Genomic DNA, 56,616 nt, shown 5'->3' with positions numbered 1-56,616 from the left:
GCCAGTCAGGCCTGTTCGCCGCGATCACGACGGCCGCCTCGTGCGGCGCTGTGATCGCGATGCACGACTCCTTCACGCCGTTGGGCGGCGCGGTGCCGATGGTGCTGATGCAGCTCGGCGAGGTGGTGTTCGGCGGCGTCGGCTCGGGCCTGTACGGCATGCTGGTGTTCGCGATCCTCGCGGTCTTCCTGGCCGGCCTGATGATCGGCCGCACGCCCGAGTACCTGGGCAAGAAGATCGAGGCGCGCGAGATGAAGATGGTCTCGATCGCCATCCTCGTGACGCCGATCCTGGTGCTGGCCGGCACCGCGATCGCGGTGACGAGCGGCGCCGGCCGCGCCGGCATCGCCAACCCGGGCGCGCACGGCTTCAGCGAGATCTTCTATGCGCTGAGCTCGGCCGCCAACAACAACGGCAGCGCCTTCGCAGGGCTCTCGGCCAACACGCCCTTCTACAACGTGCTGCTTGCGCTGGCGATGTGGTTCGGCCGCTTCGGCGTGATCGTGCCGGTGCTGGCGATCGCCGGCGGCCTGGCGGCCAAGAAGCGCATTGCGGTGACCGAAGGGACCATGCCCACCCATGGTCCGCTGTTCGTGGCGCTGCTGATCGGCACCGTGCTGCTGGTCGGCCTTCTCAACTACGTGCCCGGCCTGGCGCTGGGGCCTGTGATCGAGCACCTGGTGCTCTGGTCGGGCCGCTGATGCGCAGGAGGGCTGCAACATGACACGCAAGACCTTCTCCCTGTTCGATCCGGCGCTGGTCAAGCCGGCCCTGGTGGACGCGCTTCGCAAGCTCGATCCGCGGGTGCAATGGCGCAATCCGGTGATGTTCGTCGTCTATGTCGGCAGCGTCCTGACCAGCGCGCTGGCGCTGCAGGCCGCGGTCGGTCGCAGCGAGGCGCCGTTCGGCTTCGTGCTCGCGGTGGCACTGTGGCTGTGGTTCACGGTGCTGTTCGCCAACTTCGCCGAGGCACTTGCCGAGGGCCGCAGCAAGGCGCAGGCGCAAAGCCTGCGCGGGCTGAAGAAGCAGACCTGGGCCAAGAAGCTCGACGTACCCAGGAGCCATGAGGAAGGCCGGCCGCTGTTCGGCACGCCCTGGCACACGCTCGAGGCCGACAAGCTTCGCCGCGGCGACATCGTGCAGGTCGCCGCGGGCGAGCTGATCCCGGCCGACGGCACCGTGATCGAAGGCGTCGCCACGGTCGACGAAAGCGCGATCACCGGCGAATCGGCGCCGGTGATCCGCGAAAGCGGCGGCGACTTCTCGGCGGTGACCGGCGGCACACGCGTGATGAGCGACTGGATCATCGTGCGCGTCGACGTGAACCCGGGCGAGACCTTCGTCGACCGCATGATCGCAATGGTCGAGAACGCCAAGCGCCGCAAGACGCCCAACGAGATCGCGCTGACCATCCTTCTGGTCGCGCTGACCCTGGTGTTCCTGGTCGTGACCGTGACGCTGCTGCCGTTCTCGATCTTCAGCGTCGAGGCGGCGGGCGCCGGCGCGCCGATCACGATCACCGCGCTGGTCGCGCTGCTGGTGTGCCTGATCCCGACCACGATCGCCGGGCTGTTGTCAGCCATCGGTGTGGCCGGCATGAGCCGCATGATGGCGGCCAACGTGATCGCCACCTCGGGCCGCGCGGTCGAGGCGGCCGGCGACGTCGATGTGCTGCTGCTCGACAAGACCGGCACCATCACGCTCGGCAACCGTCAGGCCAGCGCCTTCCTGCCGGCGCCGGGCGTCACCGAGCAGGAGCTCGCCGACGCCGCCCAGCTCGCCTCGCTGGCCGACGAGACGCCCGAAGGCCGCAGCGTGGTCGTGCTTGCGAAGCAGAAGTTCAACCTGCGCGAACGCGACCTCGAGCGTCTGGGGGCGCACTTCATCCACTTCAGCGCGCAAACGCGCATGAGCGGTGTCGCGCTGTCGGGACGCACCATCCACAAGGGCGCCGGCGACGCGATCCGCAAGCATGTCGAGTCGCAAGGCGGCACCTGGCCCCAGGCGCTTCAGACGCAGATCGACGACGTCGCCCGGCGCGGTTCGACGCCGCTGGTGGTGGCCGACGGCGCGCGCGTGCTCGGCGTCATCGAGCTCAAGGACATCGTCAAGGGCGGCATCAAGGAGCGCTTCGCCCAGCTGCGCCGCATGGGCATCAAGACGGTCATGGTCACCGGCGACAACCGGCTCACCGCTGCGGCGATCGCCGCCGAGGCGGGTGTCGACGACTTCCTCGCCGAAGCCACGCCCGAGGCCAAGCTGACGCTCATCCGCTCGCACCAGGGCGAGGGCCGCATGGTCGCGATGACCGGCGACGGCACCAACGACGCGCCGGCGCTCGCGCAGGCCGACGTCGCGGTGGCGATGAACAGCGGCACCCAGGCCGCCAAGGAGGCCGGCAACATGGTCGACCTCGACAGCAACCCGACCAAGCTGATCGAGATCGTCGAGACCGGCAAGCAGATGCTGATGACGCGCGGCGCGCTCACCACCTTCAGCGTCGCCAACGACATCGCCAAGTACTTCGCGATCATCCCGGCGGCCTTCGTCGCCACCTATCCGCAGCTCGGCGCGCTCAACGTGATGCACCTGGCCAGCCCGGCCAGCGCGATCCTGAGCGCGGTGATCTTCAACGCGCTGGTGATCGTGTTCCTGATCCCGCTGGCCTTGAAGGGCATCACCTACCGACCTCTCGGCGCCGCCGCGCTGCTGCGCCGCAACCTGCTGGTGTTCGGCCTGGGCGGCATCGTCGTGCCCTTCGTGGGCATCAAGCTGATCGATCTCGCGCTGGTCGCGCTGCACCTGGCCTGACCTGCGCCCCAAGGAGACCTTTGACCATGAGTTCAACCACCACCCCGAGTGCCTCGCGCGCGGCAGGCGGCCAGGCGGCCCACGCCGGCGACGCGCACGCAGCGCTGTGGCGACCGGCCATCGTGCTGTTCATCGTGCTCAGCGTCGTGACGGGCCTGGCCTATCCGCTGCTGACCACCGGTGCCGCACGGCTGATGTTCCCCGGGCAGGCCGCCGGCAGCCTGCTTGAGCGCGAAGGCAAGCTGGTCGGTTCGCGCCTGATCGGCCAAAGCTTCAGCGACCCGAAGTATTTCTGGGGTCGACCCTCGGCGACCGGACCGATGGCCAGCAACGCGCAAGCCTCCAGCGGCTCGAACCAGGGCCCGCTGAACCCGGCGCTGACCGAAGCCGTCAAGGCGCGCATCGAGGCGCTGCGCGCGGCCGACCCGGACAACCAGCAGTCGGTGCCGGTTGACCTGGTCACGGCATCGGCCAGCGGGCTGGACCCGCACATCAGCCGCGCCGCGGCCGACTACCAGGTCGCGCGCGTCGCGCGGGCGCGCGGCCTGCCGGTCGAGCAGGTGCGCGCGCTGGTCGGCGAGCACACGCAGGGCCGCTGGCTGGGCTTCCTGGGCGAGCCGCGCGTGGAGGTGCTGCCGCTCAACCTCGCGCTCGACGATGCCGCGCGGCATCGCCCCACCAACCCGGGCATGCCGTCAACCACGAGCCGCTGACGCTGCCTAATATCGCGCCATGCTGATCAACTGTGTCGCCTACCAGCAGGGCCGCAAGCTCGCGGACATTCCGGTCGAATCGATCGGCGAGTACGTGCGCCGGCCGGAGTGTTTCGTCTGGGTCGCGTTGGCGGACGCGAGCGACGCCGAGCTGGCGCACGCGCAGCGCGAGTTCGACCTCCACCCGCTGGCGGTCGAAGACGCGAGCCACGGCCACCAGCGACCCAAGATCGAGGAGTACGGCGACCAGTTGTTCGCCGCGATGCACCTGGTCGAGATCCAGGGCCTGGAGCTCAACCTCGGCGAGGTCAATGTCTTCGTCGGCCAGAACTTCGTGCTGTCGGTGCGCAACCGCAGCGCCAAGGGCTTCCTGGGCGTGCGTGCGCGCGCCGAGCGCGAGCCCGAGCTGCTGCGCTACGGCTCCAGCTATGTGTTCTATGCGTTGATGGACGCGGTGGTCGACCGCTACTTTCCGGTGATTGACGAACTCGAGGCCGAGCTCGAGGCGATCGAGGAGAAGATCTTCGAGCCGGGTGCGGCGCGAGGCAACGTCAAGCGCCTGTACGAGCTCAAGCGGCGCGTCACGGTGCTGCGCCATGCGGTCGCGCCGCTGCTCGAGGCGGTCGGCAAGCTGTACGGCGGGCGCGTGCCGGCACTGTGCACGCAGACGCAGGACTACTTCCGCGACGTCGCCGACCACCTTGCGCGCATCAATGCCGCGATCGACGGCATCCGCGACACGATCGGCATCGCGATCCAGGTCAACCTGTCGATGGTGACGATCGAGGAAAGCGAGACCACCAAGCGGCTGGCGGCCTGGGCCGGCATCTTCGCGGTCGCGACCGCCTTCGCCGGCATCTGGGGCATGAACTTCGAGGTGATGCCCGAGCTCAAGTGGCGCTGGGGCTATCCGTTCGCGCTCGGCGTGATCACGCTGGCCTGCGTGCTGCTGTGGCGCCGCTTCCGCCGCGCCGGCTGGCTCTGAATCCCAGATGACCGAACAGCGACCCGACCCCGACGCGCTGCTCGAGCGCGTCCAGGCCGAGGAGGCGCAATCGCGCCGCGGCCGCCTCAAGATCTTCTTCGGCGCGAGCGCCGGCGTCGGCAAGACCTTCGCAATGCTCTCGGCGGCGCGCGCGGCACGCACGCAAGGCGTCGACCTGCTGGTCGGCCTGATCGAAACGCACCGCCGCCGCGAGACCGAGGCGCTGCTCGAGGGCATGCCGCTGTTGCCGCGCCGAACGGTTGCGTACCGCGACCGGCTGCTCGACGAGTTCGATCTCGACGCGGCGCTGGCGCGCAGGCCGGCGCTGATCCTCGTCGACGAGCTGGCGCACAGCAACGCGCCGGGCTCGCGCCACCCCAAGCGCTGGCAGGACGTCGACGAGCTGCTCGGGGCAGGTATCGATGTCTGGACGACGATGAACGTCCAGCATCTCGAGAGCCTGAACGACATCGTCAGCGGCATCACCGGCGCGCGCGTCGGCGAGACCGTGCCCGACCACGTGTTCGACGAGGCCGACGAGGTGGTCGTCGTCGACCTGCCGCCCGACGAGCTGCTGCAGCGCCTCAGGGACGGCAAGGTCTACCTCGGCCCGCAGGCCGAGCGAGCGGCGGCGAACTTCTTCCGCAAGGGGAACCTGCTGGCGCTGCGCGAACTCGCGCTGCGCCGTACCGCCGATCGCGTCGACGACGAAATGCGCAGCTACCGCCGCGAGCGCTCGGTGTCGGCCGTGTGGCCCACGCGCGAGGCACTGCTGGCCTGCGTGGGTCCCGGCGCGCAAGGCGAGAAGATCGTGCGCGCGACGGCGCGGCTGGCCGGCCAGCTCGACGTCGAGTGGCACGCGGTCTACGTCGAGACGCCGGCGCTTCAGCGCCTGGCGCAGCCGCGGCGCGACGCGATCCTGCGCGTGCTGCGCCTGGCGCAGGAACTGGGCGCGACCACCGACACGCCGGCCGGCGATGACGTCGCGGCCACGCTGGTGCGCTACGCGCGCGCGCACAACCTCGCGCGCCTGGTCGTGGGGCGCAGCGGCCGCAGGCGCTGGCCGTGGAAGCCGCCGCTCGCCGCGCGGCTCGCGGCCGCGGCGGGCGACCTCGATGTCGTGCAGATCGCCCGCGCGCCCGGCAGCGAGAGCAGGCCGGCGGCCGGCGTCGAGGCGTCGCCCACCGGCATCCGCTGGCGCACTTACTTCGCCAGCGCCGCGATCTGCGGCGCCGCGGCGCTGCTGGCCACGCCGCTGCTGCCGCTGTTCGAGCTGGTCAACCTGGTAATGCTGTTCCTGCTCGCGGTGGTGATCGTCGCGGTGCGCTATGGCCGCGGGCCGGCAGTGATGGCGGCTTTCCTGAGCGTGGGCGTGTTCGACTTCTTCTTCGTGCCGCCGCGCTTCTCGCTCGCGGTCAGCGACGTGCAGTACGTGCTGACCTTCGCGGTGATGCTGGTCGTCGCGCTGGTGATCGGCCAGACCACCGCCAACCTGACCTACCAGGCGCGCGTCGCGACGCGTCGCGAACAGCGCGCGCGTGCGCTGTACGAGATGTCGCGCGACCTGTCGGCGGCGCTTTTGCCGGAGCAGGTGGCCGAGATCGCGGGGCGCTTCGTCGAGGCCGAGTTCGACGCGCAGGGCGCCTTGCTGCTCGCGGGCGACGACGACCGCCTCGGCGCGCCGCTGCCCGCGCCCGAGCTGCCGGCCGCGCTCGACGCCGACATCGCGCGCTGGAGCCACGACCGCGGCGAGCCCGCCGGCTTTGCCACCGACACGCTGCCGGGCAGCCCGGTGCTCTACCTGCCGTTGAAGGCGCCGATGCGCGTGCGCGGCGTGCTGGCGGTGCAACCGCGGCGCAGCGCGAGCCGGCTGCAGATCCCCGAGCAGCGCCGGCTGATCGAGACCTGCGCATCGCTGCTGGCGATCTCGGTCGAGCGGCTGCACTACGTCGAGGTGGCGCAGCGCACCACGCTGCAGATGGAAGGCGAGCGGCTGCGCAACTCGCTGCTGTCGGCGCTGTCGCACGACCTGCGCACGCCGCTGACCTCGATCGTCGGGCTGGCCGAGACGTTGCAGGCCGGCGATGCGGCGCTCGCGCCGGCGCAGCGCGAGATGGCGCAGGGACTGGTGGCCGCCGGCCGGCAGATGCAGACCCTGGTGCACAACCTGCTGGACATGGCGCGCCTGCAAGGCGGCGCGCTGCGCCTCAAGCGCGACTGGGTCGCGATCGAGGAGGTGATCGACAGCGCGATCCGCTCCCTCGGCAGCGCTCTCGAAGGCCGGCCGCTGCGCCTGGCGCTGCCCGCCGACCTGCCCCTCGTGCAGCTGGACGCCGTGCTGGTCGAGCGCGTGATCGCCAACCTGCTCGAGAACGCCAGCAAGTACACGCCGCCCGGCAGCGAGATCGAGGTGGCGGCGCAGCTCGAGTCGCCGCAGCGGCTCGTGGTCTCGGTGCGCGATCGGGGCCCAGGCGTGCCGCCGGGGCGCGAAGCCGCGATCTTCGAGGCGTTCACGCGCGGTGCGTCCGAGTCGTCGACGCCAGGCGTGGGACTCGGGCTTGCAATCGCGCGCACGATCGTCGAGGCCCACGGCGGCGGCATCGAGGCGCAGCAGCGCGCCGGCGGCGGCGCCGAGTTCCGCTTCTGGCTGCCGCTGGGCGAGGCGCCGGAGCGCCCGCCCGAGCTCGCCGCCGATACTTGAGTCATGATCGACGCGCAACACGACCACCCGGTGGCCCTGATCGTCGAGGACGACGCGCAGATCCGCCGCTTCGTGCGCCTCGCGCTCGAGTCCGAGGGCTGGCAGGTCGCCGAAGCCCCGACGCGCGAGCGCGGGCTGATCGAGTCCGGCACGCGCCGGCCCGACCTCGTGATCCTCGATCTCGGCCTGCCCGACGGCGACGGCCTGGGCCTGGTGCGCGAGCTGCGCGGCTGGTCGGGGGTGCCGGTGATCGTGCTGTCGGCGCGCGACCGCGAGGACGACAAGGTCGCCGCGCTCGATGCCGGCGCCGACGACTACCTGACCAAGCCCTTCGGCGTCGGCGAGCTGCTGGCGCGCACGCGGGCGCAACTGCGCCGCTGGCGATCGCAGGGCGGCAGCGCCGACGAATCCTCGCTGGTGCGCTTCGGCGATGTGGAGGTCGACCTCGCCGCGCGCCGTATCACGCGCGGCGGCGAAGAAGTCCACCTCACGCCCACCGAGTACCGCCTCCTGGGCGTGCTGGTCGCCAACGCCGGCCGGGTGGTCACGCAGCGCCAGCTGCTGCGCGAGGTCTGGGGCAAGGCCTACGACGAGCAGACGCACTACGCGCGCATCGTTGTCGCCAACCTGCGCCGCAAGCTCGAGGCCGAGCCGGCGCGGCCGAAGCACCTGCTCACCGAGCTGGGCGTCGGGTACCGGTTGATGACCGACTGATCACTTCAGCCCGCCGGACAGGAACCGCGCCAGCCGCTCGCTGCGCGGGCGCACCAGCACCTCGCGCGGCGGTCCTTGCTCCTCGATGCGCCCCTGATGCAGGAACACCGCGTGGTTGGAAACCTCGCGCGCGAAGCCCATCTCGTGCGTCACGACGATCATCGTGCGGCCCTCGGCCGCGAGGTCGCGCATGACCTTCAGCACCTCGCCGACCAGCTCGGGATCGAGCGCCGAGGTCGGCTCGTCGAACAGCATCACCTCGGGGTCCATCGCCAGCGCGCGCGCGATCGCCACGCGCTGCTGCTCGCCGCCCGAGAGATGAACCGGGTACATGGCGCGGCGGTGCGCAACGCCCACGCGTGCGAGCAGCGCCTCGGCGCGCTCGGTGGCTTCGGCGCGGCTCTTGCCGAGCACGTGCATCGGCGCCGCGGTCACGTTCTCGAGCGCGGTCAGGTGCTGCCAGAGGTTGAAGTTCTGGAACACCATCGCCAGCCGCGCGCGCCAGCGCTGCAGCTGCTTCGCGTCGCGCGCCCGCAAGCCGCCGCCGTGGCCGGGCACCAGCGCGAGCGTCTCGCCGCCCATCGACAGGCTGCCCGCGTCGGGCGCCTCGAGGAGGTTCAGGCAGCGCAGCAGCGTGGTCTTGCCCGAACCGGAGGAGCCGACCAGCGTGATCACGTCGCCGGCGCGCGCCTCGAGCGTGATGCCGCGCAGCACCTCGTGCGTGCCGAAGCGCTTGTGCAGGTCGCGGGCGGCGAGGCGGGGCAGCGGCTCAGCCATGGCGAGTGATCGGGGCGAGCCATCGCCGCTCGGCCAGGCGCAGCAGGCCCACCAGCGCCAGCGTCACCGCGAGGTAGATCGCGCCGGCGGTCACGAAGGCCTCGAACGGCAGGTAGTGGCGCGAGTTGACCTCGCGCGCGACGCCGGTGAGATCGAGCAGCGTGACGACGCTGGCCAGCGAGGTGCCGTGCAGCATCAGGATCACCTCGTTGCCGTAGGCCGGGATCGATCGGCGCAGCGCGGCCGGCAGCACGATGCGCCTGAGAACGACCCGGCGCGACATGCCGAAGGCACGCGCCGCCTCGATCTCGCCGGCCGGCAGCGCCTTGATCGCGCCGGCCAGGATCTCGGTCGTGTAGGCGCAGGTGTTGATCGCGAACGCGAGCACGGCGCAGAACGCCGCGGACTGCAGCCACGGCCAGGCAAAGCTCTCACGCACGAAGGCGAACTGCGCGAGGCCGTAGTAGATGATGAACAGCTGCACGAGCAAGGGCGTGCCGCGGATCACGTAGGTGAACAGCCAGACCGGGCCGTGCAGCCAGCGCTGCGGCGCGACGCGCAGCAGCGAAAGCGGCAGCGCGGCCACGCCGCCGATCACCAGCGCGGCGAGCAGCAGCCAGGCCGTCGTCGCCAGGCCGGCGAGATAGAGCGGCCAGCTCTGCGCGATCGCCTCGAAGTTCATGGCGCCGCGCTCCGCGTGCCGACCGCCACGCGCCGGCCCAGCCACGCGAACCCCAGCTCCGACAGCGAGGTCATCGCGAGGTAGAGCAGGGCCACCGCGCCATAGAAGACGAAGGGCTCGCGCGTCGCGCCGGCGGCGTGGCCGGCGCGCTGCATCATGTCGTTCAGGCCGATCACCGAGACGATCGCGGTGCTCTTGAGCAGCACCAGCCAGTTGTTCGACAGCGCCGGCAGCGCATGGCGCAGCATCTGCGGCAGCTCGACATGCGCGAGCGACTGCCAGCGCGTCATGCCGAAGGCCAGCGCCGCCTCGCGCTGGCCCGCGGGCACCGCGAGGAAGGCGCCACGGAAGGTCTCGGTCAGGTAGGCGCCGAAGATGAAGCCGATCGTGAGCACGCCGGCAACGAAGGGATCGACGTCGATGTAGTCCTCGTGGCCGACGCGCGCGGCGATCTCGTTGACCGCGAGCTGGCCGCCGAAGAACACCAGCAGCATCAGCACCAGGTCGGGCACGCCGCGCATCACGGTGGTGTAGAGCGAGGCGAGGGCGCCGGCCGCGCGCGAGCGCGAGAGCTTGGCGCTGGCGCCCGCCAGGCCGAGGGCGACCGCGATCGCCAGCGAGGACAGCGCGACGCCGAGCGTCAGCGCGGCGCCTTCGAGCAGCGACGCGGTGTAACCGTGCAGCACTAGGGCCTGTCAACGCTATGGGAGGGCTCGCGCCGGGGGCAGGCGGGCCGCAGGGCAAGGCGCGCGCGAGGCCGCGTGCTGGCTGCACGCAACGAGCGCGCAACACGGCCCTGCGGCCCGCCTGCCCCGGCCCTTTGCTGAGTCACGCGAGCCCTCCCATAGCGTCAACAGGCCCTATTTCCCGGTGGCCGGCGGATCGCCGTACACATCGAAGTTGAAGTAGCGCTCGGCGATCTTCTGGTACGTGCCGTCGGCGCGGATCGCGCGCAGCGCGTCGTTGAAGCGCGCCGCCAGCGCGGTGTCCGACTTGCGCAGCGCGATGCCCGCGCCGATGCCGAAGTAGCTCGGCTCGGTGTAGAGCGGCCCGAAGAACGCGAAGCCCTTGCCCTGCGGCGTCTTCAGGAGGCCGACCTCGGTGGCGATCGAGTCGGCCAGCGCCGCGTCGATGCGCCCGGCCGCGAGATCGAGGTAGACCTCGTCTTGCTTGGTGTAGCGCACGATCTCGGCGCCGATGAACTTGTCGGTCGCGTAGCGGTCGTGGATGGTCGAGCGCTGCACGCCGATGCGCTTGCCCTTCAGGCCCGCCGGCGTGGTCTCGAAGCCTGCGCCGGCCTTGGCGACCAGGCGCGCCGGGGTCTGGTAGTACTTGTCGGTGAACAGCACCTGCTTCTGGCGCTCGGGCGTGATCGACATCGAGGCGATGATGGCGTCGAACTTGCGCGCCGCAAGCGCGGGGATCATGCCGTCGAAGTCCTGCTGCACCAGACTGCACTGCGCCTTCATCCGCGCGCACAGCGCGTTGGCGATGTCGATGTCGAAGCCCTTGAGCTTGCCGTCGGGGCCGACCTCGGAGAACGGCGGATAGGCGCCTTCGACGCCGATGCGCAGCCGCGTGGGGCCGTCGGCGGCATGTCCGCCGGTGCCGGCCAGGACGAGCAGGGAGGCGAGGGCGATCAGCAGGCGTCTTTGCATGGCGGCTCGGGTGCGGCTCAGGTGGAGGTCAGCGGCCGGTAGAACGGGCGACCCATGCGCACCGGCGTGATGTCGAGGTAGAGATTGACCACGGTGTAGTCCTCGCCGCCGAAGGCGCCGGTGTACCAGCCGCGGCTGTCCGGGCCACGGTAGAGGCGGAACTCGAAGCCGAGCGCCGCGTCGGCCTCGCTGGCGGCCTGGCGCAGCGCGCGGCCGTCGAAGGCCAGCCCGTAGAGCTCGCTGTCGCGGTTGTCGATCAGGTTGCCCATCGCGTTGACGATGGTCGAGTCGCCCAGCATGTCGGTGTAGAAGGGCGCGCGCTGGTGGTAGGGCTTGAAGTCCGCGCGGGAGGCGTCGATCACCGGCTCGGTGAGTTTCTGCGGCGACGGTGTCGTGACGCCGGTGGCGAGGTCATGGCGGTCGCCGCGGTCGAGGTAGCTCAGGCGCGCGCCGCGCAGGTTGAAGGCCGGCAGCGACGGATCGTGCCGGGCGTGCGTCAGGTCGACCAGCAGGGCGCCCTTGCCGCCAATGATCTCGATCTCGCTGCCTTCGATGATTGCGGCGGTGTTCTCGTCGATGCCCAGGCCGAGCCGCAGGCCTTGCTGCCACATCACCGGGATGATGCGGCCGATGCGCCCGCGCTTGAGGAAGTGCTGGTCAATGAACAGCTCATGGCCGATGAAGCCCAGCCCGTGATCGATCTCGCGGCCCATGCGCGCGCCGGCCTTGAGCACGCGCAGGTTGTCCTGCGCGTCGCGGATCATCGTGCTGCTCATCACCGCGGCCCCGGCGCTGGTGCCGGCGACGACGCCGCCGCGCAGCTGCAGCTCGCGGATCGCGTCGAGCAAGGGCGTGCTGCCGCCGTCAGGGGCGAGTGTCGAGGTGATGCGCTCCTGGGCACCGCCGGAGAAGAACACGCCCTGGGCGTTGCGCACTTCCTCGACGATACGCGGGTCGCGCACCGCCTGGGCGAGGTCCACGTCCGGCCAGCTCGGCGCGACGGGCAGGACCTCGACTTGCGCGCCTTCGCGCATCAGCGCGTTCGCGATGCCGACCGCGACACGCTGCGGCCGGCCGGCGGCCGTGGGCAGCACGACCCAGCCCGAACCGGCCCCGCCGGTGAGCTGCACCAGCCGCGCCCAGACTTCGGTGTTGCTGAACTTGAGCGCGCCGCCGATGGGCACCGCGATGCCGGCGTGCGAGACGCCCGCCGCCGGCGCGGCCGCGGCCTGCACATCGGACGCGCGCGCGGCGCCGCCCAGGCCGGCCAGCGGGCTGGCGGCGGCCAGGCGCAAGGCGGTGCGGCGGGTCAGGGAAGGGTTGTCCTTGCTCACGGCCCGCATCTTGACATCGAAGACGCTCAGCCGGCCGGCGCGAGCCGCTCGTCGAGCGCGACGCGCTGGTCGAACACGAAGCACTCGCCGTCGAAGTGCCGCCCGCCGACCTGCTCGAAGTACCTGAGGATGCCGCCGTCGAGCTGCAGCACGTGCTCCAGGCCTTGCTCCCGCATCAGCAGCGCGGCCTTTTCGCAGCGGATGCCGCCGGTGCAGTAGCTCACGACGGTCTTGCCGCGCAGCGAAGCGGCATGCGCTTCGAGCGCGGCGGGAAACTCGCCGAAGCGCGAGAGCCGCCAGTCGAGGGCGCCGCGAAAGCGCCCGGCGTCGACCTCGAAGCCGTTGCGCGTGTCGAGCATCACCAGCTCGCGTCCGGCATCGTCGCGCCCGGCGTCGAGCCAGCGCGCGAGCGTGGCGGCATCGACGGCCGGCGCGCGTCCCGCCGCGGGGCGGATGGCCGGGCGGTCCATGCGGATGATCTCGCGCTTGATGCGCACGCGCAGGCGGCGAAACGGCGTCGCGGCGCTCCAGCTCTCCTTGACCTCGAGATCGGCGAAGCGTGGGTCGCCGCGCAGCTCGGCCGCGACGAAGTCGCGCACCGCCGCCGCATCGCCGGCGAGAAACAGGTTGATGCCTTCTTCGGCCAGCAGGATCGTGCCGCGCAGCGCGCTCGCCGAAGCGGCGTCGAGCAGGCGCTGGCGCAGCGCGGGCAGTTCGTCGAGGGCAACGAACTTGTAGGCGGCGATGTTGAGCACGTCGGTCATGGGGGTCGAGATTTTAGGAGGCGTGCGGCCTTCGCTCTTGCGCCCGGCGTGCGCCGCCGCTACTGTTGGCGCCTCCACGGCAGCCGGCGCGCCGAAGCGCCGGTGGAGGGCCCCATGCACTTGCTGATCCTCGGTGGCACCCGTTTCCTCGGGCGGGCGTTGGTCGACGCCGCGCTCGAGCGCCGGCACAAGCTCACGCTGTTCCATCGTGGCAAGACGGCACTCGAGCCGCCGCTGCCGCAGGTCGAGGAGATCCTCGGCGACCGCAACACCGACCTCGAGCGCCTGCGCGGCCGCCGCTGGGATGCGGTGATCGACACCTGCGGCTACCTGCCGCGCGAGCTGCGCGCCTCGACCGCGGCGCTCGGCGACGAGGTCGAGTGCTACGTGTTCGTCTCGTCGGTCTCCGTGTACGCGGCGCCCGAACCCGGGGCCGACGAGCATGCGCCGCTGTCGATGCCCGACGACCATGCCAACGAGACGATCGACGGCGACACCTACGGGCCTCTGAAGGCGCAGTGCGAGCACATCGTGCAGGCCGCGTTGCCCGGGCGCGCGCTGATCGTGCGGCCGGGGCTGATCGTCGGGCCCCATGATCCGACCGACCGCTTCACTTACTGGCCCGCGCGGCTGGCGCGGGGCGGCGACGTGCTGGCGCCGGCGCCGGCCGACTCGCGCGTGCAGTTCGTCGACGTGCGCGACCTCGCCGAGTGGATCGTGCGCCTCGCCGAGGCGCGCGCCTGCGGCGTCTTCAACGCGGTCGGCCCCCAGGAGCCGCTGACGATGGGCGAGCTGCTCGGCACCTGCGCGCGCGTGGCCGACAACGGCGCGCGGCTGCAATGGGTCGACGAGGCGCGGCTGCTGGCCGCAGGCGTTGCCCCCTGGACCGAGCTGCCGCTGTGGATCCCGCGCAGCGATCCGCTGCACGCGGGCTTCCAGTCCTTCGATGGGCGCAAGGCCTTCTCGGCCGGCCTGAGCTGCCGGCCGGTCGAGGAGACCGTGCGCGACACGCTGGTGTGGGCGCAGTCGCGCGGCGAGGGCCACGGCTGGCGCGCCGGGCTGGCGCCCGAGCGCGAGCGCGCGCTGCTGGCGGCCTGCGGCGGGGGCGCCGCATGACGGCGGTCTACGAGGGCGGTTGCCAGTGCGGCGCGGTGCGCTGGCGCGGCCGCGGGCCAGTGGCCAACCTGTGCTTCTGCCATTGCGAAAGCTGCCGCCGCGCCAGCGGCGCGCCGTTCGTCGCCTGGGGTACCTTCGCGCTGGAGGGCTTTGCCATCGTGCGCGGCGCGCTGGCGCAGCAGTCGTCGTCGGCGCACGTGCGGCGCGGCTTCTGCGGTGCCTGCGGCACCTCGCTGACCTACTTCCATGAAGGGCGGGCGGAGGAGATCGACGTCACGCTGGCCAGCCTGGACGATCCGGCGCGGCTCGTGCCCCAGCGCCACATCTGGGTCGCCGACAAGCTGCCCTGGGTGACGCTGGCCGACGGCCTGCCGCAGTACGAGACCGTGCGCAGCTCGGCCGAGCTGCCGTGATCCCTACACCAAAACGGCGCCCTGATCGGCGACGGCGGCGTTCCTAGAATGCCGCCATGCCATCGTTCGTTCACCTGCGCACCCACACCGAGTTCTCCGTCGTCGATGGCACGCTGCGCGTGGGCGATGCCGTCGCCGCGGCGGCGCGCGACGGCCAGCCGGCGCTGGCGATCACCGACCTCGCCAACCTCTACGGCGCGATCAAGTTCTACAACGCGGCGCGCGGCAAGGGCGTGCAGCCGCTGCTCGGCGCCGACGTCTGGCTCGACGCCGACTCGCCCGACCGGCCGGCCTCGCGCCTGCTGCTGCTGATCCAGGACCGGCGTGGCTACCTCAACCTCAGCGAAATGCTGGCCCATGCCTGGACCGCCAACGTGCAGCGCGGCAACCAGGCGTGCATTCCGTGGCAGTTGCTGGAAGCCAAGTCGGGTGGGCTGATCGCGCTGGCAGGCGCCGAGGCCGGCGCGGTCGGCCAGGCGCTGCTGGCCGGCGACACCGCGCGCGCACGCGCGGTGGCCGAGCGCCTGGCGGGCATCTTCCCCGGCCGCTTCTACATCGAGCTGCAGCGTGCCGGGCGCGCCCACGACGAGACCCACGTGCGCGCCGCGGTGCCGCTGGCCGCCGAACTCGGCCTGCCGGTCGTGGCCACGCATCCGATCCAGTTCCTCGAGCCCGACGACTTCGAGGCGCACGAGGCGCGCGTGTGCATTGCCGAGGGCGAGACGCTGACCAATCCGCGCCGCGTCAAGCGCTTCACGCGCGAGCAGCACTTCAAGACCGCCGAGCAGATGCGCGCGCTGTTCGCCGACATCCCCTCGGCACTCGACAACACGCTGGCGATCGCCAGGCGCTGCGCGCTCACGCTGAAGCTGGGCAAGCCGCAACTGCCCGACTTCCCGACGCCGCTGCGCGACGGCCAACCGATGCCGATGGCCGAGTACTTCCGCGAGGCCTCGCTGGCCGGCCTGGAAGAGCGGCTGGTGCATCTCTACCCCGACGCACAGCAGCGCGAGCGCGAGCGCCCGCGCTACGTCGAGCGGCTCGAGTTCGAGATCGCCACGATCCTGAAGATGGGCTTCCCGGGCTACTTCCTGATCGTGGCCGACTTCATCAACTGGGCCAAGAACAACGGCTGCCCGGTAGGCCCCGGTCGCGGCTCGGGCGCCGGCTCGCTGGTGGCCTATGCGCTCAAGATCACCGATCTGGATCCGCTGCGCTACAACCTGCTGTTCGAGCGCTTCCTGAACCCCGAGCGCGTGTCGATGCCCGACTTCGACATCGACTTCTGCCAGGGCAACCGCGACCGCGTGATCGAGTACGTCAAGCAGAAGTACGGCCGCGACGCGGTCAGCCAGATCGCGACCTTCGGCACCATGGCCGCCAAGGCCGCGCTGCGCGACGTCGGCCGCGTGCTCGGCATGGGCTACGGCCACGTCGACTCGATCGCCAAGCTGATCCCGGCGCCGCCGGGCAAGACGGTCACGCTCGCGCGCGTGCCCGAGAAGCCCGACGCCAGCGTGATCTACGCGCGCAAGGAAGCGCCCGAGATCGAGGAGCGCGAGAAGAAGGAAGAAGAGGTCGCCGAGCTGCTGGCCCTGGCCGAAAAGGTCGAGGGCATGGTCCGCAACATCGGCATGCACGCCGGCGGCGTGCTGATCGCGCCAGGCAAGATCACCGACTTCTGCCCGCTCTACCAGCAGCCCGGCAGCGACAGCGCGGTCAGCCAGTACGACAAGGACGACGTCGAGGCGATCGGCCTGGTGAAGTTCGACTTCCTCGGTCTGGCAACCCTGACCATCCTCGAGATGGCCAAGGAGTTCATCGTCGCGCGCCACGCCGACCGCCGCGATTTCGCCTTCGAGACCCTGCCGCTCGACGACCGCGCGACCTACCGGCTGCTCTCGGAAGGCAAGACGGTCGCGGTGTTCCAGCTGGAATCGCGCGGCATGCAGGGCATGCTGCGCGACGCGCGGCCCAGCGTCTTCGAGGACATCATTGCGCTGGTGGCGCTGTACCGACCGGGCCCGATGGACCTGATCCCGAGCTTTTGCGCGCGCAAGCACGGCAAGGAAGAGGTCGAGTACCCGCACCCGCTGATGAAGGAGGTGCTGGAGGAGACCTACGGGATCATGGTCTACCAGGAGCAGGTGATGCAGGTCGCCCAGCGCCTGGGCGGCTACTCGCTCGGCGGCGCCGACCTGCTGCGCCGCGCGATGGGCAAGAAGAAGCCCGAGGAGATGGCCCAGCACCGCGTGCTGTTCGCCGAGGGCGCGGCCAAGAACGGCATCGACGCCGGCAAGGCCAACGAGATCTTCGACCTGATGGAGAAGTTCGCGGGCTACGGCTTCAACAAGTCGCATGCCGCGGCCTATGCGCTCCTGGCCTACCACACGGCCTGGCTCAAGGTGCATTACCCCGCCGAGTTCTTCGCGGCCAACATGAGCGTGTCGATCGACGACACCGACAAGCTCAAGATCTTCCACGACGACGCGACCCAGAACTTTGGCCTCACGTTCGAGCCGCCCGATGTGAACGCCGGCGTCTACCGCTTCGAGCCGGTCGGCGACCGCACGGTGCGCTATGCGCTGGGTGCGATCAAGGGCACGGGGCAGGGGGCGATCGAGGCCATCGTCGAGGCGCGCGAAGGCCGCGGCAGCGGCCCGTGCGGCGGCGAGTCCGGGCCGTTCAAGAGCTTCTTCGACTTCTGCCGCCGCGTCGATCGCCAGCGCGTCAACAAGCGCGTGGTCGAGGCCCTGATCAAGGGCGGTGCGTTCGACGCGATGGGCGTCGAGCGCGCATCGCTGCTGGCCAGCGTGGGACTGGGTTTCGAGTACGCAGACCTGCAGGTCGCCAACCTCGACCAGGGTGGCTTGTTCGACTTCGGCGACAGCGGCGACGCCTCGCACGGATCGGCCGCGCAGGAACCGGAGCTGGTGGCGATCGAGCCGTGGTCGATCAAGGAACGGCTCACGCACGAGAAGACCGCGCTCGGCTTCTATCTCAGCGGCCACCTGTTCGACGAGAGCGCGCAGGAGGTGCGGCGCTTCGTGCGCACCAAGATCGCCGACCTGCTCGACTCGCGCGAGCCGCAGCTGCTGGCCGGCATCGTCAGCGACCTGCGCTTCGTGAACGGGCAGCGCGGGCGCGTCGCGATCTTCAAGCTCGACGACAAGTCCGAGCCGATCGAGGCGGTGGCCAACGAGGAGCTGATCAACGCCAACCGCGAGATCCTGCGCGACGACGAACTGATCGTCGTGCAGGGCAAGGTGCAGCCCGACCGCTTCTCCGGCGGCCTGCGGCTCAACGTGCAGCAGATCTGGGACCTGGCGGCCGCGCGCTGCAAGTTCGCGCGCTACCTGCGCGTGCCGGTCAACGGATCGGCGCCGCCGGTCGCGCAACTGGTACGCGAGTTCCCGCCGCGCAAGCAGGAGACCGAGCAGGGCGCGCTGGTGCATGGCCTTTCGGTGCGACTGTTCGTCGAACGGCCGAGTGCGCAGGCCGAGCTCGACCTCGGCGACGAGGCACGCTTCTATCCCAGCGACGCGGCACTCGCGCGCTGGCGTGATGCGGCTCACGCCGGCGAGGCGATCGTTGTCTACGAGTGATACCAGGCCCGGCTTTTGTTACACCTTGCCCCGTGCCTGCGGCACACTCTTTCGGCTTGCTGTCGGCGGTTCGCCGGCACGCGGCGTTGACAGTGAACCCAAAGCAACGATTCCGAGGAAAGGGCAATCGATGATCAAGCGAATCTCTGCGGCCGTGGCGCTGGTCGCCTGCGCGGCACTGCCGGCGCAGGCCACCGACGTTGGCGTGTCCGTGAGCATCGGCCAGCCGGGCTTCTACGGGCGCATCGACATCGGCAACTATCCGCAGCCGGCGCTGATCTATCCGCAGCCAATGGTGATCCAGCCGGCGCCGGTCGGCGTGGTGTACCAGCCGATGTACCTCAACGTGCCGCCGGGCCATGCCAAGAATTGGGCCAAGCACTGCGGCCGCTACAACGCCTGCGGCCGGCCGGTGTACTTCGTGAAGAACGAGTGGTACGAGCAGACCTACGTGCCTGCCTATCAGCAGCGCCATGGCGGCGGCAAGGGCAAGGGCGGCGAAGGCCATGGCAATGGCAAGGGCCACGGCAAGGGCAAGGGTCACGACTGATCCACAGGCCTTGCGGCCCGCGGGCATGATGGTCGCCACGATCGTCACGCCCGCGCCCCGATGACCCCAGCCGCCGCCTCGACCACAGGACTCATCCTCACCGGCGGCGGCGCACGCGCCGCCTACCAGGCGGGCGTGCTGAGCGCGGTGGCGCAGCTTCAGGCGCGCCACGCGGCCGATACGGCCAACCCCTTCCACGTCATCGCCGGCACCTCGGCCGGCGCGATCAACGCCGGCGCGCTGGCCGCTGGCGCAGACGACTTCCAGCGCGCCGTCGCCACGCTCGAGGCCGTGTGGGCCGGCATGCACGCACACGACGTCTACCGTGCCGACGCCTGGGGCGTGGCGCGCTCGGGCGCACGCTGGCTCAGCCTGTTCTCGCTCGGCTGGGCCTTCGCGCGCTGGAAGCGCGCGCGCCCGCGCTCGCTGCTCGACAACAACCCTCTGGCCGAGCTGCTGCGCGACTGGGTGCCCTTGCAGCGCCTGCCGGCGCTGATGGAAGGCGGCCACCTGCGCGCGCTGGCGATCACCGCGTCGAGCTACAGCAGTGGCGAGCACGTGACCTTCTACGACGCGATGGACGACATCGCGCCGTGGACGCGCTCGCAGCGCATCGCGGTGCGCAGCCCGATCACGCACGAGCACCTGCTGGCCTCGTCGGCGATTCCCTTCGTGTTCCCCGCGATGCCGCTGGCGCTGCATGAGCGCACGGAATACTTCGGCGACGGCTCGATGCGCCAGGCCGCGCCGATCTCGCCTGCCGTGCACCTGGGCGCGCAGCGCATACTCGTCATCGGCGCGGGCCGGCTGACCGAGCCGCCGGGCGTGCGCGACGCGACGCTCGGCTATCCGAGCCTTGCCCAGATTGCCGGGCATGCGCTGTCCAACATCTTCCTCGACGCGTTGGCGGTCGACATTGAACGGCTGCGGCGCATCAACCACACCCTGAGCCTGCTGCCGCCGCAGGCTCGGGCGCAGACCTCGCTGCGCCCGCTCGACGTGCTGGTGATCGCGCCGAGCCAGCGGCTCGACGATCTGGCCGCCCGCCATGTGCAGGCGCTGCCGCCGTCGGTGCGCGCGATGCTGCGCGCGATCGGCGTTGCGCCGGCGACCGCGGGGCCTGGGCCATCAGCCACCAGCGGCGCGGCGCTCGCGAGCTACTTGCTGTTCGAGCAGGACTACACCCGCGAGCTGATCGCGCTCGGCGCGAGCGACACCCTCGCGCGCGCCGACGAGGTGTGCCGCTTCTTCGACTGGGGCGAGCCGGGCGCCGCTCAGCGCGAGGCCTTGCGGGCGGGCGCTTCGGCGGCCGCGGCGTAAGGCTTGCCGTTGACCGTGAGGCCTTCACCGGACAGGCGCTTCGCGCTCGCCGGGCCGACGCCGCGCACGCGCTCGGCGAGGTCGGCCCAGTCGGCGAAGGGGCGCTTGCTGCGCTCTTCGATCAGCCGAGCCGACAGCGAGGTGCCGATGCCACGCACCTTCTCGAGCTCGGCTTGCGGTGCGGTGTTGACCTCGGTGGCGCCGGCCATCGAGCAGGCAGCGACGATCGCGGCGCCCAGCAAGCGGCGAAGCCAGCCGCTGACGATGGCGAGTCGGTTGGGGGTGACGTTCATGGTGCCTCCCTGGCAGTGGTTGAAGTGGAAGGCCAGTCTAGGCAGCAGTCTCGCGGCCTCGATTCGCTCCGATGGGGGTGCGCGCACCCGTGTCGATTAGCATCCGTGCTTTCGCGGCCGCGCGCCGCATCCCAATCCGATGCCGCCAGGCAGCATGACGTCCAAGCAGATCATTTGCGTGAAGTGGGGCACCCACTACGGACCGGAGTACGTCAACCGTCTCTACGGCATGGCGCGCCGGCACACCACGGGGCCGCTTCGCCTCGTGTGCCTGACCGACGACCGCAACGGTATCCGCCCGGAGGTCGAATGCGTCGACCTGCCCGAGCTCGGTTGCGAGCATCCCAAGAACACGCGCGGCAAGTGGCGCAAGGTCGTGCTGTGGGGCCGCGACGTCGCGGGCCTGAGCGGGCCCGCGCTGTTCATCGACCTCGATTCGGTCATCGTCGGCTCGCTCGACGGCTACTTCGAGTACGGCGAGCCGAACGACGTGATCCTCGCGCGCAACTGGGCCAAGCCGCTGCAGCGACTTGGCCAGACCTCGGTGTTCCGCTTCCCGGTCGGCGGCAACCCGCAGATCCTCGACAACTTCCGCGCCGACCCGCAGGGCGTGGCCGACAAGTTCCGCTTCGAGCAGCACTACATCACCGGCTCGGTGCCCGGCGGCATCAAGCTCTGGCCCGAGGCCTGGACGCGCCACTTCCGCCTGCACTGCCTGCCGGCCTTCCCGCTGCGCTATTTCGTGCCGGCGAAGCTGCCCAAGGACGCGCGCATCGTCACCTTCCCGGGCGGCCCGAACCCCGACGACATCGTGCTCGGCCGCTGGAACGATCGCGAGGCCCCGCACCCCGGGCGCTGGCAGCACGTCAAGGCGGCATTCGGCAACGGCCCGCGCGTGGCCGACGGCGCCTGGCAGCACCTGCAGCGCTTCGTGCTGCCGGTGCCCTGGATCGCCGAGAACTGGCGCGACTGAGGATGACTTCGGACCGAGGCATGACGGCACCCGTCAACGTCATCTGCATGAAGTGGGGCTCGATGTACGGGCCCGAGTACGTGAACCACCTGCGCGCGTCGGTGAAGCGCCATCTCGCGCGGCCGCACCGCTTTGTCTGCTTCACCGACGACGGCAACGGCATCTCGTCCGACGTCGAGGTGATGCCGCTGCCCGACCTCGGCCTGCCCGAGGGCCAGCGCGACCTGCGCTGGCGCAAGCTGGCCGTGTTTCGCGAAGACCTGTTCGACTTGAGGGGCACGACGCTCTTCCTCGATCTGGATCTCGTCGTGGTCGATTCGCTGGAGCCGTTCTTCAGCCATCCGGGACGCTTCCTGATCATCCGCGACGACGATCTGTTTCGCAGCAAGCCGCTGCGCAAGATCAACCCGGCGCGCGACCGCTTTCTGCACAGCGTCGGCAACTCGTCGGTGTTTCGCTTCGAGATCGGCCAGCACCGCTACATCCTCGATGCCTACCTCGCCGACCCGAAGGGCGCCGCGGCGCGCTACGAGATCTCTCAGCAGTTCCAGACGGCGCAACTGGCGGCGCATGGCGATCTGTCTTATTGGCCGCGCGGCTGGTGCGTGAGCTTCAAGAACGACTGCGTGCCGCGCGGACTGCCGAGCTGGTGGAGCGACCCCAGCCTGCCGAGCGGTGCGAAGATCGTCGTGTTCGCCGGCGCGCCGAAGATGAGCGAGGTGCTCGCAGGCGGCGGCCACAAGTGGTACCGGCGCATCGGCAATGTCGACTGGCTGCGCGCGGCGTGGCAATGAGCGCCGTGCTGCATCCGCTGCCCAGCCTGTGGGATCGGGCCGCTCATGAGCTGAGCCGCCGTGCGCTGCGCGGTGTCAAGCGCCTGGTGCGGCCGATGTGGATGCGCAGGCTCGCCGAGCGCAACGAGCAATCGCGCGAATCGATCCTCTCGGCCGACGGGCCGGTCGTGTCGCTGACGACGTACGAACCGCGCTGGCCGCAGGTGCACTGGACGATCGAGAGCATCGGCGCCGGCCAGCTCAAACCCTCGCGGCTGATACTGTGGGTGGCACCGTCGGTGCTCGAGCTCGGCACGCCCGCCCCCTTGCAGCGCCTGGTCGCGCGCGGCCTCGAGATCCGCACTTGCGAGGACCTGGGGCCGCACAAGAAGTATTACCCGGCCGTGATGGAGGCCAGCGCCGCGCGCGGCCTCGTCACCGCCGACGACGATGTCATCTATTGGAACGACTGGCTGGCGCAGCTCGCGGCCGCGGCGACCCGGCGGCCCGGCTTCATCCATGCGCACCGTGCGCACGTGATGTCGTTCGAGGGCGATGGGCGGTTTCGTCCCTACGCGCAGTGGCCGGCGTGCCGCTCCACCGCGCCCAGCGCGCTGCACTTCACCACCGGCGTGGGCGGCGTCTGGTATCCGCCCGCGATGCAGGACGCGCTGCGCACCGCGGGCGACGCGTTTCGCGCGAGCTGTCCGCGCGCCGACGATATCTGGCTCAACGCGGTGGCATGGCGCAGCGGCACCAAGGTTTGCCAGACGAGTGTGTTCAGCCGCCTGCTGTTCGAGGTGCCGGGCACGCGTGCGCATGGACTGGCCAAGCACAACGTCGACAGCGGCGGCAACGATCGCCAGCTCGAGGCGACCTATACGCCGCAGGAGCGGCTGGCCTTGCAATCCATCGCGGTCGAGGAATATGGACGCGATCGCTGAAGCGAGCCCTGCGCGCGAACGGCTCGGGAGCGCGTCGATCGGCTTTTGGCCTCGCTCGGCCCAGTCGCAGGTCGCGAGCACACGCATTCGCTGCCTTCAGGTCATGGGCCAACTGCAACGCCAGGGCATGGACGCGACGCTGTTCGAGCCGGGTCAGCGGCCCCCGGGCGTGCTGGTGCTGGGCAAGCGTTACGACGAGGCGTCACTCGCCCAGGCCCGCGAACTGCGGACGCGAGTCGGCACGCGCCTCGTGCTCGACCTGTGCGATGACCATTTCCATGCCGAGGGTGACGAGCCGCGCTGGCGCGAGCGCGCCGATCAGCTGCGGCGTGCGTGCGAGGCCGTCGATCGCGTCGTGGTCGCATCGCCGACGTTGGGCGAATCGGTGCGCCGCGCCTGCGGGGAGTCGACGCCGATCACGGTGATACCGGACGGCCTCGACCTCGATGTCGCGGACCCCGCAGATCGGCGTCGCCACGACGCGATTCATGCGCTGCGGCTGGCGCTGTTCCAGCGCTGGCACCGCGTCGCGCCGGGCCGTCGGTTGCTGTGGTTCGGCAACCACGGCGCGTCCTATGCCGGCAGCGGCATGCAGGATCTCTCGCGCATCGCCCAGGCGTTGGCGGCCCACCATCGCCGCGAGCCTGTGTCGTTGCTGGTGGTCAGCAACCGCTGGCGCACCTACCGCGAGGTCAGCCGCGAATGGCCGTGGCCGTCGCTGTACCTGCCGTGGTCGGGCGCCAATTTCGCGCGCGCGCTGCGCAGCGTCGACATCGCGCTGATCCCGGTGCAGAGCAATCCGTTCACGCGCTGCAAGACCAACAACCGGCTGGCGACCGCCTTCATCAACGGCCTGGCGGTTGCAGCCGACGCGCTTCCCAGCTACGAGGAGTTTCGCGACCTCGCGGTCCTCGACGACTGGGACGCCGGCCTGGCGCAGCTGATGTCCGACGGCGAGAATCGCGCGCGGCGCATCGCCGCCGCGCGCGATCGGCTGCAGGCCCGCTATGCGCCGGCGGTGGTTGCGCGTCGCTGGGCCGACGTGCTCGGCGAGCTCGCGGCGCGCTGACGCGCCGACCTTCGCGATTCCTTCACTGTCTCGTGCCCATGTCCGATACCGCCTTTCGCGCCGCCAACGGCGGCCTGCGCCTGAACCTGGGCTGCGGCTCGAAACCTCTCGACGGCTTTCTCGGCGTCGATCTCGGCGAGCACACCACCGCGCAGGTACGCATGGACGTGCTGGAGTACCTGCGCTCGCTGCCCGCGCATTCGGTCGACGAGGTCTACTCGCGCCACATGCTCGAGCACCTCGACGCACAGGCGCTGCGTGCGCTGCTGGCCGAGATCGATCGCGTGCTGATGCCGGGCGGGCGCATGCGCTTTGTCGTGCCGCATTTCTCCAACCCGTACTTCCATGCCGACCCGACGCACCGCCAGGCGTTTGCGGTGCACACGTTCAGCTACTTGTGCGAGACCACGTGCCTGCCGCGCAAGGTGCCGGCCTACGTGCGCACGCCCGGCTGGCACCTTGCGCGCGTGAAGCTGGGGTTCAGGCCCTATGGCCGCCTGCGCCTGCTGGGCTTGCGCGTGCCGATGCTGTCGGACCTGCTGAATCCGCTCGTCAACCTGAGCCCGCGCACGATCGAGCTGTTCGAGCGCTACTGCGCCGGCGTGCTTTCGATCTACGAGCTGACCTACTGGATCGAAAAGCGCGCTTGAGGCTCGCCGCCTGCGCCGCGCCACGGCGAGATGCGCAAGGCCTCGAGCAGCGCCGGATCCCAGCTGTCGCCGGCATTGGAGGCGTGCAGCAACGCCTCGACGCGCGCATTCGGCATCAGCAGCGCGGCGGTGAGCAGGCTGGTGCTCATTCCGCCGATGACCCGCACCGGGCGTTCGCGCCACAGCAGGTAGATGCATTCGGCCGGCAGGCCTCGCGGAACCTCGGTGCCCAGGCCTTGCGCGAGCAGGCCGAGCGGATCGGGCGCGACCTCGCGCGGGTGGTGCTTCACGTAGAGCCTGGCGCCGCTCGCCGCGAGAGCCGCGGCGCAGGTGCGCAGCCGCTCGACGTAGTCGGGATTGCGCTGTGCATAGCTCGAGTGGCTGAGCGTCAGCAAGGCGCTGTTATCGGGCACGTTCGACGGATCGAATCCGGCGCGCGCGCAGTAGTCGTTCGCGAAGCGGCGGATCGACGGCGCATTGAGCGCGGCGCCGGGCAGCGCGCGCACGCGCGGCCCGGCCAGCTCCCGGCGCAACAGCGCGGGGTGCAAGGCGTGGTACTCCTGCACCAGCGGGTGCGTGCCCAGCACGCGCACGTCGGCCCAGCCGGCGCCCATGCGCAGTCGCTGACGCCAACGGACCCACCAGCCGTGGGGCCGGTACGTGAAGCCGGTGTAGGCGAGGGCGCCGTCCTCGGCGCAGCGCCTCGTGGCGTGCGCAAAGCGCTTCGCTGCTTCGATCAGCAGGGTCTGGCCGGCTTCCTCGCGATCGTTGAAGACGGTGACCGACAGCGGCTGCGCCTCGGCCAGCGCGCGGCTCAGATCCCGGCGCACCTGCGCAGCCGACCGTGCGCCGCGCGGCTCGATGAAGACGACCCGATCGACCGGCGGATCGGCCCACGATGCGACGACTTGCGCATGCAGCGCGGGATCGAGCATGTCGGGCAGGAAGATGATGCGGCTCGTCGCGCGCGGGCCGTCGCGCAGCGACTCGGCCATGGCCGCGCTGAGCAGAAACTGCAGGCTGCTGCGCGCGAGGAAGACGTGGCGCCCCGGCGCCGTGCCGAGGCTCACGCGGCGACGCGCCGATACCCGGCCTGCGCGACCTTGTCGAACACGTCGGGCCGCACGTCATGCGCGGCGATGGCGTCGCGCAGGAAGCGCTCGGTCACGGTGCCGTTCTCGAGGCATTCCTTCAGCAACTCGAAGAAGAACGCCTCCTGGCGCTCGTCGGGGTGCGGCTGGTAGCGCCGCCGCGCGCCGATCAGGCCGCGGTCGCGCAGCCAGCGGCGCAGCTGGCCGCCGAGGCCTTGGAAATTCATGTTGAAGTCGATCGGCAGCCCGGTCTTCCATGGCTGCGTCAGGCGTTCGGTCATGTGAAGCAGACGCGTCTCGGGTTCGAGCTTGTCGAGCGAGTTCCAGACCTCGGGCAGTTCGCCGATCAGGCGCGGGTCTTCGTCGACGAGCTGGATCCAGGGCTTGTAGTCGAGCCGGCCGGCGAACATGGCGTCGATCTGGTCGTCCCAGCGCCAATGTGCGAGACGAGCGCAATCCAGCGCCATCACGCTGGTCGCCCAGCGGCCCTCGCCGCCGCCTTGCGAGGCCGGCAGATTGCGGCACAGCAGGGCCTTGTCGCCGAGATCGCAGCTCAGGAGCTCCCACACGTCGCCCCCGACCGAGAACACGTCGGGATCGGTGACGAGGGCGCGGCCTTCGAAACCCATGATCTGCGGCACCATGCGACGCAGCGGGCTGAACGACTGCAGATCGTCGTTGTGCCACACGGCCAGCTTTCCCATGCGCAGGTACGACTGGCCCTCGCGTCGGTACAGGTGCGGCGTCTCCTCCAGCCGCAGCAGCTTGACGTCGAACCGGTCCGCATGCCGGCTGTGCTTGCGAAACGAGTGAGCCGCGAGCAGCGCGCCGAGCATCTGCTGGTTGTTCGTGTGGATGAAGACGGTGGGCTTGTTCATCGCGCTGTGTCAGTGAAGTTGGCCTACTCGTGCCAGTAGCTGGCGATCCACGGTGCCGGCCGCGCATAGCGCCAGTTGCCGTTGCTGCGTCCGGCGATCGCGTCGGGCGGATTCATCACGCCGTGGAAGATCAGGATGCGCGCGCCCGGCGGCACCGCGGGCTCGCGCCAGAGGTTGGCCGGAAAGCGCGGGATGCAGTGGTACTTCCAGCTTGCGCACCATTCGGCGGGCCAGTACGCGAGCTTGCCCTGGCGATGCAGCACGTCGGACAGGTAGGCCTGTTCGTTGCGGAACTGCGCGCGGACCGCGGCGTCGTTGCGGCGAAAGCCTTCCAATACGTCGGCGTGGGCGCCGAGGCGAAAGCGGTAGACCGACGAGTTGCCGGTCACGCGCCACGGCCGCTTCCAGTCGTGGATGATGAGGAACTCGCCGGGGTGCTCGAAGAAGGCGTCGAGCGAGCCGGTGACGACCACGTCGACGTCGAGGAACAGCGCGGTGCCGCGCAGGCCGTGCAGGTCGGCCTCGAAAGTGGTGAGCTTCTTCCAGCCGCGTTCGGGGCTGCCCTCGGGCAGCGCGAGATCGGGAATGGGATGGCATTCCACTTCCGCGCGCAGGCCGGTGGCGTCATCGGTCAGGCACACGAAACGGAAGTCGCCGCTCAGGTGGCGGCGCACCATCGCGTAGAGCCGGTTGACGTACTCGGGTCCGTACTTCGTGCCCCACTTCATGCACAGGACGATGCGATCGGCGTCGGCGCTGGCCATCAAGCGTCCTCGATCAGGCTGGGTGGGTAGCTGTCCCAGCTGTGGCAGCCCGGGCACTGCCAGAAGTAGTGCTGGGCCTCGAATCCGCAGGCCGCGCATCGGTAGCGCTGCTGCGGCTTGGCGCGCTGCGCGACGACCTGGGCGAGCCGTTCGCTGTCGGCACCGGTCAGCGGCACGCCGGCCTTGGCGTGCTCGCCCAGCAATGCGGCGGCGGCCGACAGCGTGGGCTGGTCCTGCAGGTTGTCGCGCAGGCGGGCGAGGCGCGACGCGGCGTCGGTGTCCAGGCGCAGCAGCGCAGCGAGCGTGGACATGCTCGGGCGCCGCTGCTGCAGCGCGGTCAGGCGCGCTCGGGCGTCGTCGACCTCGCCGGCGGCCACGGCGCTGCTGGCGTAGTCGCCCGCCGCCAGGGCAGCGGCCGCGGGATGCAGCGCGAACAGCTCGTTCCAGGCGGCGAGTGCCTGTGCATGCTCGCCGGCACGAGCGAGGCGCTGGCCGGCCAACATCAGAGGACGCGGCGCCTGCGGCGCGGCCGCGCGCGCCTCGGCGAGCGCGGCTTGCGCTTCGTCGGTGCGCTGGCGGGCGTCGGCCTCTTGCGCGATCTCGCACCAGTGGTGGGCAATGCGGGTTGCGAACGAGCCGGCGCCGCTGGCCTCGAGCTTGCGGGCCACCTCGATGGCATTGCGCCAGTCGCGGGAACGCTCATACAGGCCCAGCAACTCGAGCCGCGCGTCGGTGGCGAACGGCGTGCCGTCGAGCGCGCGGAAAGCGGCTTCGGCGCGGTCGAACAGGCCGGCCCTCAGGTAGTCCTGCGCCAGCGCGTGCTGTGCCTTCTGGCGATCGCTCTCGGGCAGGTCGCCGCGCGACAGCAGATGCTGGTGCACGCGCACCGCGCGTTCGTACTCGCCGCGGCGTCGAAACAGGTTGCCCAGCGCGAAGTGCAGGTCGGCGGTGCCGGGGTCTTGCTGCATCGCCTCGATGAAGGCGTCGATCGCCTTGTCCTGCTGCTCGTTGAGCAACAGGTTCAGGCCCTTGTAGTAGGCCTTGGGCGACTCCTGGACCTCGCGCTTCCACTGGCGCAGGTCGAAACGCGCAGCGACGAAGCCGAGGCCGAAGGCGACCATCAGACCCACGAGGCCGATGGCCAGCCAGGGCAGATCAGATTCCATCGCGGGGTGGTTCGTTCAATGGGGCAGGGGAGTCGACGGGCGCGAGTTGCGTGGTGGGCGGCGCCTCGCGCGGCGGCTTCAGCCGGTTGGCGGTGCGGCGGTGGCGCCACCAGCTCGGCACCATCGCCGCGACGCCGACCGCGCAGCCGAGCGCAAACGCGCCAAGCACGATGAAGACCATCGGCGCGCGCCACTGCTGGCCGAAGAACCACTTCACCGAACCTTCGTGCTGGTTGTTCAGAGCGAAGGCGAACAGCGCAAAGAAGATGAGGCCGCGAACGATCCAGGTCAGTGCACGCATGGCGCGGCGATTCTAGGCGCCGGGGCTGCGGATGCAGCGCATTCAGGCGCGCGGCGCCGCGGCGGCTTCTTCTTGCTCCGAGCGCTCGTCGACCGCTTCGCGCAGCGCCTTGCCGGGCTTGAAGTGGGGCACGAGCTTCTCGGGGATGACGACCTGCTCGCCGGAGCGCGGGTTGCGGCCGATGCGCGGTGGGCGGCGGTTGATCGAGAAGCTGCCGAAGCCGCGGATCTCGATGCGGTGGCCGCGCGCGAGGGCGTCGCTCATCGCGTCGAGGATGGTCTTGACCGCGAACTCGGCGTCGCGGTGCGTCAGCTGGCTGAAACGTTCGCCCAGGCGGGCGACGAGATCGGAGCGTGTCATCGCGTGGAGGTGGTCGGCGTCGCGAAGGAGGTTTCGCGAACCCATCGGGTCTGGCGCCGCACGTGCCGTCGGAGACGACGCGGTGGCGCCACAGCCGATGGGCCGTGCCCGCGCGAGGCGGGCACGGCGTTCGGCTTAGCTGTTGCTCTGGTCGAGCTTGGCCTTGAGCAGTGCGCCCAGGCTGGTCGTGCCGGCGTTCTCACGCTCGGACGAGGCCGACAGGCGCTGCATGGCTTCCTGGCTGTCGGCGTTGTCCTTGGCCTTGATCGACAGCTGGATCGAGCGCAGCTTGCGGTCGATGTTGATGATCAGGGCGGTGACTTCGTCGCCTTCCTTCAGCACGTTGCGGGCGTCCTCGACGCGGTCGCGGCTGATCTCCGAAGCGCGCAGGTAGCCCGTGACATCTTCGGTGAGCTGGATCTCGGCGCCGCGCGCGTCGACCGTCTTGACCTTGCCCGTCACCGTCATGCCGCGATCGTTGATCGTGGTGTAGGTGGCGAACGGGTCGCCGTCGAGTTGCTTGATGCCCAGCGAGATGCGCTCGCGCTCGACGTCGATCGCCAGCACCACGGCCTCGACTTCCTGGCCCTTCTTGTAGTTGCGCACCGCAGCTTCGCCCGGCTCGCTCCAAGAGAGGTCCGACAGGTGCACCAGGCCGTCGATGCCCGCGGCCAGGCCGACGAACACGCCGAAGTCGGTGATCGACTTGACCGGGCCCTTGACCTTGTCGCCGCGCTGATGGTTCTGCGCGAACTCGTCCCAGGGGTTCGGCTTGCACTGCTTCATGCCCAGCGAGATGCGACGCTTGTCTTCGTCGATCTCGAGCACCATGACCTCGACCTCGTCGCCCATCGTCACGAGCTTGTTCGGGGCGACGTTCTTGTTGGTCCAGTCCATTTCCGAAACGTGCACCAGGCCTTCGATGCCCGGCTCGATCTCGACGAACGCGCCGTAGTCGGCGATGTTCGTGACCTTGCCGAACAGGCGCGTGCCGTTCGGGTAGCGGCGCGAGACGCCGATCCACGGATCGTCGCCCATCTGCTTGAGGCCCAGCGAGACGCGGTTCTTCTCGGCGTCGAACTTGAGGACCTTGGCGGTCAGTTCCTGGCCGACATGCACCACCTCGCTCGGGTGACGCACGCGGCGCCAGGCCATGTCGGTGATGTGCAGCAGGCCGTCGATGCCGCCGAGGTCGACGAACGCACCGTACTCGGTGATGTTCTTGACCACGCCGTTGACGATGGCGCCTTCGCGCAGCGTCTCGAGCAGCTTGGCGCGCTCTTCGCCCATCGAGGCTTCGACGACGGCGCGGCGCGACAGCACGACGTTGTTGCGCTTGCGGTCGAGCTTGATGACCTTGAACTCGAGGGTCTTGCCTTCGAACGGGGTCAGGTCCTTGACCGGACGGGTGTCGATCAGCGAGCCCGGCAGGAAGGCGCGGATGCCGTTGACCAGCACGGTCAGGCCGCCCTTGACCTTGCCCGACACGGTGCCGGAGACGAAGTCGCCGGAGTCGAGGGCCGTCTCGAGCGAGAGCCACGAGGCCAGGCGCTTGGCCTTGTCGCGCGAGAGGATGGTGTCGCCGTAGCCGTTTTCGATCGCGTCGATCGCGACCGAGACGAAGTCGCCGACCTGGACTTCGAGTCCACCCTGGTCGTTGCGGAATTCGTCGATGGGAACGTAGGCCTCGCTCTTCAGGCCGGCGTTGACGACCACGAAGTTCTGGTCGATGGCCACCACTTCGGCAGTGATGACTTCACCGGTCTTGACGGTGTTGCGCTGCTGCGATTCCTCGAACAGCGCTGCGAAGGATTCCGTGCCCTGGTAGGCGGGGACGTTGAGAGCCATGGGGAGATTTCCAGTGCCGGCTACCGGCCGGCGGCGTGCCGCTTGCGCGGCGGTCAAGTTGTCGAATCCGCTGTCCGCGGCGCCTTGTTGCAGGCGCTGGGCCGACCTGTCGGGCGACAGGCCAGGGGGCAGCGGGCCCAAGTGCCGCTCGGTTTCGCTATCCAGCTCTCGCCATCTAGCCATTACCGAACGGCTGCACAGCTTCCCACCAAGCCAGCACCTGCTCGACCGAAGCTTCGATCGAGAGCGCCGAGTTGTCGAGCAACCGCGCCTCCGGCGCCGGCTTCAAGGGCGCGACGCTGCGGGTGCGATCCCGCTCGTCGCGCGCCTCCAAATCGGCGCGAAGACTGTCAAATGTAGTCGAAATTCCCTTTGAAATCAACTGCTTATGACGCCGCTGCGCGCGCTCCGCGGCGCTCGCGGTGAGGAATACCTTCAGATCGGCATCCGGAAAGATCACCGTACCCATGTCGCGGCCGTCGGTCACCAGCCCGGGCGCGGCGCGAAAACCGTGCTGCAGCTCGACCAGCGCGGTGCGCACGGCGGCGAACGAGGAGATCTGCGAGGCGAGGTTGCCAACGGCCTCGTCGCGCAGCGCGTCGCTGACATCCTCGCCGGCAAGAAGCGCGCGCTGTTCGACGAAGCGGATCGGCAGCGTGCGCGCCAGCGCCGCGACGCCCGCCTCGTCGGCGGGCGAGGTGCCGCTGCGCAGCACGGCCAGCGCGGTGGCGCGGTAGAGCGCGCCGGAGTCGAGGTGGTGGTAGCCCAGGCGCAGCGCGACCTCGCTGCCCAGCGTGCCCTTGCCGGAGGCGGTGGGGCCGTCGATGGTGATCACGGGCACGTCGGCGGTGCGGGCGCGTGCGACGGCGAAGAAGTCGTCGAAGTAGCCGGGATAGGTCTTGGCGACGCAGCCGGGATCGAGCACGCGCACGGGCACGGCGCCGCCGGCCGGCGGATTGAAGGCCGCCAGCGATGCGCACATCGCCATGCGGTGGTCGTCATAGGTGCGCATTGCCGCGGGACGCCAGGCCGTAGGCGGCGTGACCTCGATGAAGTCGGCGCCCTCGACGACGGCCGCGCCGAGCTTGCGCAGCTCGGTGGCCATCGCGGCGATGCGGTCGGTTTCCTTGACTCGCCAGCTGGCGATGTTGGTCAGGCGGCTGGGGCCGTCGGCATAGAGCGCCATCACGGCCAGTGTCATTGCCGCGTCGGGGATGTGGTTGCAGTCGAGCGTGATCGCACGCAGCGGCCAGGTGCCGCGGCGCACCTCGAGCCAGTTCGGCCCGGACGTGACCTGAGCGCCCATCGCGCGCGCGGCCTCGACGAAGCGGATGTCGCCCTGGATCGACGCGGCGCCGACGCCTTCGATGCGCAGCGGCGCATCGGTTGCCGCGATCGCGCCAATGCCGATGAAGTACGACGCCGACGACGCGTCGCCCTCGACGTGCAGCTCGCCCGGCGTGCGATAGGCGCTGCCGGCGGGGATGGTGAAGCGCTGCCAGCCGTCGCGCGTCACCGCGATGCCGAAGCGCGCCAGCAGGTTCAGCGTGATCTCGACATAGGGCTTGGAGATCAGCTCGCCATCGACCTCGATCGTCACGTCCTGTTCGACGGCCACCAGCGGCAGCGCGAGCAGCAGCGCGGTCAGGAACTGGCTGGAAACGTCGCCGCGCACGCGCACCGGCGCCACGAGCGCAAGCCGCCCGTTGGCCGCACCGTGCAGGCGCAGCGGCGGATAGCCCTCGTTGCCGAGGCAGTCGATGCTGCAGCCCAGGCCACGCAGCGCGTCGACGAGGTCGCCGATCGGCCGCTCGTGCATGCGTGCGATGCCCGAGAGCTCGAAGTCCCCGCCCTGCGTGGCGGCGAGCAGCGCCAGCGCGGCGGTGAGCGGACGCATGGCCGTGCCGGCATTGCCGAGAAAGAGCCGTGCCTGGCGCACGGCGAGCCGCCCGCCCAGGCCGGTCACGGCAATCTGCGTTGGCCCGAGTCTTTCGATGCTGCAGCCCAGCGCGGTCAGCGCGTCGAGCATCACGCGTGTGTCGTCGGAGTCCAGCAGGTCGTGAACGACGGTGCGGCCCTCGGCCAGGCCGGCCAGCAGGAGCACGCGGTTGGAAATGCTCTTGGAGCCCGGCAGGCGCACCGTGCCGGCGGCGCCCACCAGCGGCGGCAGGTCGAGAAAGGCGGGGCGGCGCGCCGCGGCGCCAGATTCAGCGGACATCGGTACGACGGGAACGAGATCGGTCAGCGGTTGCCGCCGGCCTTGGGTTGCTGCATCTGCCAGCTGGCGCGCGCGGAAGCGGCGTCGCGGATCAGGCCCTCGAGCGCCTCGCTGTTGCCCTGCTTCATCACGTGCTCGAGCGCATCGAGCGTATGGCGAAAGCGCTGCGACTGCTTGAGGATCTCTTCGCGGTTGCTCATCAGCACGTCGCGCCAGACCGTCGGGTCGCTCGCGGCGATGCGCGTGAAGTCGCGAAAGCCCGGCCCGGCGAGCGAAAGGAAGTCGCGGCCCGCCGGCTGCTTGGCCACCGCCGAGAAGAACGCGAACGCCAGCAGGTGGGGCAGGTGGCTCACTGCGGCGAAGGCGGCGTCGTGATTCTCGGCCGACATGCGCAGCACCTGGCAGCCGATCGCGGCCCACACGTCGGTGGCCTTTTGCAGCAGCGTCGGGTCGGTCTGCATCAGCGGCGTGAGGATCACCTGGCGGCCGGCGTAGAGCATGGCGTCGGCATGCTCGATGCCGGCGACCTCCTTGCCTGCGATCGGGTGCGCGGGCACGAAGGCCGGCAGGCGCTCGCGCAGCACGCGGCGCGCCGCGTCGACCACGTCGCGCTTGGTGGAACCGACGTCCATGAACAGCACGCCCGGCTCGACGAGATGGCGGATCGCCTTGAAGGTGGCCTCGGTGGCGGCCACCGGCACGGCGATCAGCACGATGTCGGAGCCAGCCACGGCCAGCAGCGCCGATTCCGCCGCCACGTCGATCACGCCCAGCTGCTTGGCTCTTTCGGTCGTCGTCGGCGACTTGCTGTAGCCGATCACGCGCTTGACGAGGCCGGCGCGCTTGAGCGCGAGCGCGAACGAGCCGCCCATCAAGCCGCATCCGATGACGCCGAGCTGGTTGAACATGGTGCGGTTCAGTGGGTATCGAGAGGGTAGGTGCCCAGCAGCTTGAAGAAGCTGCAGACGCCGCGCAGCTCGGCGAGCGCGGCGCTGACGCTGGGCTGGTCGGGGTGGCCTTGCAGGTCGATGTAGAAGTAGTACTCCCACTGGTCGGCACTGCGCGCGGGGCGGGACTCGAAGCGCGTCATCGACACGCCATGCTCCTTCAGCGGCACCAGCATGTCGTGGACGGCGCCAGGGCGGTTGGTCACCGAGACCACCAGGCTGGTGCAGTCGTGACCGCTGGCGCGCGGCTGCGGATGGCGATCGGGGTGGGTCACGATCGCGAAGCGCGTGCGGTTGTGCGGGTCGTCCTGAATCGCCGGCGAGACGACGTGCAGGCCGTACTCGCTGCCGGCACGCTCGCTGGCCACCGCGGCCAGGGCCGGGTCGGCGGCGGCCATGCGCGCGCCTTCGGCATTGCTGGAAACCGGCCGGCGTTCGACGTCGGGCAGGTGGTAGCTCAGCCAGCCGTGGCACTGCGCGAGCGCTTGCGGATGCGCGACCACGGCCTTGATGCCGGCCAGCGAGTTCTCGCGGCGCAGCAGGTTGTGGCGCACGAACAGGCTGGTCTCGCCGATGATGAACAGCGGCGTGGTGAGGAACAGGTCGAGCGAGCGCGCGACCACGCCCTCGGTGGAGTTCTCGACCGGCACGACGCCGAAATCGGCCGCGCCGGCGGTGGTGGTGCGAAACACCTCGTCGATGCTGGCGCAGGGCACGCGCACGATCGAGCTGCCGAAGAAGCCCAGCGCCGCCAGTTCGCTGAAGGTGCCGGCCGGGCCGAGGTAGGCCACGCGGGTCGGCGTCTCGAGCGCGCGGCAGGCGCTCATGATCTCGCGCCAGATCGGCGCGACGCTGTCGGTGCCCAGCGGCCCGGGGTTGTCGGCCTTGAGGCCGTCGATCACCTGGGCTTCGCGCTCGGGGCGAAAGACGACGGAGCCTTCCTTCTTCTTGATCTCGCCGACTTCCTTGGCCAGCGTCGCACGTCGGTTCAGCAGCGCAAGCAGCTCGCGGTCGACCGCGTCGATGCGCTGGCGAAGCGCGGCGAGCGCCGGGTCGACGCCGGGCTCGGCCGAAGGCGTAACGGGGGTGGTGTCCTGCGGCTCAGCCATGGCGTGCCGCAAATTCTCGCATGTGGGTCACGAGCGCCTGCACGCCTTCGAGCGGCATCGCGTTGTAGATCGACGCGCGCATGCCGCCCACGCTCTTGTGTCCCTTGAGCTGCACCAGGCCACGCTCATTCGCCTCGGCGAGGAAGGCGTCGTTGAGGCGCTCGTCCTTGAGGAAGAAGGGCACGTTCATCCGCGAGCGCGCGCCGGGCGCCACGCGGTTGACGTACCAGCCGCCGGAGGCGTCGATCGCCTCGTACAGCAGCCTGGCTTTGGCGATGTTGCGCTGCTCGAGCGCTGCGACGCCGCCTTGATCGGCGATCCAGTCGAACACAAGGCCGGCGATGTAGATCGCCCAGGTCGGTGGCGTGTTGTACATCGAGCCGTTGGCCGCGACGGTCGCGTAGTCGAAGGCACTCGGGCACACCGGCAGCGCGTGGCCGAGCAGGTCCTCGCGCACGATCACCAGCGTGAGGCCCGACGGGCCGATGTTCTTCTGCGCGCCGCCGTAGGCCAGGCCGACGCGCGACCAGTCGATCGCCCGCGACAAAATGTGCGAGGAGCAGTCGATCACCAGCGGCGCGTCGCTGCCCAGCGCCTTCAGGTCCGGCAGCTCGTGTGTCTCGAGGCCGTTGATCGTCTCGTTGCTGCACAGGTGCACGTAGGCGGCGTCCGGGCTCAGGCGCCACTGCGCCGGCGGCACCAGCGCCGTGTGGTTGCGCTCGCCGGGCGCCTCGTTGCTGGCGACGACGCGGGCTTCGCAGTAGCGCTGCGCTTCCTTGTGCGTCTTGATCGACCACAGGCCGGTGATCACGTGATCGGTCACGCCGCCGCGCGAGAGGTTCAGGGGCACGATCGCGTTCTCGGCGATCGCGCCACCTTGCATGAACAGCACCTTGAACGACGACGGGATCGCGAGCAGCTCGCGCAGCCTGGCTTCGGCATGGGCCAGGATCTCGCCGAACTCGCGGCCGCGATGGCTCATCTCCATCACGCCCATGCCGCTGCCGTGCCAGTCGAGCATCTCGGCGGCGGCGCGGGACAGCACGGGTTCGGGCAGGGCCGCCGGGCCGGCCGAGAAGTTGTAGACGCGCGTCATCGCTTCATGCCTCGAAAGGCTTCAGGGCTTGCTGGCGGCCGGGGCTGCGGGCCGGGGGGGCGGAGGCTTCAGGCCACTGCCGGCAGCGCCGTTGCCACCCGCGCCGCTGGCAGCGCCCGGTTGCGCCGGCACGCCGAGCAGCTTGGCCATCGTGGCCTGCAACGCGCGTGCCTTGCCCTCGACGGCCGGCGACATGTCGGCCACGAGCTTCTGCTGCAGCCCCTGGTCGACCTGCGGCTGCACCTGCTGCATCTTCTTGTAGGCCGCAGACTCGTAGAAGGTGACGATCTGGCGCAGCTCGTCTTCGGTGTACTTCTCCTCGAGCGCCGGCAGTACCTGCGACTGCGCCAGTTCCTGCGCGCGCTTGCGCACCGCGGGCGTGGCGTCGTCGACGTACTTGCGCGCCTCGTCCTGCAACTGCTTGGCCACGGCCTCGCGCTTGTCGGCGGCGACCTGGTTGCGCAGCACCGGTTCGGCCGAGGCGAGCAGCTGGCGCGCCGGACCTTCGACCAAGCTGCGCGACAGTGCATCGAAGCCCGGCTGCTGCAGGGCCAGCAGGCGCTTGGCGAGTTCGCGCTTGGCGGGGCTCGAGCCGGCCGGCGCGGAGGCGGCCGAGGCGGCGGTCTGGGCCTGCGCCGCGGCAAGGCCCAGCGCGAGCGCGAGCGCCACCGCGACGCGGCGGGCGAGGAAACGGTCAGGGGTCATCAGGCTTGCTCTTCGGTTTCGTCGTCGCCGCCGGCATCGTTCTCGACGATGCGCTGAAGGCCGATCAACTGCGCGCCGGCGTCGAGCGCGATCAGCGTGACGCCTTGGGTGGCGCGGCCGAGCTCGCGGATCTCTGAGACGCGGGTGCGCACCAGCACGCCCTTGTCGGTGATCAGCATGATCTCGTCGTTGGCGCGCACCAGCGTGGCCGCGACGACCTTGCCGTTGCGCTCGCTTTGCTGGATGGCGATCATGCCCTTGGTGCCGCGGCCGTGGCGTGTGTACTCGACGATCGAGGTGCGCTTGCCGTAGCCGTTCTCGGTGGCGGTCAGCACGCTTTGCGTCTCGTCCTCGGCGACCAGCATCGCGATCAGGCTCTGGCCTTCCTCGAGCATCATGCCGCGCACGCCGCGCGCGGTGCGGCCCATCGGGCGCACGTCGTCCTCGTCGAAGCGCACCGCCTTGCCGCCGTCGGAGAACAGCATCACGTCGTGGTGGCCGTCGGTGAGCGCCGCGCCGATCAGGAAGTCACCCTCGTCGAGGTCGACCGCGATGATGCCGGCCTTGCGCGGGTTGCTGAACTCGTCGAGCGATGTCTTCTTGACCGTGCCCTGGGCGGTGGCCATGAAGATGTAGTGATCGGCCGGGAAGCTGCGGAACTCGCCCGTCAGCGGCAGCACGACGGTGATCTTCTCTTCCGGCTGCAGCGGGAACATGTTGACGATCGGCTTGCCGCGTGCCGCGCGCCCGCCTTGCGGCACCTCCCAGACCTTGAGCCAGTAGACGCGCCCGCGGTTGCTGAAGCACAGGATCCAGTCGTGCGTGTTGGCGATGAAGAGCTGGTCGATCCAGTCGTCTTCCTTCGTCGTCGTGGCCTGCTTGCCGCGACCGCCGCGCCGCTGCGCGCGGTACTCGGCCAGCGGCTGGCTCTTGATGTAGCCAGAGTGGCTGAGCGTGACGACCATGTCGGTCGGCGTGATCAGGTCCTCGGTGCCGAGCTCCTGCACGTTGTGCTCGACCACGCTGCGGCGCGCGCCGAGCTTGGTCTGCCCGAACTCGGTCTTCAGCGCCGTGAGTTCACCGCTGATGATCGCGGTCACGCGGGCCGGCTTGGCGAGGATGTCCAGCAGATCGGCGATCTGCGCCATCACTTCCTTGTACTCGCCGATGATCTTGTCCTGCTCCAGGCCGGTGAGGCGCTGCAGGCGCATCTGCAGGATCTCCTGCGCCTGGTCGTCGGACAGGCGGTACAGGCCGTCCGGCTGCATGCCGTAGTGGGCCGGCAGGCCCTCGGGGCGGTAGGCTTCGCGGCCGCCCGGCGTGTCGCCCTCGGCGCGCGTGAGCATCTCGCGCACCAGCGACGAATCCCAGCTCTTGGCCATCAGCGCCGTCTTGGCCACCGGCGGCGTCGGCGAGTTCTTGATGATCTCGATGAACTCGTCGATGTTGGCTAGCGCCACGGCCAGGCCCTCGAGCACGTGGCCGCGCTCGCGCGCCTTGCGCAGTTCGAACACGGTGCGCCGCGTGACCACTTCGCGGCGATGCTCGAGGAAGTACTCGATCAGCTGCTTGAGGTTGCACAGCTTTGGCTGACCGTCGATCAGCGCAACCATGTTGATGCCGAAGCTGTCTTGCAGCTGGGTCTGCTTGTATAGGTTGTTCAGCACAACCTCGGGCACCTCGCCGCGCTTGAGCTCGATCACCACGCGCATGCCGGACTTGTCGGACTCGTCCTGGATGTGGCTGATGCCCTCGAGCTTCTTCTCGTGGACGAGCTCGGCAATGCGCTCGAGCAGCGTCTTCTTGTTCACCTGGTAGGGGATCTCGTCGACGATGATCGCCGTGCGCGCGCCCTTGTCGATCTCCTCGAAGTGGCACTTCGCGCGCATCACGACCTTGCCGCGGCCGGTGCGGTAGCCCTCGCGCACGCCGTTGAGGCCGTAGATGATCCCGGCGGTGGGGAAGTCCGGCGCCGGAATGATCTCCATCAACTCGTCGATCGATGCCTCGGGGTGCTTGAGCATGTGCAAGCAGGCGTCGACCACTTCGTTGAGGTTGTGCGGCGGAATGTTGGTCGCCATGCCGACCGCGATGCCCGCACTTCCGTTGACGAGCAGATTCGGCAGGCGCGTCGGCAGCACCAGCGGCTCCTTCTCGGAGCCGTCGTAGTTGGGACCGAAATCGACGGTTTCCTTGTCGATGTCGGCCAGCATTTCGTGGGCGATCTTCGACAGGCGGATTTCGGTGTAGCGCATTGCCGCGGCGTTGTCGCCGTCGACCGAGCCGAAATTGCCTTGGCCATCGACCAGCATGTGGCGCAAGCTGAAGTCTTGCGCCATGCGCACGATCGTGTCGTAGACCGCCGAGTCGCCGTGCGGGTGGTATTTACCGATCACGTCGCCGACGATGCGCGCCGACTTCTTGTAGGGCCGGTTCCAGTCGTTGTTGAGTTCGTGCATCGCGTAGAGCACGCGCCGATGCACGGGCTTGAGGCCGTCGCGTGCATCGGGCAGTGCCCGACCGACGATCACGCTCATCGCGTAGTCGAGATAGGACCGCCGCATCTCCTCTTCGAGGCTGATGGGCAGGGTTTCCTTCGCAAATGGGGTCATGACCGGAGCGGGTAAGTCGCATGGATCCCGGGCCTTGGCGGCGCGGGAAATATGTCAAGGCGTCGAGCCGCGGGATTCTATGTGGCCGCGTTGTCGCCACTGAGCAACAGCGTCGGCATCGGGTCGAAGTGTCCTGGGCAAAAGCTTGTCCCGACAATCTCGTGTGGCAGAATGATCCGGTCGGTCCGATGGGTCACGATGTGTTGTGTCGTGGCGCGCGGTTCCGCAGCGCTCATTCCCCATGTCAGGCCGCCTGCAGCTCGGCTGTGGCTTATCCCGAGAGGAGAATCATGAAGAAATTGAACAAGGTGGCGATGCTCTTCGCGACTGCCGCGCTGGCCACCTCGGCGTCCAGTGTGTTCGCCCAGTCGTCCGACAACTGGAAGAACGTGGACGGCAACGTCTGGAAGAACGGCAGCAACGAGCTGTGCTGGCGTGACAACTTCTGGTCGCCCGCCACCGCCGACGAGCGCTGCGACGGTGCTCCGAAGAAGGCTCCCCCGCCGCCGCCGCCGGCTCCCGCCGCTGCTCCGGCGCCCGCTCCGGCCCCGGCTCCGGCCCCGGTGGTTCCGCCGGCTCCGGTGAGCGAGAAGGTCACGTACGCTGCTGACGCGTTCTACGACTTCGACAAGGCCACCCTCAAGCCCGAAGGCAAGGCCAAGCTCGACGACCTGGTCAGCAAGATGCAGGGCATGAACCTGGAAGTCATCATCGCCGTGGGTCACACCGACTCGGTCGGCAACGATGCCTACAACCAGAAGCTGTCGGTGCGCCGCGCCGAATCGGTGAAGGCTTATCTCGAGTCGAAGGGCATCGAGAAGAACCGCATCTACACCGAAGGCAAGGGTGAGAAGCAGCCGGTGGCGGACAACAAGACCGCCGAAGGCCGCGCGAAGAACCGCCGCGTCGAAATCGAAGTGGTCGGCACCCGCACCAAGAAGTAATCCGGTCTTCGGATTCGCGCAGAACCCCGCCTCGGCGGGGTTCTTTGTTTTGTGCGCCAGCCTCGGCGGGGTTCCTTGTTTTGTGTGCCCGCCTTCGGTGGGCTCGCCCTTTGGCGCGCCCCCATTTGCCGCGTGTCGACGAGCGAATTGCTCGCAGGCGACTACCATTTGCCCCATGACGACCGTCAATGCCGATCCCCAGGAACTTGCCAAGTTCAGCGAGCTGGCCCATCGCTGGTGGGACCCCGACAGCGAGTTCCGGCCGCTGCACCAGATCAATCCATTGCGGTTGGAATGGATCGAATCGCAGTCGGGCGGTTTGTCGGGCAAGCAGGTGCTCGACGTGGGCTGCGGCGGCGGAATCCTCGCCGATTCGATGGCGCGGCGCGGTGCTCACGTGCTGGGCATCGATTTGTCGACCAAGGCCTTGCGCGTCGCGCAGCTGCACGCGCTCGAGGCCGGTACGGCCAACGTGCGCTATCGCGAAGTGCCGGTCGAGACCTTGGCCCAGGAGCAGCCGGCGAGCCAGGACGTCGTGACCTGCATGGAGATGCTCGAGCACGTGCCGGATCCTGCCTCGGTGGTTCAGGCCTGCGCGGCGCTGGCCAAACCGGGAGCGCACGTTTTCTTCTCGACCATCAGCCGCAATGCCAAGGCCTTCGCCTTCGCGATCGTCGGTGCCGAATACCTCCTCAAGCTGCTGCCGCGCGGCACGCATGAATACGCAAAGTTCATCCGCCCGCGCGAACTGGCGCATTGGTGCCGCGATGCGGGTCTTGATGTCGTGGCGACGCGGGGCATGGAATACAACCCGCTGCCGCGGCGCTACTGGTTGTCGGACGACACCAGCGTGAATTACCTGTTCGCATGCCGCAAGCCTGCTTGAAGGGTCAGCGCCGATGAGCCGCTTTGACACGAAGGCCGTGTTGTTCGATCTCGACGGCACGCTGGCCGACACGGCCCCGGATCTCGGCGGTGCGGTGAACGCGCTGCGCGCACGCCGCGGGCTCGAGCCGCTGCCGATCGAGACGCTTCGCCCTGTTGCGTCGGCCGGCGCGCGCGGCATGCTGGCGGTGGGCTTGAGCAAGTCGCCGACCGATGCCGACTACGAGTCGCTGCGCGACGAGTTCCTTGCCGAGTACGAAGCCGGCCTTGATCGCGCCACGCGCCTGTTCGACGGCGTGCGTTCGCTGCTGGACGCGCTGACAGCGCGCGGTCTGCCGTGGGGCATCGTGACCAACAAGGCCATGAGGTTCACCGCGCCCGTCGTGGCTTCGCTGTCGCTCGAAGATGCGGCGGTGATCATCGCCGGCGACACGACGCCCCATGCCAAGCCGCATCCCGCGCCCTTGCTGGCCGCATGCGAGCGCCTGGGGATCACGCCGGCGCAGGCGATCTATGTCGGCGACGACCTGCGTGATGTGCAGGCCGCGCGCGCCGCCGGCATGCCCTCGGTGGCGGCCACGTATGGCTACCTCGGCGAAGACGGCAACGTCGCGGCTTGGGGTGCCGACGCGCTGATCGACGCGCCCATCGATCTCCTCGCGCTGCTCGCGACGCGCTGATCTCCCTCGATCGTGGCGCGGCCGTGAATTGACCGTGCACCGTGGCTGCGCGGACACTCGCCCGACCACGTTGACGACTAAGCGCAGTACGAGATGGCAGGGACGAGTCGAACGGCAGCCTGGCTGCAGGCTTCGCGGACATGGCTTGCGCAGCATTGGCGACGCATCACGATCGTGGCGGTCGTGCTGGCCGTCGTGTGGACCGGCGCCGTGGGATGGGCACTGCCGATCTGGCTCAAGCCACGCATCGAGGCCGAGGCCTCCAAGGCCTTGGGCGCACCGCTGGCGATGGAGCGGCTGGAGATCTCGCCGTGGCGGCTGGCCGCGCGCATCGGCGACTTGAAGCTGGGGCCCGCCGAGTCGCCATGGCTGCGCATCGCGCAGGCCGAGGTCAACCTGTCGACGAGTTCGATCCTGCGGCTCGCACCGGTCGTCGATCGGCTGACCATTCGCGAGCCCGTGCTCGAACTCGAGCGCATCGCGCCGGGCCGCTTCAACGTTTCGCCGATGCTCGAGGCGCTCAAGGCCGCACCCCCTTCGCCACCCGACGCCGAGCCCCTGCGCTTTGCCGTCCACAACATCCGCGTCGAGGGCGGCCAGGCCCACGTGGTCGACCGTGTCTCCAAGACCGAGCATCGCGTCGACGCGCTCGCGCTGGGCATTCCCTTCATCTCCAATCTGCCGAACGACGTGGCGGTCGACGTCGAGCCCCGGCTCGAGGCACGCATCGACGGCGCGCCCTTGCTGCTCAGCGGCAAGACGCTGCCCTTCGGGGAGGGCCTGCGCTCGACGCTCATGGTCGACTGGCGCGACATCGATCTCGCGTTCTGGGCCGAAGCGGTGGCACCGCTGCTGCCGCAACCGCTGCCGCTCGAGGTCGACAAGGGCAAGCTTGCGCTGGAGCTTGAGCTGGCGTTCGAACGCCATCCGGCGCCGACACCCTCGCGCCTTCAGGTCTCCGGCAGCGTGGCGATCGATGGCTTCGACGCTTCGCTGCGCGAGCGCGGCATCGACAACGTCGGCTTCGAACGGCTGGAGCTCTCCGGCATCGAGGCATTCCTCCTGCTGCGGCAAGCGCGGGTGGCGAAGCTCAGCTTGAGTTCGCCCCATGCACGCATCGACGTGCCGCGACTGCTGGCGGCGCCACGCAGGACAACGAGCCCGGGAGTTGCGGCGAGCCCGCCCGCGGGCAGCGCCGCGAGCGCCACGTCGGCGTCGAATGCCGGTGCGCCGTGGATCTGGCAGGTGGGTCAGGTCGCGGTCGAGCGGGGCAGGGTGAGCTTGTTGCATCCGGCGTGGCGCGAGGGCGAGACGGTCGGCCCGCTGGCCCTCGATGTCACGGGCCTCAGTTCCGATCCGCAAGCGACGCCGGCCAAGCTGCGCTTCGACGCTGCCGACGCGCACGGCGCCTCGCTGCATGTGGAGGGCGAAGTCGTGGCGACGACGCCCAGGGCGATGCTGGCGCTGAGCCTGTCCGGCTTCGACGCGAGGCCGTGGCTGGCGCCGTGGCAGGCGCTGCTGCCCGTGCACCTGCAAGGCGGCCGCTTCGCTGCAACGGCGCAGATGGAGGCCGAAGGGCGCGCCTTTCGCGTGCGCGACGGCCATGCCGAACTCGTCGACTTGCAGCTGTTGCCGTCATCGGTGATTGCAACGGCGAGCAAGACGGCGCCGCGCGGTTCGTCCGATCGGCTCGCGCTTGGGAAGCTAGAGCTTGCCGGCTTGGCGGCGGAGTTCCCGACCGATGCGGTGCCGCGCGTGCAGGTGCAGCGCATCGCGATGTCCAAGCTCGCGCTCGACGCCAGCCGAGGCACCGATGGACAGCTCGCGTGGCTGCCGCGGAAGCGTTCCGGGTCGGCGTCCACCGAGACCGCGGACGACAAGGCGGCACCCGCGCCGCAGGTGCGCATCGACGAAGTGCGTTGCGACGACTGCCGCGTCGGCATCGTCGATCGCGCCGTGACGCCGGTCGCGCAATTCGGCGTCGAACGCGTGGCCCTGGTGCTGCGCAAGGTCGGCTCGGACCTCTCTCAGCCGATCGAATTCAGCTACGCGAGCGTCACCCAGCGCGTTGGCCAGCTCAAGATGTCCGGCGAACTGCGACCGCATCCGCTGGCGCTGCGCAGCAAGATCGAGGTGAGCAACCTGGACCTGCGCGCGGTGCAGGGTTACTTGGAGCCTCATGTCAACGTCGCGCTGGCGTCGGCCAAGGCGGCGGCCAGCGGCGAACTCAACGTGCAAGGCAGCGCGAGCGAGCCCGTCAGCGCGGTGCGCTGGCGCGGCCGTGCATCGCTTGCCGATCTGCGCACGCTCGACCGGCTCAACAGCGATGCCGAGTTCGTGCGCTTCAAGACGCTGCGTGCCGACGGCCTGGACATCGACTGGACGCCCGCTCAACTCACGGCCGACCTCGGTAATGTCGCGCTGTCCGACTTCTACGCCCGCGTGATCGTCAATGCGAACGCGCGCATCAACCTGGCAGACGTGCTGAAGTCGCAGACCGACGGCGCCGCGCGCTCGCTCACTACGCCCAGCGACGCACCGGCACCACCGTCCGCGCCGGCGTCCGAGCCGGCGAGCGCGGCAGGGGCGACGTCAGCGGCTGCGAGGCTTCGCTGGCGCGGCATCGAGTTGCGCAACGGACAGATCGACTTCACCGACAACTTCGTCCGCCCGAACTACTCTGCGCGACTGAGCGAACTCGACGGCAAGCTCTCGGCCGTCGCGTGGAACGACCCGCAGCCGGCCACCGTGCAGGTCTCCGGCAAGGTCGACGGCGCCGCGCCGCTTGCGATCCAGGGCACGCTGCATCCACTGGGGCCGCGGCTGTACACCGATATCGCGGCCGAGGCGCGCGGCATCGAGCTGACGAGGCTGTCGACCTACGCGGCGCGTTATGCCGGCTACGGCATCGAGAAAGGCACGTTGTCGGTCAGGGTGCGCTACAAGGTCGAGAACGGCAAGCTCGAGGCGCAGAACAGTCTCTACCTCGACCAGCTGACCTTCGGCGAGAAGGTCGACAGCCCCGACGCGCTCAAGCTGCCGGTGCTTCTGGCCGTTTCGCTGCTCAAGGACCGCAACGGCATCATCGACGTCAACCTGCCGATCAGTGGCAGCCTGGACGACCCGCAGTTCTCGATCGGCGGGATCATCGTGCGCGTGATCGTCAACCTGATCGCCAAGGCGGTGACGGCGCCGTTCTCGCTACTGGCCAACGCCTTCGGCGGCGGCGGCCAGGAACTGGGCTTCGTGGAGTTCGAGCCCGGGTCGGCCGAGCTGGGGCCGGCGCAGCGCGAGCGGCTGGACACCTTGGTCAAGGCGCTCAACGATCGCCCGGCGCTCAAGCTTGAAGGCACCGGCGTCGCCGATCCGGCGCTGGACGACGCGGGCCTGCGGCGCGCGCACGTGGACCGACTGATGCGCGCGCAGAAGGCCAAGGTCGATGGCGCCTTGCCCGACAGCGTGCGCATCGAACCCGCCGAGCGCGATCGCTGGCTGGAGGCGGCGTACAAGGCGGCCGACATCAAGGGCAAGCCGCGCAACGTGATCGGGCTGGCGAAGAGTCTCCCGGCGTCCGAGATGGAGCAGTTGCTGCTTGCCAGCGCCCCGGTGGGCGCCGCCGAGCTGAAGGCGCTGGCCGACGAGCGCGGCAATCGCGTCAAGGCCTACCTGGTCGCGAAGCTGCCGCCGGAGCGGGTGCTGCTCACCGCTTCCAGAGTCGGCGGCGAATCGGCCAAGGACGGGGCCAAGTCGACGCGCGTGCAGTTCGCGCTGAAGTGAATCACGACATGACCGCACTTGAAATCAGGCCACGCGCAGCCAACTACAATGGCGTTACGGGGCCGACCTGGTTTCGACGTGGGTGCGGAATCGGAGCGGTGCATGCCGAGCATCAGTGAGCTCGTAAATCCAGCTGAAACAAACCAACTGCGAACGACGAACGTTTCGCCCTCGCCGCTTAAACACCGGTGAGCCTCTCAACGGTTGGCCGATGGGCCGGGCACGAGACCGCAAGGTCGAGAGCTGAGAGGTCATTCACATCGGCTGGTTGCGCGTTTGGCCACGCAGCGCGCAACAAGATCCAGTGGCTGGCGTTGTCCGAAGCGTGCTCCTGCGCGGCGGCAGCGTGAGACTCAAATCAGGCGGCTAAGCATGTAGATCTGCCCGAGGATGGCTTGCGGACGGGGGTTCGATCCCCCCCGGCTCCACCATTTGCATGCCCGGGTGTCGTGAGACACCCGGGCGCGCCTCAGGAAACCCTCAGTTCACCCAGCCGCGTGGCTGCGTGTCGATCAGCAGTTGCTGGACCCACTGCTCTGAAGTCGACATGCCGTCGGCGCGCGGCGCGTTTTCGTGCCTCAGGCCGATGGCGACGCGGCCGGTCCACCAGATCAGGCGTCCGGTGCCTGGCAGCCAGTAGGGTCCGACGTGACCGTGCGGGATGTCCAGCGACGAAGCGTGCGAGGCATGCTGGATGGCCGGCTTCGACGGCGACGCGGTGTCGATCGAACGGGGATTCGGGCTCATCGTTCGCTCCCGGAGTGGGTCACTATCGTCACGCTGCGCAAGTTCGGGTGCACTGCCGCGGGTTAGGGGTCAGCGTCTGCTCACCCCTCAGGTGCGCGCACCGGATGCGGCGCGCCGGCAACAACGCAGCTCACATGCGCAGCGTGAACAGCCGGGCCAGCGGAGGAATCGGCTCGCTGCGACCGGCCGTCGCCGACCGGCGGTAGATCGCGAGCCAATCGCGATGGAGATCAGTCACCTCGGCAGCGGGCCAGTGCCCCACATAGCGGGCCTGCAGCTCGGCTGCCTGCTGCCAATCGCCGCAGGCATAGCGGTAGCGGGCCAGGGCCATCACACCGCTTGGGTGCTGCTCGGTCCAGGCAGAAACCTGTGCCAGCCATTCGGGCACTTCGCTCAACGCGCCTTCCTCGCAAGCCAGCCAAACTGCTGCCAGGCAGGCATTGGCGCGCACCAGGCCGGGCGGTGCGACGGCGATTGCGCGGCGCAGAAGCAACCACGTCTCGGCGCGTCGATCGAACGCATGCGCCAGCGCGGCGTGCAGGAAGTGCGCAAGGCCTTGCAGCAGCGTGTCGTGCTCGTACATCGGGGCCGATTCGATCTCGGCAATGAGCTCGCGCGCGAGCTCGAAACGGCGGCCGGCGATGGCCGCGCCCGCGTTCAAGCCGACGCCGAAACCGAACCACAGCGGCGGGAACTGCCGACCGAGCGGTCGCAGCTCGTCGAGCTCGCGCAGCGCGTCGTCTAGGCGGCCGGCACGCCACGAGAGCCATGCCCACCCGAGCCGGCTCAGCAGGCGGCCGCAGCGCAGGCTCTCGAGTTGGGGCGACTCGAGCTGTTGCATGGCCTTGGATGCGTTGGCCTCGTCGCCGGCTTCGGTGTACACGAGCATCTGCACGAGCAGCGCCTGCGCGAGGCGCATCGGCATGCCGGCGTGCCTGGCGTTGGCGACCGCCTGGTCGATCGCCTCGATGGCCGCGTCGAGGCGGCCTGCGTCGCGATGAATCAATGCGATGCGGTGCTGCGTCTGCGCGAGGTCGGCATGCTGCAGCTTGAGCATGCGGCTCATCTCGGCGGAGCGTTTCAGCACCTCCAGCGCGTGTTCGCTGTCGCCGCGCAAGTGGGAGGCAATGCCTTCGATGCGAAGGCAGTGGGATGTCAGGCGATCGCTGGAGACCGTCCTGGCGATCTGCATCACGCGCCGCCCGAGTTGCAGCGCGAGATCGAGGTCGAGGTCGCCGAGCGCCAGTTCGGCGCTTTGCAGCAGCACCGACGCGGCAAGGTGTTCGTCCTGGGTGCCGCCCAACAAGGCCAGCGCACGGTTGATGGTGTCGCGAGCCTGTGGATACTGCCCCACAGACTGGTGGTAGCTCGACAGCGCGCGCAGCAATCGAACCTGCGAGGCGATGTCGCCGCCTTCGCATGCGCGCGACAGCACAGCCTGCGCCCGGAGCAGGGTTTCCGGGTGCTCGACGGCCGCCAGCGCCGCGACATGCTCGACGTCCATCTCGAACGCGTGAGGCTCGGTTGCCACGCAGACCTCGATGTAGCGCAGCCCGACCAGCTGCCGCTGCTCCTCGATCGCCTGCATCGCACGCGCAAAGGCCTCGTTGGCGAACGCATCGGAGGTGAACGGCCATGACGGCGGCTGCGGGTCGCCGCTCGACAGGGCATGGCCGAGCCGCTGGGCGAGATCGATGGTCATGCGCGTCAGGTCGGTGTCGCAGACCTGTCCCGAGCGCCAGACCTCGGTGCGGTGGTAGACCTCGTAGGCCAGCTCGAAACCGGCGTCGCGGCTGAGCACCTGGACCGCGACCACGGCGCCCACGCCGGCGATCTCGGCCACGAGGTCGGCGCACTGGGCCGTCGTCAGATGCTCGAACTTGCCGTCCAGGGCGGCCACCACTTCGAGGATCGGCGTGACGACCACGTTGCCGTGGGATTCGAGCGTGCGCTTGAGCAGGGCCGCGAGACCGTACTCGACCCAGATCAGCTCGCTCAGCGTGGTGAGATTGCGAAACGGCAGCACGGCGACGCGCAGCGGCGGCCCCGCGCCATACCGCCTGGGCGCAGGTTCCGCAACGACCGGCACCTCGTGGCTGCTGCTGGCCTTGACGGCCCCGACGAACCGGTAGCCCGAGCCGTGCACCGTCTTGATCAGCGGCGCATGCGCGTCGGTGTCGCCGATGACGCGCCGGGCCTTCATGATGCAGCGCGCGACCACCGACTCGGTGACGAACTCGGTCTTCCAGAACAGCCGCAGCAGCTCGTCGCGCGAGACGACGCGGTCACGGTGCGTGACCAGGTGCAGCAGCACGTCGAACACGCGCGGCTCGATGCGTTGCACCTGCCCGTTCACATGCACCTCACGGGCGCCGACATACAGCTCGACACCGGCAAACGTGAACTTCGACGGACTGGCGGTGGTTCCTGCGGACACGCTGCTGCGATGGCTGACGACGCCGGCCATGTGATCGGTGGATCGCATGTTCGGGACGGTGAGGCTGAGGTTGGCCCAGGGTTTCACCGCACGGTCCGCAGGATCTGATGTGACCTGGAGAGCATGACCAACTCTTTCACAACGTGTGACGTTTCGGTCAGTGGGGCTGAATTCTGACGGCACTCTGATGACCGGTTCATGCGCATTTCATGACCAATGGCTTCCCGGCTCCGGGATGGTGCCCGTGTGCGCGCCGGTCGGCTGCGCTTGATACCTTTGGTCACGGGGGGCATGACGGCGACTCCGGCGGGCAGGCGCCGCCGGCGTAGTCACGGATGAACTGCTGCAGCTGGCCGAGCGAGCCATTGAAGACGTTCAGGTCGACAGGCGTATTCACGCCGCTGAAGCTGCCGTTGTGCGTGTGCTGCCAGAAGTGCCACCCACGGTCGTCCCAGGCTGCCGGCAGCACCGGCTGCCTGACGTCATAGGCGGCGATCCACAAGGGATAGCCGCTCAGCCTCGGGTCCACCAGGTACTGGTTCGCGAAGGCGTGGTAGGTGTAGACGATGGGCCGCCGGCCGAGGCGGTTCTCGACCGTGCGCAGCCAGGCGAGCACGCCGTCGACGAGCGCCTCGGGCGTCGCGCCGTCGGTGATCTCGACATCGATGACGGGCGGCAGATCGTCGGGCCGCAGCGAGATCACGGTGCGCGCGAAGTGCTCGGCCTGCGCGATCGGATCGTCGCCGGCGTAGAAGAAGTGGTAGGCGCCGCGCGTGATGCCGACCTCGCGTGCGCCGTGCCAGTTGTTGTCGAACTCGGGGTCGACGCGGTGCGTCCCGCCAGTGGCCTTGATGAAGGCGAAATGAAGGCTGCCGGCGGGCATCAGGTCCCAGCGGATGCGGCCCTGGTAGTGGGAGACGTCGATGCCGCGGGCCGGCTCCTCATCTGCCGCTTCGGCGTGCGCGCCGGCGGCCAAGCACAGTGCGCACAGCGTGGCGGCCAGGGACGCCCCGATCGGATCGAAGAGCCTCACGGCGGCGTTCCGGGCTTCAGCAGACGGCTGCCTGGTTCTGGAGCTGCCAGTCAGTTCGATCCGCCGCTGCCGCCGTCGGCCGCAGGCGCGGCCGCGGCACCGGCCGCAGCGCCTTCCGCATTGCGGCCGGTGCCGGCGTCATCGCTCGACAGGCCGACGTACTTGCCGGGGTAGTACTTGTTGCCCCACATCTGGGCCAGCTGCGAGCGCTGCAGTTCCTTGACGTAGTACGTGATCGGGACGCCGACGGGGTCCTTGTTGTCGCCCGTGCCGGTGATGCGGTCGACGTAGTTCTCGAACGCCGTCATCAGCGAGTTGATGTCGAGCACCTTGTTCTTCTGGCCCTCAATGGTGCTCAGCGCCGTCAGCGCGTTGGTCATCTTCGCGCCTTCCAACGCCACCATCGTCTGGCCGGTGCGTGCCGCAGCGGCTGACGCGGCGGTGGTCTGAAGCTCCGTCTGCGTCTGGTTCTGCAGGTTCTGGAGCTTTTGGCCCATGTTCTTCCAGTCGTCGTCGGCGAAGGCGTAGACCGCATACGCGAGATCGTTGGCCTTGATCGACGGAATGACGCCGCGCGTGATCAGCGACACGTGCGAATCGACCGACACGCTGCTCAGCAGGTTCTTGACGTCCTTGGTCGTGTCCGAATCGACGCCGATGCCGCCCGCGAAGCTCATCCCCAGCAGCGAGACGTTGGCCTGGAACTGCGCCATGTCGGCCTTGTCCTGCATCGCCTGGCTGTCGGTGGTCGCCTCGCGCCGCAGGAGATGGACCATGCCGACGAAGCTCGAGCCGAAGGTCGCTCCCGACAACAGGTTGAGCTTCTCCGGCCGGTCCGGCTCCGCTGCGATCTTCTGCATCAGCGCGACGTTGCCCACGTCCATCCGGGCGCCGGGATACATGGCGTTCCAGACGCGGATCGCCTTGTCCGGGTCGAGGACGAAGGGCGCGAGCAGCTGGGCGTTCCTGTGCGTGCAGCTCACCGCGATGATCAGGGTGCCCTGGATGTCGTGGTTCTGGCGCTGCGTGTTGATCTGCTTGATCGCGGTGTCGGCAGCGTTGGACGACTCGCCCTCGCCCCACTCGCCGACCGCCTGCGTGACGAAGGACTTGATGGCCGAAAACGTCTGTGCCGTTGACTGCTCGTTCTTGTCGAACTGGAAGTACTGCACGTCCATCTTCAGCGAGTCCGCCGACAGCGGCATGGACTTGATCTGCGTGCGGTTGTAGTCGATCGGGCTCTCGAACGACTGGCTGACCGTGCCGAGCTTGGCGCGCAGCGGCTGGATCTTGGTCTCCATGTCGAGCCGGGTTTCCGCATAGGCCTCCGCGGCGACGGTGATGTTGGCGTCGACCTCGGTCATCTTGTCGACCAGATGCTTCGTGTCGACCTTCAGGTCGACCAGCTCGCGGATGGTCATGTCCAGGCTGCGCTTGAGCTCGATGTAGGAGTTCAAGGTTTCCTGCGCGGTTTCGATGGGCGCTTGCAGGTTGGAGATCTGCACCAGCGTGTCGATGCGCCCCGGCGGGATCAGATTGCCAAGCGCCAGCGAGGGATCGTAGGGAATCGAGGTGGGCACGTTGTGGCTCCTTCGGCGTGCTAGATGTGAGCGTCGTGGCGCCAGCATCAGCGAAGCCGCGCAGGGCTCGCTGACCGATTGGTGATGCTTTGCTGACTGCGCCAACGGCTCAGGGCCGGCTAGGCCGCAGCCCGCACGCGGCTCGGCATCCGCCCGATGGCGGTGTCAGTCGCGCACGATGGGCGCGCGATGCGCCGTGTTCGTCAGACCGTGCAGCCGGCCTCGGTGCCCGCGCCTGCCGGCGGCTGCGGCGCGGGGAGCGTCCAGCCGTAGCGCACGGCGGTCAGCTCCGCGAGGATCGCGACCGCGATCTCAGGCGGCGTGCGCGCGCCGTTCTTGATGCCGACGGGGCCGTGCAGCCGGTCGAGCTGCGCGTCGGTCACGTCGAAGTGCTGCTTGAGCCGCTCGCGCCGCTTGGCCTGGTTGGCGCGCGAGCCGATCGCGCCGACGTAGAAGGCCGGCGACGCCAGCGCTTCCAGCAGGGCCAGGTCGTCGAGCTTGGGATCGTGCGTGAGCGCGATCACCGCGGTGTGGCCATCGACGCGCAGCTCGCGCAGCAGGTCGTCGGGCATGCCGCGCAGCAGCCGCGTGCCTGACACGCTCCATCCCTCGGCGTACTCCTCGCGCGGGTCGCACACCAGCACCTCGTAGTCGAGCGCGCGCGCCATCTCGCCGAGATACTGCGTCAGCTGCCCGGCGCCGATCAGCACCAGCCGCCAGCTCGGGCCGTGCGTCGTGACGAGGCGGTGGTCGTCAACCAGCAACTGGTCGGCATCGCCCGGTTGGGCCGCTTCCAGCACGACCGCGCCGGTGGCCAGCGTCAAGGTGCGTCGCACGCGTTCGCCGGCGTCCAGGCGCTGCAGCAAGGCTTCGATCAGTGACGCGTCGTCCAGCGGCTCGAGCACGAGTTCGAGCGTGCCGCCGCACGGCAGGCCGAAGCGCGTCGCCTCCTCGGCCGAGACGCCGTAGCGCACGCGCTCGGGGGCCGCCAACGCCAGCGTGCCTTCGCGGATGCGCAGGATCAGGTCGTCCTCGATGCAGCCACCCGAGACCGAGCCGGCGACGCGACCGTCGTCGCGCACCGCGACCAGCGAGCCGATCGGCCGCGGCGCCGAGCCCCAGGTGCGCGTGATGGTTCCGAGCACCACCCGATGGCCCTCGGCGCGCCAGCGCGCGGCGTGGCGCAAGACATCCAGATCGACGTTGTCCATCGTGCGGCTCGAACGGTTCGGCTCTCGGCGGGGGAGAAGGGTGCAAGCATGCCGGCATGTCCGCGCAGTCGGCGCCCGGGCCGGCGAAAGCCCCTTGGCGCGCTCAGGGGCTGCCTGGCGATGCGTCGTCAGGCAGCGCGCGCGGCATCGGCGTGCGCCTTCGCGGTGCGGTACGTCCACCACGGCAGCACGCGCGTCAGCGACAGCACGCGGCCGGGCTCGTTGCCGCTGTAGCCCGGCAGCGTCGCCAGGGCTTGAGACCAGGCCGACGAGCCGAGCAGCGCGACCAGGCGCTGCACCGCCGGCAGCTCGAGCGACGACTTCAGCACCACGAGGTAGTAGCGCTCGTGCGCCAGCGGCACGAAGTCGAGCCCGGCGGCGCGCGCGGCCGCTTCGAGCCCGAAGGCCGCATCGGCGGCACCGCTCGCCACCGCCTGCGCGGCCGCCGCGTGCGAGGGTTCGACCAGCGCATGCGCGATCGGCTCATGCAGGCCGGCTTCCTGCGCCAGCTCTTCGAGCAGCACGCGCGTGCCCGCGCCGGGCGGGCGCCCAACGCTGCGCACGCCCGCACGCGTGAGGTCTGCCGCACCCGCGAGGCCGAGCGGGTTGCCGCGCGCGACCATCAGGCCTTGCGTGCGCTCGGCAAAGCCGATGAGCTTGTGCAGGCCGGGCTTCAGCCGCGGCCGGTAGACGCGCGCGCTGGCCGAACCGCGCGCCGCGCCGGCACGCACGTGGAAGCCGGCGAGCTGGCACTGGCCCGCCTCCAGCGCGGCCAGCGCATCCAGGCTGCCGGCGAACGAGAGGTCGAGATGAAGCTGGTCGCGCTGGGCGAGATCGCGCAGCAGCGGCAGGGCCTGGTCGTGGCTGGCGCAGACCGACAGCACGTCGACGCGATCATCGAAGGCGTCGGCGAACACGCGCTCGAGCTCCATGCGCAGCGCCTCGATCTGCGGCGCGAGCCTCGCCTGCGCGCGGCGCTCGGCCCACAGCAGCTTTTCGCCGAAGGGCGTGAGCGAGGCGCGCTGGCCCTTGATCCAGACCACGAGCTCGCGGCCGAGCTCGCTCTCCCAGCGCCGCAGCTCGCCCCAGACATGGCGGTAGGAATAGCCCAGCTCGTGCGCCGCGGCGCTGACCGAGCCGCCGCGGTGCAGTGCGTCGAGCAAGGCAAACAGCGGGTGGTGGACGGACGGCGTGCCGCGCTCGGGTGCGAGCGCGTAGGTGAGTTCGATCCTATGCATCGTGCTTCATATCGTCAGCGCGGGCCGCGATTCGTAGCATGCGCGGCGCTTGCAGTGTGCCGCAGCGCTGCCGTTGTTCGAGTCCGTCGTTGGAATTCCGTTGAACGCCTTTGCCGAAAGCGTTGCCACTGCCGCTTCCCTGATCCTGGATGCCGACGCCAAGCTGGCGCAGATCGTCGGGCTGTCGCTGACCGTCAGCGGCGCGGCCTGCGCGATCGCCGCCGGCCTCGGGCTGCTGCTCGGCGCCGCGCTCGCGGTGATGCAGTTTCCCGGCCGTCGCGCGGTGCTGGTGCTGCTGAACACCTCGCTTGCGCTGCCGTCGGTGGTCGTGGGCCTGGTGGTCTATCTGCTGCTGTCGCGCTCCGGCCCCTTGGGCGAATATGGCCTGCTGTTCACGCCCGGCGCGATGGTCGTTGCGCAGACCGTGCTCGTGCTGCCCATCCTCGTGGCGCTCACGCGCCAGGCGCTGCAGGGTGCCTGGGAGCAGCAGGGCGAGCAACTGCGCTCGCTGGGCGCGAGCCGGCTGACCGCCGGCCTGCTGCTGCTGTGGGACGAACGGCTCGCGCTGCTGACGGTGCTGCTTGCCGGCTTCGGCCGCGCCGTGTCCGAGGTGGGCGCGGTGATGATCGTCGGCGGCAACATCGACGGCCACACGCGCGTGATGACCACCGCGATCGCGCTCGAGACCAGCAAGGGCGACCTGCCGCTCGCGCTCGCGCTGGGTCTGGTGCTGCTGGTCGTGGTGCTGGGCCTCAATGCGCTGATCGCGCTGGTGCGCGCCTGGGCCGCGCGCGCGCATGCGCCCGTGGCGGGGCTGGCCTATGACTGAGGTGGCCGTCGTGGAGCCGCAGGCGCTCGACGCCGGCTCGGCGCGCGTGATCGCGCTGCGCCCCGAGCTCCGGCTCGAAGGCGTGGGCGTGCGATTTGGCGCGGTGACCGCGCTCGAGCAGGTGAGCCTCGAGCTGCGCGCCGGCGAACGCGTCGCCTTCGTCGGCGCCAACGGCTCGGGCAAGAGCACGCTGCTGCGCGTGCTGCATGGCCTGCAGCGCCCCACCAGCGGGCGCGTCGAGCGGGCCGCCGGATTGCGCCAGGCGATGCTGTTCCAGCGCCCGGCGATGCTGCGCCTGTCCGTCGAGAACAACGTCGCGCTGGGCCTGTGGCTGGCCGGCGTGCCGCGCGCGATGCGGCGCGAGCGCGTCACCGAGGCGCTGGTGCGCGTCGGCCTCGTGGCCGAGGCGAAGCGGCCCGCGCGCGCGCTGTCGGGCGGCCAGCAGCAAAGGCTCGCGCTCGCGCGCGCCTGGGCCTTGAAGCCGCAGCAGCTGCTGCTCGACGAACCCACCGCCAGCCTCGACCCGAGCGCCAAGCGCGAGGTCGAGGCCCTGATCGGGCAGTTCGCGAGGCAAGGTCTCACGGTGCTGTTCAGCTCGCACAACCTCGGCCAGGTCAAGCGCCTGGCCACGCGCGTGGTCTACCTGGAGCACGGCCGCGTGCTGGCCGACCGAAGCGTGCATGAGTTCTTCGAAGCGGACGGCGACCACCTGCCGCCCGCCGCACAACAGTTCCTCAAGGGAGAGCTTCCGTGGTGAATCGCCGTTTCCTGCAGCGTGCCGTCCTTGCCTGCGCCGTCGCATGGGGCCTGGCCCCGCTCGCGCAGGCGCAGGACAAGAGCATCGTCGTCGCCTCGACCACTTCGACCGAGCAGTCCGGCCTGTTCGCCCATCTGCTGCCGGCCTTCAAGCAGGCCACCGGCATCGAGGCCAAGGTGGTCGCGCTGGGCACCGGCCAGGCGCTCGACATGGGCCGGCGCGGCGATGCCGACGTGCTCTTCGTGCACGACCGCGTTGCCGAGGAGAAGTTCGTCGCCGAAGGCTTCGGGCTCAAGCGCTTGCCGGTCATGTACAACGACTTCGTGCTGGTCGGGCCCAAGGCCGATCCGGCCGCCGTTGCCGGCAAGGACATCGTCGCCGCGCTCGGCAAGCTGGCCGCGGCCAATGCCGCGTTCATCTCGCGCGGCGACAAGAGCGGCACGCATGCCGCCGAGCTGCGCTACTGGAAGGCCGCGGGCATCGACGCGCCTGCGCAGAAGTTCGCCAACTACAAGGAATGCGGCTGCGGCATGGGCCCGGCGCTCAACATCGGCGCAT

The 56,616-nt window shown here is 69.6% G+C and carries 49 protein-coding genes and 1 other RNA gene (2 of these 50 running past the window's edge); 24 read left to right on the top strand and 26 right to left on the bottom strand.

What is annotated here, in order from left to right:
* The 6 genes in view from kdpA to kdpE are tightly spaced (at most 26 nt apart) and all read left to right on the top strand, a layout consistent with a single transcriptional unit that may run on beyond the window.
* A protein-coding gene (kdpA, locus tag ACO2TI_RS02785) for a potassium-transporting ATPase subunit KdpA (RefSeq protein ID WP_423281916.1) crosses the window boundary here: on the top strand, window positions 1-701 show its final stretch. 1,096 nt of this gene lie to the left of the window's left edge; 701 of the gene's 1,797 nt are visible here — the last part of the coding sequence; its start codon lies off the left edge, out of view; it ends in the stop codon at window positions 699-701.
* 19 nt (window positions 702-720) lie between these two features.
* The gene (kdpB, locus tag ACO2TI_RS02780; RefSeq protein WP_423281915.1) at window positions 721-2,811 is read left to right on the top strand and encodes a potassium-transporting ATPase subunit KdpB; all 2,091 of its coding nucleotides are present in this window, start codon (window positions 721-723) and stop codon (window positions 2,809-2,811) included.
* A gap of 26 nt (window positions 2,812-2,837) precedes the next feature.
* On the top strand, window positions 2,838-3,524 hold the full coding sequence (kdpC, locus tag ACO2TI_RS02775) for a potassium-transporting ATPase subunit KdpC (protein ID WP_423281914.1): 687 nt from the start codon (window positions 2,838-2,840) through the stop codon (window positions 3,522-3,524).
* A 19-nt stretch (window positions 3,525-3,543) separates the two neighbouring features.
* Window positions 3,544-4,509, top strand: coding sequence for a magnesium and cobalt transport protein CorA (locus tag ACO2TI_RS02770; protein ID WP_423281913.1), 966 nt, complete (start codon window positions 3,544-3,546; stop codon window positions 4,507-4,509).
* 7 nt (window positions 4,510-4,516) lie between these two features.
* On the top strand, window positions 4,517-7,210 hold the full coding sequence (gene kdpD, locus ACO2TI_RS02765) for a two-component system sensor histidine kinase KdpD (RefSeq protein WP_423281912.1): 2,694 nt from the start codon (window positions 4,517-4,519) through the stop codon (window positions 7,208-7,210).
* A 3-nt stretch (window positions 7,211-7,213) separates the two neighbouring features.
* Window positions 7,214-7,924 (top strand): two-component system response regulator KdpE, encoded by a 711-nt coding sequence (kdpE, locus tag ACO2TI_RS02760; protein WP_423281911.1) that lies wholly within the window; start codon window positions 7,214-7,216, stop codon window positions 7,922-7,924.
* On the opposite strand, the gene ACO2TI_RS02755 is transcribed toward kdpE, so the two are convergent.
* The 6 genes from ACO2TI_RS02755 to ACO2TI_RS02730 form a co-directional block, all read right to left on the bottom strand.
* Window positions 7,925-8,701 carry an ABC transporter ATP-binding protein gene (locus tag ACO2TI_RS02755; protein WP_423281910.1) on the bottom strand — a complete coding sequence of 259 codons (777 nt, stop codon included), beginning with the start codon at window positions 8,699-8,701 and terminating at the stop codon, window positions 7,925-7,927.
* Complete coding sequence (locus tag ACO2TI_RS02750; protein WP_423281909.1) at window positions 8,694-9,383, bottom strand: ABC transporter permease; 690 nt, start codon at window positions 9,381-9,383, stop codon at window positions 8,694-8,696. Before ACO2TI_RS02750 ends, ACO2TI_RS02755 begins: the two co-directional genes overlap by 8 nt.
* Window positions 9,380-10,069, bottom strand: a complete 690-nt coding sequence (locus ACO2TI_RS02745; protein WP_423281908.1) for an ABC transporter permease — start codon at window positions 10,067-10,069, stop codon at window positions 9,380-9,382. The genes ACO2TI_RS02750 and ACO2TI_RS02745 overlap by 4 nt, the downstream gene beginning before the upstream one ends.
* Before the next feature lie 174 nt (window positions 10,070-10,243).
* Complete coding sequence (locus ACO2TI_RS02740) at window positions 10,244-11,041, bottom strand: ABC transporter substrate-binding protein (protein WP_423281907.1); 798 nt, start codon at window positions 11,039-11,041, stop codon at window positions 10,244-10,246.
* A gap of 17 nt (window positions 11,042-11,058) precedes the next feature.
* Entirely contained in the window at window positions 11,059-12,375 is a 1,317-nt protein-coding gene (locus ACO2TI_RS02735; protein WP_423281906.1) for a cyanophycinase, read from the bottom strand.
* Window positions 12,376-12,401: 26 nt separating this feature from the next.
* On the bottom strand, window positions 12,402-13,139 hold the full coding sequence (locus tag ACO2TI_RS02730; RefSeq protein ID WP_423281905.1) for a sulfurtransferase: 738 nt from the start codon (window positions 13,137-13,139) through the stop codon (window positions 12,402-12,404).
* A gap of 114 nt (window positions 13,140-13,253) precedes the next feature.
* Here ACO2TI_RS02730 and ACO2TI_RS02725 point away from each other — a divergent pair, with 114 nt between their 5' ends.
* The 5 genes from ACO2TI_RS02725 (at window position 13,254) to ACO2TI_RS02705 (ending at window position 20,143) form a co-directional block, all read left to right on the top strand.
* A complete protein-coding gene (locus ACO2TI_RS02725; protein ID WP_423281904.1) occupies window positions 13,254-14,255 on the top strand; it encodes an NAD-dependent epimerase/dehydratase family protein in 1,002 nt (333 codons plus the stop codon).
* A complete protein-coding gene (locus ACO2TI_RS02720; RefSeq protein WP_423281903.1) occupies window positions 14,252-14,668 on the top strand; it encodes a GFA family protein in 417 nt (138 codons plus the stop codon). Before ACO2TI_RS02725 ends, ACO2TI_RS02720 begins: the two co-directional genes overlap by 4 nt.
* A gap of 56 nt (window positions 14,669-14,724) precedes the next feature.
* Entirely contained in the window at window positions 14,725-18,273 is a 3,549-nt protein-coding gene (gene dnaE / locus ACO2TI_RS02715) for a DNA polymerase III subunit alpha (protein ID WP_423281902.1), read from the top strand.
* Window positions 18,274-18,403: 130 nt separating this feature from the next.
* A complete protein-coding gene (locus tag ACO2TI_RS02710; RefSeq protein ID WP_423281901.1) occupies window positions 18,404-18,823 on the top strand; it encodes a hypothetical protein in 420 nt (139 codons plus the stop codon).
* A gap of 60 nt (window positions 18,824-18,883) precedes the next feature.
* Window positions 18,884-20,143 carry a patatin-like phospholipase family protein gene (locus tag ACO2TI_RS02705; RefSeq protein WP_423281900.1) on the top strand — a complete coding sequence of 420 codons (1,260 nt, stop codon included), beginning with the start codon at window positions 18,884-18,886 and terminating at the stop codon, window positions 20,141-20,143.
* On the opposite strand, the gene ACO2TI_RS02700 is transcribed toward ACO2TI_RS02705, so the two are convergent.
* Window positions 20,098-20,436 carry a ComEA family DNA-binding protein gene (locus tag ACO2TI_RS02700; RefSeq protein WP_423281899.1) on the bottom strand — a complete coding sequence of 113 codons (339 nt, stop codon included), beginning with the start codon at window positions 20,434-20,436 and terminating at the stop codon, window positions 20,098-20,100. The genes ACO2TI_RS02705 and ACO2TI_RS02700 overlap by 46 nt on opposite strands.
* A gap of 154 nt (window positions 20,437-20,590) precedes the next feature.
* Between ACO2TI_RS02700 and ACO2TI_RS02695 the strand changes: the two genes are divergently transcribed.
* The 5 genes from ACO2TI_RS02695 (at window position 20,591) to ACO2TI_RS02675 (ending at window position 24,845) form a co-directional block, all read left to right on the top strand.
* Window positions 20,591-21,409: a glycosyl transferase gene (locus tag ACO2TI_RS02695; protein WP_423281898.1), complete on the top strand. Its 819-nt coding sequence runs from the start codon at window positions 20,591-20,593 to the stop codon at window positions 21,407-21,409.
* 20 nt (window positions 21,410-21,429) lie between these two features.
* A complete protein-coding gene (locus ACO2TI_RS02690) occupies window positions 21,430-22,203 on the top strand; it encodes a glycosyltransferase (protein ID WP_423281897.1) in 774 nt (257 codons plus the stop codon).
* Entirely contained in the window at window positions 22,200-23,126 is a 927-nt protein-coding gene (locus ACO2TI_RS02685; RefSeq protein ID WP_423281896.1) for a hypothetical protein, read from the top strand. Before ACO2TI_RS02690 ends, ACO2TI_RS02685 begins: the two co-directional genes overlap by 4 nt.
* Before the next feature lie 103 nt (window positions 23,127-23,229).
* A complete protein-coding gene (locus ACO2TI_RS02680; RefSeq protein ID WP_423281895.1) occupies window positions 23,230-24,195 on the top strand; it encodes a hypothetical protein in 966 nt (321 codons plus the stop codon).
* Between the two features lie 38 nt (window positions 24,196-24,233).
* Window positions 24,234-24,845 carry a class I SAM-dependent methyltransferase gene (locus ACO2TI_RS02675; RefSeq protein WP_423281894.1) on the top strand — a complete coding sequence of 204 codons (612 nt, stop codon included), beginning with the start codon at window positions 24,234-24,236 and terminating at the stop codon, window positions 24,843-24,845.
* On the opposite strand, the gene ACO2TI_RS02670 is transcribed toward ACO2TI_RS02675, so the two are convergent.
* From ACO2TI_RS02670 to gyrA, 13 genes are all read right to left on the bottom strand, one after another.
* The gene (locus ACO2TI_RS02670; RefSeq protein WP_423281893.1) at window positions 24,821-25,915 is read right to left on the bottom strand and encodes a polysialyltransferase family glycosyltransferase; all 1,095 of its coding nucleotides are present in this window, start codon (window positions 25,913-25,915) and stop codon (window positions 24,821-24,823) included. The genes ACO2TI_RS02675 and ACO2TI_RS02670 overlap by 25 nt on opposite strands.
* A complete protein-coding gene (locus tag ACO2TI_RS02665) occupies window positions 25,912-26,814 on the bottom strand; it encodes a hypothetical protein (RefSeq protein ID WP_423281892.1) in 903 nt (300 codons plus the stop codon). Before ACO2TI_RS02665 ends, ACO2TI_RS02670 begins: the two co-directional genes overlap by 4 nt.
* Window positions 26,815-26,837: 23 nt before the next feature.
* A complete protein-coding gene (locus ACO2TI_RS02660; protein WP_423281891.1) occupies window positions 26,838-27,578 on the bottom strand; it encodes a glycosyltransferase in 741 nt (246 codons plus the stop codon).
* Window positions 27,578-28,744 carry a lipopolysaccharide assembly protein LapB gene (gene lapB / locus ACO2TI_RS02655; protein ID WP_423281890.1) on the bottom strand — a complete coding sequence of 389 codons (1,167 nt, stop codon included), beginning with the start codon at window positions 28,742-28,744 and terminating at the stop codon, window positions 27,578-27,580. Before lapB ends, ACO2TI_RS02660 begins: the two co-directional genes overlap by 1 nt.
* Window positions 28,734-29,045 carry a LapA family protein gene (locus tag ACO2TI_RS02650; RefSeq protein WP_423281889.1) on the bottom strand — a complete coding sequence of 104 codons (312 nt, stop codon included), beginning with the start codon at window positions 29,043-29,045 and terminating at the stop codon, window positions 28,734-28,736. The genes lapB and ACO2TI_RS02650 overlap by 11 nt, the downstream gene beginning before the upstream one ends.
* Window positions 29,046-29,087: 42 nt before the next feature.
* A complete protein-coding gene (locus tag ACO2TI_RS02645; RefSeq protein WP_423281888.1) occupies window positions 29,088-29,405 on the bottom strand; it encodes an integration host factor subunit beta in 318 nt (105 codons plus the stop codon).
* Between the two features lie 135 nt (window positions 29,406-29,540).
* Complete coding sequence (rpsA, locus tag ACO2TI_RS02640; protein WP_423281887.1) at window positions 29,541-31,253, bottom strand: 30S ribosomal protein S1; 1,713 nt, start codon at window positions 31,251-31,253, stop codon at window positions 29,541-29,543.
* A gap of 175 nt (window positions 31,254-31,428) precedes the next feature.
* On the bottom strand, window positions 31,429-33,471 hold the full coding sequence (locus tag ACO2TI_RS02635) for a bifunctional 3-phosphoshikimate 1-carboxyvinyltransferase/cytidylate kinase (protein ID WP_423281886.1): 2,043 nt from the start codon (window positions 33,469-33,471) through the stop codon (window positions 31,429-31,431).
* A 23-nt stretch (window positions 33,472-33,494) separates the two neighbouring features.
* Window positions 33,495-34,379 (bottom strand): prephenate dehydrogenase, encoded by an 885-nt coding sequence (locus tag ACO2TI_RS02630; RefSeq protein ID WP_423281885.1) that lies wholly within the window; start codon window positions 34,377-34,379, stop codon window positions 33,495-33,497.
* An 8-nt stretch (window positions 34,380-34,387) separates the two neighbouring features.
* Window positions 34,388-35,527 carry a prephenate dehydratase gene (pheA, locus tag ACO2TI_RS02625; RefSeq protein WP_423281884.1) on the bottom strand — a complete coding sequence of 380 codons (1,140 nt, stop codon included), beginning with the start codon at window positions 35,525-35,527 and terminating at the stop codon, window positions 34,388-34,390.
* On the bottom strand, window positions 35,520-36,623 hold the full coding sequence (gene serC, locus ACO2TI_RS02620) for a 3-phosphoserine/phosphohydroxythreonine transaminase (protein ID WP_423281883.1): 1,104 nt from the start codon (window positions 36,621-36,623) through the stop codon (window positions 35,520-35,522). The genes pheA and serC overlap by 8 nt, the downstream gene beginning before the upstream one ends.
* 21 nt (window positions 36,624-36,644) lie before the next feature.
* A complete protein-coding gene (locus tag ACO2TI_RS02615) occupies window positions 36,645-37,328 on the bottom strand; it encodes a DUF2059 domain-containing protein (protein WP_423281882.1) in 684 nt (227 codons plus the stop codon).
* Window positions 37,328-39,940, bottom strand: a complete 2,613-nt coding sequence (gene gyrA, locus ACO2TI_RS02610; protein ID WP_423281881.1) for a DNA gyrase subunit A — start codon at window positions 39,938-39,940, stop codon at window positions 37,328-37,330. Before gyrA ends, ACO2TI_RS02615 begins: the two co-directional genes overlap by 1 nt.
* Before the next feature lie 290 nt (window positions 39,941-40,230).
* Between gyrA and ompA the strand changes: the two genes are divergently transcribed.
* The 5 genes from ompA to ssrA all read left to right on the top strand — a co-directional run bounded on the left by ompA (window position 40,231) and on the right by ssrA (window position 46,657).
* Entirely contained in the window at window positions 40,231-40,884 is a 654-nt protein-coding gene (ompA, locus tag ACO2TI_RS02605; protein WP_423282137.1) for an outer membrane protein OmpA, read from the top strand.
* Window positions 40,885-41,059: 175 nt separating this feature from the next.
* Entirely contained in the window at window positions 41,060-41,770 is a 711-nt protein-coding gene (ubiG, locus tag ACO2TI_RS02600) for a bifunctional 2-polyprenyl-6-hydroxyphenol methylase/3-demethylubiquinol 3-O-methyltransferase UbiG (protein ID WP_423282136.1), read from the top strand.
* A gap of 13 nt (window positions 41,771-41,783) precedes the next feature.
* Window positions 41,784-42,449 (top strand): phosphoglycolate phosphatase, encoded by a 666-nt coding sequence (gene gph, locus ACO2TI_RS02595; protein WP_423281880.1) that lies wholly within the window; start codon window positions 41,784-41,786, stop codon window positions 42,447-42,449.
* Window positions 42,450-42,542: 93 nt separating this feature from the next.
* Complete coding sequence (locus ACO2TI_RS02590; protein ID WP_423281879.1) at window positions 42,543-46,226, top strand: DUF748 domain-containing protein; 3,684 nt, start codon at window positions 42,543-42,545, stop codon at window positions 46,224-46,226.
* A 58-nt stretch (window positions 46,227-46,284) separates the two neighbouring features.
* Window positions 46,285-46,657: a transfer-messenger RNA gene (gene ssrA, locus ACO2TI_RS02585) on the top strand.
* A 49-nt stretch (window positions 46,658-46,706) separates the two neighbouring features.
* Here the strand turns inward: ssrA and ACO2TI_RS02580 are convergent.
* The 6 genes from ACO2TI_RS02580 to ACO2TI_RS02555 all read right to left on the bottom strand — a co-directional run bounded on the left by ACO2TI_RS02580 (window position 46,707) and on the right by ACO2TI_RS02555 (window position 54,472).
* Entirely contained in the window at window positions 46,707-46,973 is a 267-nt protein-coding gene (locus ACO2TI_RS02580) for a hypothetical protein (RefSeq protein ID WP_423281878.1), read from the bottom strand.
* A gap of 130 nt (window positions 46,974-47,103) precedes the next feature.
* A complete protein-coding gene (locus ACO2TI_RS02575) occupies window positions 47,104-49,458 on the bottom strand; it encodes a winged helix-turn-helix domain-containing protein (protein ID WP_423281877.1) in 2,355 nt (784 codons plus the stop codon).
* A gap of 232 nt (window positions 49,459-49,690) precedes the next feature.
* Entirely contained in the window at window positions 49,691-50,443 is a 753-nt protein-coding gene (locus tag ACO2TI_RS02570; protein WP_423281876.1) for a glycoside hydrolase family 25 protein, read from the bottom strand.
* A 50-nt stretch (window positions 50,444-50,493) separates the two neighbouring features.
* A complete protein-coding gene (locus tag ACO2TI_RS02565; protein ID WP_423281875.1) occupies window positions 50,494-52,023 on the bottom strand; it encodes a hypothetical protein in 1,530 nt (509 codons plus the stop codon).
* A 203-nt stretch (window positions 52,024-52,226) separates the two neighbouring features.
* A complete protein-coding gene (locus tag ACO2TI_RS02560; RefSeq protein WP_423281874.1) occupies window positions 52,227-53,234 on the bottom strand; it encodes an XdhC family protein in 1,008 nt (335 codons plus the stop codon).
* A gap of 128 nt (window positions 53,235-53,362) precedes the next feature.
* The gene (locus ACO2TI_RS02555) at window positions 53,363-54,472 is read right to left on the bottom strand and encodes a substrate-binding domain-containing protein (protein WP_423281873.1); all 1,110 of its coding nucleotides are present in this window, start codon (window positions 54,470-54,472) and stop codon (window positions 53,363-53,365) included.
* Between the two features lie 100 nt (window positions 54,473-54,572).
* Between ACO2TI_RS02555 and ACO2TI_RS02550 the strand changes: the two genes are divergently transcribed.
* The 3 genes in view from ACO2TI_RS02550 to ACO2TI_RS02540 are tightly spaced (each overlapping or abutting the next) and all read left to right on the top strand, a layout consistent with a single transcriptional unit that may run on beyond the window.
* Window positions 54,573-55,301 carry an ABC transporter permease gene (locus ACO2TI_RS02550; protein ID WP_423281872.1) on the top strand — a complete coding sequence of 243 codons (729 nt, stop codon included), beginning with the start codon at window positions 54,573-54,575 and terminating at the stop codon, window positions 55,299-55,301.
* The gene (locus ACO2TI_RS02545; protein WP_423281871.1) at window positions 55,294-56,058 is read left to right on the top strand and encodes a phosphate ABC transporter ATP-binding protein; all 765 of its coding nucleotides are present in this window, start codon (window positions 55,294-55,296) and stop codon (window positions 56,056-56,058) included. Before ACO2TI_RS02550 ends, ACO2TI_RS02545 begins: the two co-directional genes overlap by 8 nt.
* Window positions 56,055-56,616, top strand: the 5' portion of a protein-coding gene (locus tag ACO2TI_RS02540; protein ID WP_423282135.1) for a substrate-binding domain-containing protein. 269 nt of this gene lie beyond the right edge of the window; only the first 562 of its 831 coding nucleotides appear in the window; its start codon is at window positions 56,055-56,057; its stop codon lies beyond the right edge, outside the window. The genes ACO2TI_RS02545 and ACO2TI_RS02540 overlap by 4 nt, the downstream gene beginning before the upstream one ends.

The organism is Caldimonas sp. KR1-144, assembly GCF_049446155.1.
Lineage (GTDB): Bacteria > Pseudomonadota > Gammaproteobacteria > Burkholderiales > Burkholderiaceae_C > Rivibacter.
This window is presented reverse-complemented; position numbering and strand designations above follow the sequence as displayed.

Excerpts from the sequence above, each read along its gene's own strand:
- kdpB (WP_423281915.1), top strand. The coding sequence starts at position 721 with ATGACACGCAAGACCTTCTCCCTGTTCGATCCGGCGCTGGTCAAGCCG.
- kdpC (WP_423281914.1), top strand. The coding sequence starts at position 2,838 with ATGAGTTCAACCACCACCCCGAGTGCCTCGCGCGCGGCAGGCGGCCAG.
- ACO2TI_RS02770 (WP_423281913.1), top strand. The coding sequence starts at position 3,544 with ATGCTGATCAACTGTGTCGCCTACCAGCAGGGCCGCAAGCTCGCGGAC.
- kdpD (WP_423281912.1), top strand. The coding sequence starts at position 4,517 with ATGACCGAACAGCGACCCGACCCCGACGCGCTGCTCGAGCGCGTCCAG.
- kdpE (WP_423281911.1), top strand. The coding sequence starts at position 7,214 with ATGATCGACGCGCAACACGACCACCCGGTGGCCCTGATCGTCGAGGAC.
- ACO2TI_RS02755 (WP_423281910.1), bottom strand. The coding sequence starts at position 8,701 with ATGGCTGAGCCGCTGCCCCGCCTCGCCGCCCGCGACCTGCACAAGCGC.
- ACO2TI_RS02750 (WP_423281909.1), bottom strand. The coding sequence starts at position 9,383 with ATGAACTTCGAGGCGATCGCGCAGAGCTGGCCGCTCTATCTCGCCGGC.
- ACO2TI_RS02740 (WP_423281907.1), bottom strand. The coding sequence starts at position 11,041 with ATGCAAAGACGCCTGCTGATCGCCCTCGCCTCCCTGCTCGTCCTGGCC.
- ACO2TI_RS02730 (WP_423281905.1), bottom strand. The coding sequence starts at position 13,139 with ATGACCGACGTGCTCAACATCGCCGCCTACAAGTTCGTTGCCCTCGAC.
- ACO2TI_RS02725 (WP_423281904.1), top strand. The coding sequence starts at position 13,254 with ATGCACTTGCTGATCCTCGGTGGCACCCGTTTCCTCGGGCGGGCGTTG.
- ACO2TI_RS02720 (WP_423281903.1), top strand. The coding sequence starts at position 14,252 with ATGACGGCGGTCTACGAGGGCGGTTGCCAGTGCGGCGCGGTGCGCTGG.
- dnaE (WP_423281902.1), top strand. The coding sequence starts at position 14,725 with ATGCCATCGTTCGTTCACCTGCGCACCCACACCGAGTTCTCCGTCGTC.
- ACO2TI_RS02710 (WP_423281901.1), top strand. The coding sequence starts at position 18,404 with ATGATCAAGCGAATCTCTGCGGCCGTGGCGCTGGTCGCCTGCGCGGCA.
- ACO2TI_RS02705 (WP_423281900.1), top strand. The coding sequence starts at position 18,884 with ATGACCCCAGCCGCCGCCTCGACCACAGGACTCATCCTCACCGGCGGC.
- ACO2TI_RS02700 (WP_423281899.1), bottom strand. The coding sequence starts at position 20,436 with ATGAACGTCACCCCCAACCGACTCGCCATCGTCAGCGGCTGGCTTCGC.
- ACO2TI_RS02695 (WP_423281898.1), top strand. The coding sequence starts at position 20,591 with ATGACGTCCAAGCAGATCATTTGCGTGAAGTGGGGCACCCACTACGGA.
- ACO2TI_RS02690 (WP_423281897.1), top strand. The coding sequence starts at position 21,430 with ATGACGGCACCCGTCAACGTCATCTGCATGAAGTGGGGCTCGATGTAC.
- ACO2TI_RS02685 (WP_423281896.1), top strand. The coding sequence starts at position 22,200 with ATGAGCGCCGTGCTGCATCCGCTGCCCAGCCTGTGGGATCGGGCCGCT.
- ACO2TI_RS02680 (WP_423281895.1), top strand. The coding sequence starts at position 23,230 with ATGGGCCAACTGCAACGCCAGGGCATGGACGCGACGCTGTTCGAGCCG.
- ACO2TI_RS02675 (WP_423281894.1), top strand. The coding sequence starts at position 24,234 with ATGTCCGATACCGCCTTTCGCGCCGCCAACGGCGGCCTGCGCCTGAAC.
- ACO2TI_RS02665 (WP_423281892.1), bottom strand. The coding sequence starts at position 26,814 with ATGAACAAGCCCACCGTCTTCATCCACACGAACAACCAGCAGATGCTC.
- ACO2TI_RS02660 (WP_423281891.1), bottom strand. The coding sequence starts at position 27,578 with ATGGCCAGCGCCGACGCCGATCGCATCGTCCTGTGCATGAAGTGGGGC.
- lapB (WP_423281890.1), bottom strand. The coding sequence starts at position 28,744 with ATGGAATCTGATCTGCCCTGGCTGGCCATCGGCCTCGTGGGTCTGATG.
- ACO2TI_RS02650 (WP_423281889.1), bottom strand. The coding sequence starts at position 29,045 with ATGCGTGCACTGACCTGGATCGTTCGCGGCCTCATCTTCTTTGCGCTG.
- ACO2TI_RS02645 (WP_423281888.1), bottom strand. The coding sequence starts at position 29,405 with ATGACACGCTCCGATCTCGTCGCCCGCCTGGGCGAACGTTTCAGCCAG.
- rpsA (WP_423281887.1), bottom strand. The coding sequence starts at position 31,253 with ATGGCTCTCAACGTCCCCGCCTACCAGGGCACGGAATCCTTCGCAGCG.
- ACO2TI_RS02635 (WP_423281886.1), bottom strand. The coding sequence starts at position 33,471 with ATGTCCGCTGAATCTGGCGCCGCGGCGCGCCGCCCCGCCTTTCTCGAC.
- ACO2TI_RS02630 (WP_423281885.1), bottom strand. The coding sequence starts at position 34,379 with ATGTTCAACCAGCTCGGCGTCATCGGATGCGGCTTGATGGGCGGCTCG.
- pheA (WP_423281884.1), bottom strand. The coding sequence starts at position 35,527 with ATGGCTGAGCCGCAGGACACCACCCCCGTTACGCCTTCGGCCGAGCCC.
- serC (WP_423281883.1), bottom strand. The coding sequence starts at position 36,623 with ATGACGCGCGTCTACAACTTCTCGGCCGGCCCGGCGGCCCTGCCCGAA.
- ACO2TI_RS02615 (WP_423281882.1), bottom strand. The coding sequence starts at position 37,328 with ATGACCCCTGACCGTTTCCTCGCCCGCCGCGTCGCGGTGGCGCTCGCG.
- gyrA (WP_423281881.1), bottom strand. The coding sequence starts at position 39,940 with ATGACCCCATTTGCGAAGGAAACCCTGCCCATCAGCCTCGAAGAGGAG.
- ompA (WP_423282137.1), top strand. The coding sequence starts at position 40,231 with ATGAAGAAATTGAACAAGGTGGCGATGCTCTTCGCGACTGCCGCGCTG.
- ubiG (WP_423282136.1), top strand. The coding sequence starts at position 41,060 with ATGACGACCGTCAATGCCGATCCCCAGGAACTTGCCAAGTTCAGCGAG.
- gph (WP_423281880.1), top strand. The coding sequence starts at position 41,784 with ATGAGCCGCTTTGACACGAAGGCCGTGTTGTTCGATCTCGACGGCACG.
- ACO2TI_RS02590 (WP_423281879.1), top strand. The coding sequence starts at position 42,543 with ATGGCAGGGACGAGTCGAACGGCAGCCTGGCTGCAGGCTTCGCGGACA.
- ACO2TI_RS02580 (WP_423281878.1), bottom strand. The coding sequence starts at position 46,973 with ATGAGCCCGAATCCCCGTTCGATCGACACCGCGTCGCCGTCGAAGCCG.
- ACO2TI_RS02575 (WP_423281877.1), bottom strand. The coding sequence starts at position 49,458 with ATGCGATCCACCGATCACATGGCCGGCGTCGTCAGCCATCGCAGCAGC.
- ACO2TI_RS02560 (WP_423281874.1), bottom strand. The coding sequence starts at position 53,234 with ATGGACAACGTCGATCTGGATGTCTTGCGCCACGCCGCGCGCTGGCGC.
- ACO2TI_RS02555 (WP_423281873.1), bottom strand. The coding sequence starts at position 54,472 with ATGCATAGGATCGAACTCACCTACGCGCTCGCACCCGAGCGCGGCACG.
- ACO2TI_RS02545 (WP_423281871.1), top strand. The coding sequence starts at position 55,294 with ATGACTGAGGTGGCCGTCGTGGAGCCGCAGGCGCTCGACGCCGGCTCG.